Raw genomic sequence first — 57,671 nt, forward strand, 5'->3', positions numbered from 1 at the left:
TGATTATAAGCATTCTCCCCGCCGCCACCATGATCTGTGACGAACAGGATGAGACTGTCCTCCAGCCACCCCCTTCGATCGATGGCATCCACAATGCGGAGCAGGCGCTCCTCCGCCTCTGCAATCGCCTGATGCTGCGGAGGCGTACCGTACCCGCTCTGGTGCCCAAACGCATCGGGGGCATCCAGGGCGATATAGAACAGGCGGACATCAGGCCGTAATTAATCGGCGGCCAGGCAGTGAACGAGGCTAGCATCCACTCCGGGTGCCGCTCGCGCGCAAGCCGGAAAAAGGACGGATACGCCGAGTCGAGCGGAAATCTCTCGGCGCCGGCGCGCTCGTTGTGGTAACCATGCTTGTCAGGCGTAACGCCGTGCAGCATCGATCCCCGGCACTCCGCGCTAATCGTCGGCAGCTCGGTCATCGCATCAAGCGTCACGACTCCGTACTGTCTTGCCAGGCGGGCAATCTTCGAGCGGTTCAATCTCTGAAGAAAATTGCCTGCTCCATCTCGATCCTCTCCCCTCTTCTGGATCAAATGATACCGTTATCATAGCACAACTATAGCAGACTTAGCAGACGGTTAACCGTGTAACGGAAAAAATTTGCAACCTGCTTTTAAAAGAAAAGCGGCAATAAAAAAGCATGCAACCCTTGTACCCGGCAGATACAAAAATCACATGCTTCCATGCTTGCCTCCCGTCAGGAGGGAGACAGACCTTGCTATTTGTCCATTGAGCTGTCTATGTCTGATGCCGATCAGGCACGCTTCATGGCTGCGATAATCAAATCGCCCATCGCCGCCGTCCCGATCGCCTTTGCTTTGTCGGTTGCGATATCCCCGGTACGGTGTCCGGCGTCCAGCACTTCCTTGACCGCGTTCTCAATCGATTGCGCGGCATCCTCGTAACCGAACGTGAGGCGGAACATCAGCGCTACCGACAAAATGGTCGCGATCGGATTCGCCGCTCCTTGGCCCGCAATGTCAGGCGCGGAACCGTGAACCGGCTCGTAGAGGCCGAAGCTGCCTTCTCCGAGCGAAGCGGAGGACAGCATGCCGATGGATCCCGTCAGCATGGCGGCTTCATCACTCAAAATATCTCCGAACATATTTTCCGTCACGATGACATCGAAGCTCGACGGCCGGCGCAGCAATTGCATCGCGCAGTTATCGACGAGCACATGCTCCAGCTCGACATCCGGATAATCCGGAGCGATGCGGTTCACCGTCTCGCGCCAGAGGCGGGATGTCTCCAGCACATTCGCCTTGTCAACCGAGGCGAGCTTCTTGCGGCGCTTCTGCGCAATCTCGAACGCCTGGCGCACGATACGCTCCACTTCCTGCACATTATAGACGCAGGTATCGACCGCCTCTTGCCCGTGCTCGCCCTCGCGGCGCAGCTTCTCGCCAAAATAGATGCCGCCGGTCAGCTCGCGCACCACGATGAGATCCGTTCCCTCCAGCACTTCCGGCTTCAAGGTGGAAGCGTCCTTCAAGCAGTCGAAGATGACTGCGGGACGGATATTCGAGAACAAACCAAGCGCCTTGCGAATGCCGAGCAGCCCGGTCTCCGGACGAAGCTCCTTTGGATTGCTGTCCCATTTCGGACCGCCGACCGCCCCGAGCAGCACCGCATCCGCCGCTTGGCACATTTGAAGCGTCTCCTCCGGAAGCGGGGTTCCCTTCTCGTCAATAGCAATGCCGCCGAACAAGCCGTGGCTTGTCTCGAAGGCATAGCCGAACAGCTCCTCCGTACGCTTCAATACTTTCTCCGCTTCGCGGACGACTTCCGGACCGATGCCGTCCCCGGCGATTACCGCGATTTTCTTCACTTCCGCCATGCCAGTCACTCCTCGTGTCATCATCATTTCTTTAGTTGTAACACAAAGCCCGGAGATTGACCAAGATATAAAATCTATTGTTTTGATAGGAGAAACCTATAAGCGAGGTGCATCTCCCGCGATCAGAACATACCCGGCGGAAGAAGTTGCTAGTCCGCATTCCTCACCGCCGGGCCTGTCCTGCCAGCTTCCGCTTAGACGGATCGTGCCTGCGGAACATTCCATCCGCGCAGCAGCGGCACCACCTTCGCATAGGCTTCATTGACATCCGCCGCATCGATGACGATAGGCTCCCGGTCGTACTGGAGCGCCGCATGCTCATAGCGCGGATCATAATAATACTCCAGCAGCAGCGCCGCTACGTCGTCATAGCGGCCGTCTTCCAGCGCGGACTCCACCTCGCGCGCAGCAGGCGTATGCATGCGGCGGCGAATCTGCTCGAACGATTCCTTCACCTTCTCCGCATGCTGCTCCGGCTGATAGTCGGCCATCAGATTGCGGACGCGCTCCTGGACCGGCATGCGCACGGTGAATACAGTGCCGGCGCGCTTCGCTTGCACCAGGAATTCCGGCAGCACCACCTTGCCGATTCGGCGGCTCTCCCCTTCGATTAGCAGATAAGGCCGCTTCTTCGCTTCCAGCTTCAGCAGTTCATCGAGCAGCAGCGCCTCGAATTTTTTCTGGTTGCTCGGCTCCAGTCCGATATGTCCGAAGATCGAACCGCGGTGCCCCGCCAAGCCCTCGAGGTCCAGCACGGGGTATCCGTCCTCCCGCAGCCGCTGCAGCAGCTGCGTCTTGCCTGTCCCGGTATGGCCGGCGAGCACGATGCACGGGGCCTGCAGCCGGTACTCGGCAAGCGCCGACTGCACCCAGCGGCGGTAAGAACGGATGCCGCCGAGAAGCCGGAATGTCTTCAGCCCCATCAGCGACATGACGGTAGCCATCGTGCGGCTCCGCATTCCGCCGCGCCAGCAATAAATGACGACCGGGCCCTTCAATTCGCGGAACTGCGCGTATAGCGCGGGCAGCTTGGCCGAAGCGATGGCCAGGCCGCGTTCCTTAGCGGCTTCTACGCTTACCTGTTTATAAATCGTGCCGATCTCGGCCCGCTCCTCATCCGTGAACAACGGAATATTGATGCTCCCCGGTATGGTGAATTCCGCATACTCTCCCGGAGAACGAACATCAACCAGCATCGCTCCCGCGGCGCGCTTCTCCAGACATTGCTCCAATGATATATCTTGCATGATTTCACCTCTAGTTGACTGTCTCGTACTTCGTCTGCAACCGTAAGGATGCTCTGAATCTACTCTACCTTATTTTATCATAGACAGCCATGCCTGATCTCATACGAGATAGGGAGCCGCTATCCGCCGGACGTTCGCCGTGCCCTTTTCCGCTCCCGGGACATATGTAGTAATAATTCTCTCTTGATATCAGGTCAATCTCATGTCCGTTCCCAGGAGGTGGTTCTCATTACAACGGTAAAAGCCTTGATTATGGCAGGAGGGAAAGGCACCCGCTTCTGGCCCTTTAGCCGTTCTACCCGCCCGAAGCAATTTTTGCCCATCCTTCACCCGCACTCCATGCTGGCCGATACATTGCAGCGCATGCTGCACCGTGTGCGGCTTGAACATATCCATATCGTGTCGCTCGCGGAATATGTTCCTCTGATTCGGGAACAGCTTCCTGACTTTCCGCCGGAGCATATTATCGAGGAGCCGATGGCCAAAGACACTGCTGCCTGCATCGGCCTGGCCGCGCTCCATATGCTGCTGCAAGACGAGGACCCCGTCCTCATCACACTGCCGTCGGATCATTATGTATCGGATACGGAAGCGTTCCATGCCGCGCTTCAGACGGGAGTCGAACGCGCTGCGGATGCAGCTTGCGTTGTCACGCTCGGCGTGCGGCCAACCCGCCCGGAGACGGGCTATGGCTATATCCGGGTAGCGCCCGGGGAAGATGCTAAGCCGACGATGTCCGGCACGCAGGTGACGGCAGTGGAGCAATTCATCGAGAAGCCGCCGCTGCCGCTGGCCGGGCGCATCTTTGCCGACGGCAGACACTATTGGAACACTGGCATTTTCATCTGGAAGGCCTCCACCGTCATGCACCTGCTGGAGCAGCATCTGCCGAAGCTGTACCATATTTTGCTGAGAATGAAGGAGGTGCTGATGGAGCCTTCGCCGGATGAATGCGCGCTCCATTCGCTCTACAGCCAGATCGAAAACCAGTCCATCGATTACGGAGTCATCGAGAAATGCAATTCCATTTATATGATTCCCGTCCAATACGGATGGGACGATCTGGGCAATTGGAACGCGCTGGAGCGGGCCGAGCCGCGAGATTGGTCCCGGAACATCGTTCATGGCCTTCACCATGGCATCGATACGAGCGGCTGCATTATTCACGGCAAGCCGGGACAGCTGATAACGACCATCGGGGCCGAAAATCTGATCATTGTCGCGACCGATGATGTTGTCCTCGTCTGCCGCAAGGACCGGACTCAGGATATCAAGGCGTTGGTCGCCCGTCTGGAGGAGCAGGACCTCCAGCGCTATCTCTAAATTCCATTCTCCATTCCAAGGAGGGAAGCAGATGAGTGGAGAGACTGCCATCCACAATATAGGCACCCTATTCGAGCCGACGGGATATGCTAAAGCAAACCGGCAACTGCTGCTTCAATTCATCCGCCGGGGGGTATATCCCAAATTCTCCCCCATCCATCCCGAAGTGGTCCGTACGCCTATGTCACCTAATACCGCAGCTGAATTGACGGCATTGATGCATCGACCGTTGGCGCCGCGCCATACGGTGCTGTTCCATTATCCGGCTCATGCCTTTTTCCGGGATCCCGCCCCGTATTCCATCGGCATGACGATGTTCGAATGCAACCGCCTGTCCTTCACCTGGGCGCGCCGCTGCTCCATGATGGATGAAGTATGGGTACCGTCCACCTTCAATCGCGACACCTTCATTCAATCAGGCGTCCCGGCACATAAGCTGAGAGTCATGCCTTACGGCACCGATCCGGATGTATATCACCCGGGCGCGCCTCCGCTCCCGGTTCCCGGCAGACGGGAGTATGCTTTCCTGTCGGTCTGTTCCTTCGACGAGCGGAAGGGCATTGATTTGCTACTGCGCGCGTTCCTGGCGGAGTTCTCCCCGTCCGAGGACGTCTGCCTGATCATGAAGACGCGCGCCTCGACGGCTGAGGAGATCGGCCGGCAGCACGCCTATGTCAATAACCTCGCCTCGCAATTGACGGGGCGGGCGAACGAATCGGTCATCCTGTTGTCCGCGGTCCACTCCTGGTCCGAGGAAGATCTGGCCCGGCTGTATACTTGCGCGGACAGCTACGTCCTGCCGACGCGGGGAGAGGGCTGGAGCATGACCGTGATGGAAGCGATGGCCGCCGGCCTGCCCGTCATCACGACCCGCTGGTCGGCACACCTCGACTTCGTCAACGATCAGAATGGCTATTTGATCGATGTGGAGCGGTTCACTCCGTTCCTGCCGTCGCAATCCCGGCTATTGTGGGCCTTGCCCAGCATCGCCCACCTTCGCCAGCTGATGCGCCACGTCTATACCCACCGGCCAGAAGCCGCAGCCAAGGCCGCCCTTGGCCGCCATACCGTCATCGGAAGGTTTACATGGGAGGCCAGCGCCCTGCGCATGCTGCAGCGGCTGCAGGAAATAGACAGCCGGTAAAAGGAGAATCCACCTGTATGATAAGTCTCATTATTCCGACGATCCATCATACGGATCTGGTCAAGCATTGCGTTAACAGCTTCATCAACACGGCCCATGAAGCATACGAAATCATTGTCGTCGATGACGGCAGCCCGCCTCCCATCCAGCAGGATCTGGCCGCCTGGGCCGCCTCGATGAACGTTCGCTTCATCCCCAAGCAGACCAACGAAGGCTTCAGCCGGACCGTGAATCTGGGCTTGCAGCACGCCGGCGGGACCTATGCGCTAGTCGCGAACAACGACATCATCTTCCACGAGCCGGGCTGGCTGCAGCATATGATGGCGGCGATGCAGCTATCGCCGGACGTCGGCATCGTCGGCGCGCGGCTGCTGTATCCGAATATGACGATTCAGCATGGCGGCGTCATCCAGGGGCCAAAAGGAAATTTCGATCACCGTTACCGCTTCCAGCCCGCCGATCACCCTCCCGCCCAAGCAGTGGAGGACGCGGCTTCCGTCACAGGCGCCCTGATGCTGATCCGGCGGGACGTATTCGACCGGATCGGCCTCTTCTCAGAGGAATTCTTCATCGCCTATGAAGATGTCGACTTCTGCTACCGCGCCAGACAGCACGGCTTCCGCGTCGTTTACTGCGGCGCGGCCTGCGCCCTGCATTATGAAGGATTTACGCGCGGGACGACGCGGGCGAATAAAAACTGGTATTGGCGAGTCAAAGAATTGGAGGCCCGCAAAAAATTCTGGGTCAAATGGGGAGGTTATCACATCCAATGAGTGCGCCGCTAGAAGTTGTCTATGTACTGGAGCTAACCGGATTGTCCGGCGGCATTCGCAATGTGCTGGAGCAGGTGAACCGGCTGCATGAGATGGGTCTGAAGGTTCATCTGTTCGCGCTGGATGACCAGCCTTCCTGGTTCCCGCTGCAAATCCCGGTGCGCCGCTTCCCGAACTATCGGATGATGCTCCATACCCTGAAATGGATGGATTGCATCAAGGTGGCAACCTGGTGGAAAACGCTGGCCGTCGTCTGGCACAGCTGCGATCGGCGCCGAGGCGGACGAGGCGTCCCGTTCTATCTCGTCCAGGATATCGAAGAAAGCTATTATCCGAATTGGCCGGATATGCAGGAACGGGTCCGCCAAACGTACCGAGTCCCGGTTCATATGCTGACGATTGCCGATTGGACGACCCGACAGCTGCTGGAACGGTTCCATCAACAGGCAACCAACATCTCGATAGCCGTTGATTCCAACATCTACAAGCCGAACCGGACCCACGACTACGATCCGCGGCGCATTCTTGCCTGCAGCCGCCGCAGCCAGCATTTGAAGGGCTTCGATATCACCGTGCAGGCCGTGACGTCGGCATGCCGCCAGCTGCCCCATGCTTCCTTCGTCACGTTCGGCGTCGAGCCTCCCGGCATTTCAGGCATACCGCATCATCATTTCCCGAACCCTCAGGATCAACAGTTGGCCTACCTGTATGCCAACTGCGGCGTATTCGTACAGACCTCCTACCACGAAGGCTTCGGGCTCCCGATTTTGGAGGCGATGGCCTGCGGAGCGCCCGTTGTCACGACGAGAGCGGAGGGCAATGAGGAATTTTGCAAGGACGGATGGAACTGCATCCTCGTCAACAAGGGCGACGCCGATGGAGTGGCCCAGGGCATCGTCAGGGTGCTGTCCGATCCGGAATTGTCCCAATTCCTCGTCGCCAACGGGTTCGAGACCGCCAAGCATTACAATTGGCCCCGCGTAATGAACAATCTGTTGAACGCGTTCCACGCCAGACTGCCGCAGCAGGTATGATGCTTGCGGCAGCATGCAAAATCGCCAGCTTCCCTGTAAGCTGGCGATTGTTGCGCTTGCTCCGCATGTTAACGTTGATGAGGCCAGCATGACAGCCAGACCTGCAACAGTTCTCATCCCGGCATGGCCTCATAGCGGATACCGGCGAATAATTCGTTCCACGCCCGATCGCTGTCCGCATCCCAAGCGATCGGCGCCTCCACCGCACAGGTATGCGCCAATGGCCAATCGAGCTCCACGATTCGGTGATCAGCCCCCGGATTGACGACGAGCAGGCGGAATTGGTGCCGGACGATCGAAGCCAGCGCCGCTTCCAATGCCGCCGCCTCCTCATGGGAGGCATGCAGCCGGAAAAAGAAAACCCACTCAGCCTGCTCGATATTGCGGAGGAAGCGGGCAATTCTCCGCTGCAGCCTCTCCTGGAATTCCGGATATTTCCGGACAATGCCCTCCAACTGATCCGCGACGAGAAAATCGTGAACCGACTGCACCCCGTAGACGCGATCCAGCAAGGAATAGTTATGTCCGTTGAACTCCGTTCCGTCCACTTCGATATGGTCGGAGTACATGAATCCGGCGAACCGGTTGCGCAGCAGCAGACAGAGCCCGGGGATCGAATTGGAGTACATCCAGTCGATGACCCCGCTGTAGGGCCGCAGGCCATACCGCTCCAGCCGCTGCGCCGGATAACAGTTCGAGCCCAGGCTGTATACCGCCTGATACGTTCGCTTGATGTCAGTCAGGCGCATTGCTCTTGCCTCCTTTTCGTATGTGTTCAAAAATTCTCGGAAGCATACGCAAATGCGGATGTTACGTAGCCAGATTGAATGGAACCGAGTAGGTCTCCTGCGCCATCCGTCCTCCCCATTTCAGCTCGTAATATCGCTCATAGAGCGGCCAGGTCGAATCGATAAGGAAATTGAGGCGGGGATCCGACTTGCGTGAAGAGCTCTCATGATGATCTACCGGCAGCCCTGTGAAAATCTCTTCATATCCTGCCAGGCGGAGCCTGCGATGATAGTCGATGTCCGCAAAATAACTGCTGAACACCGTATCCCACGGCCCCGCCGCGCGGACCGCATCCATATTGTAGGCCGCCAGCGCATCGAAATTCGTCAAGGCCAGCCCCCACTTCCGTCCGCTCTGCTTCAGCGCCGTCAAGACGCGAAGGAAGGCTTCAGGGGTTCCCGGATGCGCCTCTGCATCCGTATGCATATACATGACCGCATCCGCCTCCTGCTCAGCGGCAATTCGCTGGAACCAGTTCATGGACTGGGTGAAGGTCAGCGGGACGGGCGGATGGATGATGTTCACCAGCTCGTTCAAGCCGGCATGGCCCTTCAGCTCGGAATCTGCCGAATTATCCAGCACGTACGTATGCGGCCAATAGGGGCGAATGCTGGCAACCGCCTGGTGCAGCAGATCAAGACGGTTGACATACGGGATGCCAACGATGTAACGCATTGCCGTCACTCTCCATTCATATCAATTGTATGCGGTCGGCAATATGCTGCGCGGCATGCGACCACGTCCAGCGGGACATCACTTCCTGCGCGGCGTTCCGTCCGCGCTCCCGGGCCGCTTCCCGGTTCTCGTAGACATGTCTCATCAAATACGCCAAATGCTCATAGTCCGGGTCGGCCCAGCGGAAATTGGTATAGTACGGGCATTTGGCAACCGCCGGTACAAGCTGTTTGACCTTGATCGGATATCCCGTCCGCTCGTTCAGGAAGTCGCGCTGCGCGCTCCAGTCCGTGGCAATGACTGGCAGGCCGCATGCCATCGCCTCCAGTATCGGCATGCCCCATCCTTCCCCCCGGGTCGGCAATAGGAAGCAATCCGCGGACCGGTACAGGCTCCCCAGCAAATACGACGGGAGCTTCTGATTGTACAAAATCATTATCTTCGATTCGACATGCTTGAGATTCAGCTTGCGGATTTCGGCCAACACGTTGATCGTCGGGTCGGCGTTCATGATTTTGCATACGAGCAGGACATCGTCATGAGCGAAAACGTTGGCGAAGGTGCGGAGCATATCCTCCGGATTTTTGCGTTCGCCCCACTCGAATACCGATAGAAACGTGAACCGATCCGAGAAGCGGGCCGAACGGATGCCGGGATGGAAATAGTTCGGGTCCACGCCGAGCGGCATAATGCGGATCGGCACCCTTACCCCGCTGTGGCGGAACGTATCGGCATTGAACCGGGACGGCACCCATATCTCATCCATGCAATTGCATTGATGGATCCATTCCCCTGGAACACCATCCACCTCCAGCATCGTGTAGCCAATTTTGTACTTGCCCTCATTTTTGTAAAAGACATCCCCTTGTCCATAGACGACTTCCGGCGCATTGGGATCGGCATGGCGCATGCGAAAAATATTGATCCGGTAATCGTCGCTCATCGGGGGCTCTTCCGCGGCATGCGGAGTGCCCAGGCCGTACACATAACGGTAATGCATCTTAATCCGTTGCTCGTCGAGCGCGATCATCAAATTTTTGGATGATGTCGCATAGCCGGTTGGCGCATTCACGATCGAATGCCAATTCAGCCTTCTCTCATAGCTTCCTTCGAGCCGAGCCTGCCATTTGTCCCGAAAGATCATGCGCGATTGCTCGAACAGCCCGGAGAAATCGACTTGATTCACCTTTGTCGTCGTATTCTGGGAGTGGGTCAACGTTACCCGGCCGTCGCAGACGACCCGGTAGCCCTGCTCCAGTACCCGAAGACAATAATCGGTATCCTCAAAATAAGCGAAATAATCGGTATCTAGACCGCCCAGCTCCTCTATGATACTCCGCTTCACGTAAGCGCAGGCAAAAACGACCCCTTGCACATCCCGCGCAGACGGATATTGGCGGATATCCGTCTCCTGCCCGCCGATCTGCTGCCCCCAGCAGGTCTCCGCGAAAATAAAGGTGCCTGCGTGCTGCACCAGTCCGTCGTCGCCGCGCAGCCGGCAGCCGACGATGCCAATATTCGGATCCGAATAGGCCGTCTCCTGCAGCCGTTCCACCCACTGTGGCTCCTCCGCCACGATATCGTTGTTCAGCATCAGAATATCGCTGCCGGGATCGCAATGAGCCATGGCCAGGTTGTTGCCTGCCGTAAATCCGATGTTCGCGCCATGCTCAATCACTCGAATCCAGGGGATGCTCTGCAGATAAGGAAGCGTGCCATCGGTGCTGCCATTATCGAACACCACGATCTCAATTCGTTCGTGACGGGCCGTCTCCTCCAGAGAATCGAGGCACCTCTTCGTATGCTCCAATCCGTTCCACGTCAAGATGACAATCGATACCTTGCGCTGCAGAGGCGGAGCCGGCTGCGCCGGGGGCTTCGTCCCGGTCACTTCCTCGGGAACCAATTGGAAGCTGCCGAGCTCAATTGTCCCGTTCAAGCGCGGGAGATCCGGTTGCACGATCAGGGCTTGGCACTCTGGCGACGTAAGTATTGCTAGCAGGATCGATATGCGGCTTCTTCCGGTCCGCAGCATATGTTGGTAGTGAATGAGCGCTTGGTCTTCGACGTCACGGCAGAGCAGTTCCACGTACAGATCGCGGATGAATTCGGCCTCTCCCCTGTTCAAGATCAAGCTGGAGATAGTGTGACACAGGGCCGCACGTTCATTGCAGCCCGCTCCTCGCTGCGCTATTTTCTTCTTCATCTCGTTGCTGCGAAGGAAGCTGACCACGATCGACAGCTTGCTATGGCCGGCTTGAAGCAGCCGGGTGAAGTGCCTGATGCCGTTCGGTTCCGGTTCCTTATTCAGAAGCTGGCTATATAATTCTGCGATGAATTGCTCGCCTTCCAATCGGAACAACAAGTAGAGCCTTTGGATCAGTATCAATAAAAATCCCTCCAGCACTTGCGGATCATACTGGGATTAGTGTATTAGCACAATCTCCCCTTTGCCTGTGCGTATGACCTTGGCTCACGCATCACCTGAAGGATCCTGAGGAGCCAAGTCCGCCTTACGGCCCGGTGAGCTAATTCCCTCTTCCGCTGAATAGGATGAAGAGAAGGCAGCACGGTCAGAACAGGGAGGGGAACTCGAATGGAGCTTCGCTATTGGGTAGCGAACGGCAGCCATATGTCCGTCATTCGTCAGGACGGAGACGGACTGGTCATTCAAGTGCTGGAGCACAGCCGGTCCGTCCGGACGGCGGAGCTGCGGCTGACCGAGGCTGCTGGCATGTATGATGTATGTCAGGACGATCAGGACTACGTCCATCTTGTATATCTCAACCGCCATCAGCAGTTGGTGCACGCCCGGATTCATCCCGATCAGGAGGAGCCTCAGACAAGCAAGCTGCCGGGGGAATACGCCGGGCTTGCCGGCTTGAAGCTGGCATGCTGCGCGAACCGGCTCCACCTCTTGCTGCAGTATGCTTCACACGTCGAGCATACGGCGCTCACGGGGATCCACTGGCACGAGCCTGCCGTGATGGCGGAAGCGGACCGCGTCATTGCCATGCAGTGGCTGACGAGCGAACGCTCCCTGTCAGCCTGCGGCCTGCTAATGAGACAGGGCAGGCATCTTCTGTGCCGCTGGAATTACGACTCCTCGTCCGGTACGTGGAGTGCGGCGGGAGAAGGAATGAATCTTCCTCCGACAGACGCCGGCATCCCCTCGCGCCTCGTTCGTCTTCCTGCCGGCGCCGTTCCCGCACCGGAGCGTGCCCGTTGTCTCCTGGTCCGGCTCCTAGCCGGTCAGCTCGCGTTCGCCATCTATGAATCCGAAGCGGACGGAAGCTGGCAAGCGATCGCCGAAGAAGCGATAGCCATTCCTGCCTCTCCGGCTTCTGTCATCGCCTGCGCCGCCGATCCCGAACGGCTCCGCTTCAGTTGGGCAGCAGAGGGGATGATCTGCCGCATTGATTACGAGCTTGCCGGGAATATCTGGGGACCGCTGTATTCCAGCGCCTCTGCCCATCCGGTCCTCTGGTGCGCGGTCACCGGAGCAAGCTCCGGCGGGCCGGAACCGCAATGGATTACCGATGGCCCCTCCATTCGGGAGGCGATCCGCTGGAGCGGAATGGAGCTCGACCTCTACCGGGCCGATCGCGACTTCCGATCCAGCATTCATTTCGCGAAGCAGGCCCTCGCCGCCGTCGAGCGGCTCTCCGGCCGCATCACGCCCTTGGAGGAGGAGCGAAAGGAGTTAGAGCAGTGTCAGTTAATGGTTCAATCCCGGATTGCCGATCTGGAACGTCGCCTCTCCATCTTGGAGGAGGAACTTCGGATTCGCCGTTCCATCCGGCAAGCTAACCGTCTTCGGCCCAACAATCGGCGGATATCTGAGGAGGGGCACCATGGACAGAGGGGGGAGGCCCCCGTCGAAGCTTCCTTCCATTCTACTCTGTATGCCGCCCATTCACGCCCGCCCTTTCAGACGCCGCAACGCCGCAACGCCGCTGCCGAGCCGTCTTTGCAGCCGGCGGCCGGCAAGCCGCCGTCGAACTAGGCGCACCCGCCGCCTCATGCCTCTTCAGGAGATTACGCATAAAGTGAGGTGCTTCACATGACCGAACCGCAAGCTGCCGTCCAGGCGGCAGAATGCCTGTTCCAATCTGTGGTCGATTTCGACACGGAGGCGGAGCGCGTGTCCGTCTTCGTCACGATGCTCTTCCGCAACGCCGGCTCCGAGCCGATCGAACAGCCTCGTATTATCCTGTCCGTCACCCCGTCCCGTTCCTGCGACATCAGCGGCAAAATTCTGTCTCCTCAGCTCATTCCCGCCTTCAGTATCTACGGGAAGGACGGCCGGAAATCGGGCTGGTCCTTCACCGAGGATGAATGGTTCGCCAACGGCAAGGCCACCGGGGAATATGTCATTCAATCGATTGAACCGTTGACGGTGCCCCCCGGCGTCTGGCTGGAAATGCCGGACTTCCATATCTCCTGCGCCATAGACAGCCTGCGGGACGGCCCGCTTGCCATCCATGGGCTATTGGAAGCCGGGGAAGCGCGTTTTCCGGTGCTTAACCCGATTCATATCCACTGCAGCTTCTAAGACGGTCTGTTATTTTTGTGCGAACGACTAGAGAACTTGCCTCCGCGCTTGAATAGAGTAATGAAGCAGCTGTTGTCCCGGGGTGATCTGTCACTTCGGGCTCGCCGATAAGGAGGGCATCATGAGACATATCATCAAAAATTTGGTAGCCATCTGTACGCAGATTTTGCCGTGCGAAGAGCCGATTTATGAATTCGGTTCCTATCAGGTGGAAGGACAGGTTGGATTTGCAGACTTGCGTCCATTTTTCCCGGGGAAAACGTATGTGGGCTGCGATATGCGGCCGGGTACCGGTGTCGATCTCATCCTCGATCTCCATCACATCGCGCTCCCTGACGAGACGGCCGGGATGGTGCTCTCGCTCGATACGCTGGAGCATGTCGAGGATCCGCGCCTTGCGTTATCTGAGATTCACCGTATCCTGAAGCCGAACGGCATCGTCGTCATCAGTTCGGTGATGAATTTCCCGATACATGATTACCCTGCGGATTATTGGCGGTTCACCCCACAAGCCTTCGCCAGCATTTTGAAGCCGTTCGATACCGTCATTACGGATTACGCCGGGGAAGCCTTGTTCCCGCATACGGTCATCGGCATCGGCATCAAGGGAAGCGACGTCCCGGAGCCGGTCCTGGCGCAGCTCCGCGCTGCCTTGGCCCAATGGAGAGAGAACAGCTTCCACCAGCATTAAGCTGCGTAGGCGAAGCAGACCCGCATGACACTGAATTGGCGGTTCACGCGATTTCAGGCCGGAAGGAGGGAGGAATGAAGAAGATATGAGCGTTTTTATGAACCAAAACCCGGCCTATTCCGCCTACTCCATCGGGGATTGGAGCTACGGTCACCCCGATGTCTTTTCCTGGGGGGAGGGAGCTACCCTGACCATCGGCAAGTTCTGCTCCTTTGCCGGGCGGATCACGATTCTGCTGGGAGGGGAGCATAATGTTGACTGGGTCACGACCTACCCGTTTAATCCGATTTTTCCCGAGGCCTCGCCTTTTACGGGGCATCCGAAGACCAAGGGCAATGTTGTCATCGGCCATGACGTCTGGATTGGAATGGATTCCTACGTGCTATCGGGCGTAACGATCGGCCATGGGGCCGTCATTGCGGCCCGCAGCACCGTCTCCAAAGATATTCCGCCGTATGCGATTGCCGGCGGCAACCCGGCGCGCGTCATCCGGTACCGGTTCCCGCCGCATATCATTGAGGGCCTGCTGAGCATCGCCTGGTGGGACTGGCCGCTGGAGCAGATTCGAGCCTGTTGGCCGCTGATGCTCTCGAATCGAGTAGAAGAGTTTGTCCAGCTTTATTCAGCCCGATAACGATGGAGGGAGAGCGACATTGATCCATTTTTGGAATGCGATTATACGCCCGGTTCTGGAGCTTGCCCGGCCCGCGACTGTCGTCGAGGTCGGCTGCGCCCAAGGGTGGAATACGTTGAATCTTCTCAGCTACGTCCAGTCGGTTCCGCAAGGCCGGCTCATCGCCATCGATCCTTCGCCTCTGTTCGATGTCGCCGCTCTGCAGCAGCAGTTCGGGGACATCTTCGTCATGCTCCCCGATCTCAGTCTGAACGTGCTGCCGCAGGTGGGCGCTTGCGATGCGGCGCTGCTGGACGGGGATCATAATTGGTACACCGTCTACCATGAACTGAAGGCACTGGAAGGACGCGGGCGGTACCCAATCGTGTTTTTGCATGATTTGGAATGGCCTTACGGAAGAAGAGACATGTATTATTTTCCGGAGTCGATACCCGAAGCTTACCGGAAGCCGAGCGCCCGCAAAGGCATACTGCCGGGGGTGAATGAATTGGTCGAAGGCGGCCATAACTCATCCGTGCATAATGCCGAGTACGAGTACGGGGAGAGAAATGGCGTCTTGACTGCCGTAGAGGACTTCCTTCACGATACGAAGCTTCGCCTCCGGCTCCACCGGGCCCGCAGTCAATTCGGCCTCGGAATCATCGTTCCTGACGAATCGGTGGAAGACCATCAATTGAACGATGCCATTCATCATATCGTTGCCGCCTCTGGCCTATAGCGCCCGGACATAGCGATGATGCCATGATCCGCAGACTACATATCGTCTGCGGATCATTGGCCTGCGCTCAAGACGTTACTGCTGGATACATATTCGGCCCCCATTTGGTCCCCGCCGCCTCCATTGTGATTAAATTGGGAAATTTTCATGATAGTTTCCCTACAGCTTTAGTACAAGCATTTAAAGAACTCTCTCATATTGTAGTATTAAGAAAGGAGGTGGCTTGAATGAGACGTCGTCGTAGAGCAATCACTATTATTCTTCACCGGGGTCAAAAAGTATTGGTAGAGTGCAGACGCCGTAGAAGACGCTAATTATTCATTTTATGAAGCGTCGAACCTTGCCCCACTCCCTGTATATCCGTAAGAAAAAAGCCTCGGACTAATTCCGGGGCTTTTGCCGTATATGTTTGATTTGCAGCACAGACCCGCCAGTACATTGCTAGCAGAGCTCCTTTTCAGCGCGGCGAATCTTTCATGTTACTTTCCCCGTATCTTAAGTCCAATCATTTGAAGTACTTTCTCATATTGTATTTTAAGGAAGGGGGTGGGTTGAATGAGACGTCATCGAAAAAAAATAATCACAGTTGTTCTGCACCGTGGTCAAAGAGTATTGGTGGAGTGCAAAAAACGTAAAAGACATTGTTGTTAAGGGCATTTTTGGTAATTACCCGTTTTGTGGAGCACCCGTCGAACCATGCTCCGCCCCGTGTATACTCGTAAGAAAACAGCCTCGGACTAATCCGAGGCCTTTGCCGTATATGTTTGATTTACAGAAAAAGCCCTGCTGAAGTGGCAGGGCATGCGATGAACGTGAATCATGAGCGCAGGATACAACCATGTTAATCCATGTTAATCATTAGTAGATAAATCCACGAGAAATAATGACAAGCAAGATAAACAGAACCAAGATTACACCAATAGAAGTAAAGCCTCCGAATCCACATGAGAAGCCTCCAACACCTCCAACAACACCGCTCATAAGCCAACCTCCTCTCTTCTCGGTACTCACATGATATGAAATAAGCCGGGTTTTGACTTGGCTTGGACCCATTTAGAGAAAATTAGGCTTTGTCCCCTAGCTGCTTCAATCTCCGAGCCCAAGCTGTCGACCGTGCGCTTTTGCTGCATGTCGTCGATCCGGGACTGGGTCAGTTGACGGCCAAGGCCATCGCTGACACTCTGCTGCTGGATATTTCTTCGGGATCAAACCACGCTTACATACTGGTATAAAACGCCAACATTATGGACGCCTAATCCGGTGTCACCGCGGCATTTTCCATCTCTCGAACCCGCCGCGCCCTGCAAGATTGTGTGAATGAATCTAGTAAATTCATCCAAGCCAAGCTTTTCCCTCCTTCATAAATTAGTAAAGTAGGAGGACATCCCACCGTCCTTCGAACACATGATGAAGGAGGTTTTCCCTATGCCACTCATTCCTATCCAACGGCTTACAAGCAGCACGGCGAATGTCGTGTCCGCTGCAGATCGGGTCACGGCCGTGAACAGTCTCTTGTCAGGAGCGGCACCCAATGTCGTCAATGTTGGGAACGCACCGCTTATATGGCCTCAGCTCGCCAAATTCGATAATGACAATACGTCGTTCGCAGCCGTGCCCAATCCGCAATTTGTCTGGACCCAGCCAACCTTTATTCCAGGCGAGACGCATGGCTTCGCGGCCGCGTCCGTTACGATCCCGTTACAGATCGGAGTTGTCAACGACTTCTTGCTTGCGTTGACTGTTTTTGCCGACAATGCGGTTACGGCGCGTATTCAAGCCTTCTCCTCTCTCGGCATCAACCTATTCCCGGTACCAGGGCTGGACGTCGATTTGAATGCGGGTTCGCTCAATCCGGTAACCGGAATTACGACAGATGTCGCCAATCCGTACAACTGGCAAAATGTCCGCTTCTATTCGATTCCGGCTTCTCTTGGACTGATCTCTATCAATATCGGCCTTCGCTTCGTCTTCTCGTTCCAGGTGACGAACTACTTGACGAATGGCGCTATCAATACAGCCGGGCTCGCCTTTGCCGCCGATATTTACCAGAACGTTATCTAAGCAAGTCAACTGCTCATTTTCCAACCAATGGTTGGCCGCATGTTTTCCGCCATGCTCGCGCTTGCGGGCATGGCAACCTGTGGTAAAGGAGGAGGCCGTCATGCCTTTGATTCCGATTCAACGGATCGTCAGCCATGAGCGCAGCGTGATATCAGCCGCCGATAGAGCCGCAGCGGCGGCACAACTCTTGTCGGGGGGCGCCCCCAACGTCGTCCATACGGCCAAGCTGGCTTGGCAAGAAAGCATTCTCGCCTCGCTCATCGATAAATACAGCGAGTTCCTGCCGGGGCCGATGCCCGAACTAATCGCGCCGCCTGCCGGTCCCAAGCGGAATGAAAGCAGAGGCTTCGCGGCCCAGACCTATCCGATCCGGCTGGAAGTTCCAGATCCTGTTTTTATCCGCTTCTGTATATACGATCCGGCCCGCACCCATCTCCGGATCGATCTCTGTAACATCGAGAAGCTCAATATGCTGGAGGCTCCCGTTCCCCTCATGATCGGGGGTCAGCCGTCCACGTCCCTGTTCTGCTCCCGGACCGCCGACCGCCGCAGCGGCAAAGCAACGCAGCTCATACGCTGCTACAGCATCCCAATCCAGTTCGATCCGGCTTTCAACGGCCTTGATGTCCAGTTTCTCTTCTCCTTCGAGCAAGCTGGCTCTTCTCCCTCAAGCGAGCCTCATATGAGCGGGTTCGCCTTCGCAGCCGAGGTCTATCAATCCGTGCAGGGCAAATAGCCGTGCCGAATTTATGCACGGCGCAACCATCATTCATTTCTGCAATAACGGTAACCGATCCCCCACCGGAATAGGACTAAAAGCTTCGTTGCCGGACTGCCCGTTGCCCGGTCGCGAGCCAACACGGACTTTGGCAGCCACCTCTTATAGGTTGATAAGCAAAATCTGCTCTTCCCTGATTGTCCCTTCTGCAAGGCGGAAGCTGCGGACGCGCGGACGCATCCGCCTCAACGAGATGATGAGGTACGAGCAAGAAAAGGCTGCATGCTCTACATCGAAGGGAGACGGGTAGGGAGAGCCGCTCGGATGGGAATGATACATGCCCAGCAGCTGTTCGCCAAGGCTCTTCATACCGTGCAGGGCCCTCGTCAACTCCTCTCCGTCCATCGTGAATGCGACCGGGCTCCGCTCCGCATTGCGGATTCGCCAGCATCGGGCGGCGATGCCATCGCGGCCGGATAACAGCCCACAGGCTTCCAGGGGCTTTTCCTTGATGCAATGGCCCACCATATCGCGATAGGCCTGCGCCGTCATGTACATCGCATCCATGTTACGGCTTACGGCTCCTTTCCCTGTCCATCGCGAGTATATGAAATGGCTCCGGCTTGGTCCGCTTGTCTGTGGACTGCTGCGCTTGGTTCAATTGGCTTACATAGGTGAAAAAAGACGGCTGGGGCGGCTGTTGTCGCTCCGGATCGCGGTGCACCCGGTTGCCGGCATGCGACTGCAGCCATAAGAACATGGAGTAATTGGTCGTGCGGGGCTTCGCTTCCTGATCCGCAGCCGGGTCACGCTCCCCGCTCACTGCATCCTCCTCTAGAGAACCCGGCGCCTCCTCTTGTTCGGATTGAGCCACTTCTGCCGGAATAGAAGCTCCCGCCGGCGTCGCTTCCCGCACTTGCGCCCCCTCGTTCGCCGGGGTACCGTCCGCGGCGAGCAGGGCGGCCGTCACAGGCTCTGCTCCTTCAGCCGGCTCCTTGTCCGGCACTGCCGCTGCCAGCTTCAGCGTGTCCGCAGGTTCCTGATGAACCGTCTTGGGCTCCTCCGCTTCCGCCTGCTGCGCTTCCGCCAGATTTACTCGACTGCACTCCGTTCCCAGCGGCTTCTGCTCCTCTGCCCGTTCCTTCCGGAGCGGCTCCCGTCCGTTCTCCTGCGCCTTCGCCGCTTCCGCGAGCTGGACCCGGATCGGCTCCAGCTGTGTTGTCTCCAGCTTCACCGCTTCTGCCGGTTCCGCCAAGCTCGATTCCGGCTGCGTCGGCTCCTCCAACCGTTCCTCTGCCGGTTCAGGGAGGACAGGCTCTGCTCCTTCGGCTCCCGCCTTCCCGTTCATCGCCGGAGCTTCACCCGTTGACCCGGGCATCTGAGAGCCCGCTTCCACCACGGAAGCCGCGGGCCGAGGCAGATGATATCCTGCCTCTATCTGGCGCTCTTCCAACAGCCGCAGTTGCTTAATCAGTTCCATAAGCGGCTTCTTGCCGAAAAAAATCGTTGCCGCCCCGACAACGCCGTCGGCCAATTGCTGCCGCTCCTCTTCGCTCATGCCATCGAAGCCGTCGTAAGCAAGCCCTGCGTAATTGAGCTCCTGGCCGGGCTGGGGCAGGATGTAACTCAGGCCTCTCTTCCAATGAAAGCTGACTCCCTGAATCGGCAGATCACTATATTTGGCAATGTTTTGGAGGAGCAGGTTGGCAAGCTGCCGGCTTGCCTTCATCTGATGCAGGAAATAATAGACGGTTATTTCTTGTCTCTCCCCGTCGGCCGGCTGCAGCGTCAGCCATATGCTCTGCTTGCCGCTGTCCCATTCCTTGAAGCAGCTATCGCGAGCTTGCTCCGATTCGATACTCCACACAAAGAATCCGGCATACTTCAACGAGGTGCTCATCGTCTGCATCAGCGGGATAATCCCGCTCCCTCCCTTGTTTTCCAGCACGATCTGATAGTGGTGCAGCGGATTGATCACATTCAAGATTTGCTTGCTTTTATCCAGATGGAAGGTAAAAGAATGCTTCCCCAGCAGTTGATACACATCGGGCAGAAACTCGTCGGCTATCGTGCACAGCGGCTTCGCATTAATCTGAATGTCCATATCGTCCTCCTCGCTTTCCGGGCACACTGGTCCTTTTATCATATGAAAGTCAGCGAGATCGGTTCCGCTCCTGCCCAGTTTTGCAGCTCATTAATTTCGGCCAGCATGGACCGCTCCTTCTCCTGCAACCGTTCGTAACAAGCGGCCAGTTCCTCCAGACGAAGCCGCTGCTTCGCGACATCCGTCTCCACACGGCGTACCGAGTGCGCGGCACTGTCTGCCCGGAGCATGATCCAATCGAACATCTCCCTCAAATGCAAGGGCATCCAGGACAATGACTCCCCGTCTGTCTGCAGAAGTTCCCGCTGCAGCAGCGGAAATAAATCGAAGAAGGCAACGGGACGAAGATGAGGGTATCCCGTTCCCAATACCGGCCGCAGAGCGGCATGGCTCTGTCCCCGCTCCATTCCTTGCACGAGGCGCAGCCTCGCCTCCGGCGCCAGTCGGATCTCGGTGAAGCCGGACCAATCCTTCCCCATATTTGGCGAGCGGGCGCAACTGAGTCGATTGCCTTCCATAATATAGAGAAGGAAAACCTGCTCTCCCGTCCACAGAAAATAAGGCTGCGGCACATTTCCCTCAAAATAAATCTTCAACGGGGAGCAGGATTGAACGTCGGTCCGATCATTGGCGTAATAGCACTTGGCCGCAGTACCGCTCCGGATGGACCAAGCCGCATGAGGGCGGCTGCCTGGATCGAGCGACAGGCAGATGCGCCATCGTTGATCCGGCTGGCGGGAAGCGAAGAGCCTCCGCCACACCGCCTTTTCCGAATCCGGCTCCATCTCAAGAAGATCCAGCGTATGCAATCCTCCCTCGTCCTGCAGCAGATGATACAGACCATAGAGCCGGCCTTCCCCGTTGACGGCATAAGCCGCGTCCCTCACATGCATGGCCAGTGAACCACAATCCGGGAAAGGAATCTCGATGTCCTCCCCTGCTCCCTCCGCCCGAATCCGGATAAGGCACCGGTTCTGATCCTCTCCCGTAACGACACTAACCATGCGGAGGGCGGAACGATGCCGGAACAGATATGGAAAGGAACTGACGGCCCGGCTGTCGACACGGACTTCCCGGCGCATTCCGGTTAGCGGATGGTACTTGGCATAGTACAGTCCTCTTTCCGTCTCTGCCAGCATATCGTAATGATCGTCCGAGAGAAGCAAGCTTAAGCGGCGAACCGGGTAAGGGGCGGACATGAGGTTGTGGAGCGGCTTCCCTTCCACCGGGTACAGGATGTGCTCCAACCCTCCGCCGCTTGTAATGCCAACCCAATGCGAGCCGCTCTGATCATGGAAATAGTGCGTATTCTCCATCCGCATTCCTCCAAAAAAAACACTAGGGTTTCGTCACCTTTTTATAGGTGCCTCCATAGACTGTAATTGAATTTGAAATCTAAAAAGGAGGCCTGGAACATACATGGAGAGCAAGTTGGTTCAAGGGCAACAGACGCCCCCCGAATATTTGCCTTTACCCTCTCTGGAATGTATAGAGGTTCCCAAAATATTCGACTGGGTACTGAAAACGACCCAAATTGTTGATGAATCCACGGTAGATTCTAGTTGCTTGCCTCTGCCCCTTTCGTTTCGTATTGAGGCCAGAGTTCTTAACGTGAATTGCGAAGAAAAAGTCGGATCCACCCGTGAAAATGTGGTGGTTACGATAGGCGGCAGACCGGTTACGCTGCAGCGGGTAGTGCTGCGGAAGTTCGGCACGTATGAAGTGACAATTATCAACACGGGGGTAACGCCTAACGTCGTCCATTGCCGGTTCACGAAGGACTTCATCCGCTTCGAAAAGGTTCTGCTGTGCGCCCCGCCTGGAACCACCATCGACTGCCATATCGTTCCGGAAGCGACGACGATCGACGTGCTGGATATCGTCAATAACAAGTTCGTGAACGTGGATATCGTCATTTGCCAGAGCATTCAAGTGAAGGCGACGGTCAAAATGATGGTAGAAGCCGAATTGTGCCAGCCGCGCGCCGAAATCCCGATTCCTGAAAGTCCTTGCGTTGTCACTTTCCCTCAACAATGCCCTGACGTCTTCCCAGGTGCACCTTATCCGTTCCCTTAATAATCGAATGCCGTTCGCTTGGGGTGGTGGGCTCAACCACCCCCTTTTTTACTCACATTTTCCGGCTTCCATGCCGCTAAGCAAGGAGGGCCCATGAAGCTGTATTACATCGCATCCGGCTATCGGAGGCCGATCGATATATTGGATAATGCGCTTATCAAGGCCTTGACGCAGCGTTTTCAGAAGGTCTCTTTTTTCCTGTCCAACCGGACGCCGTATTCGCAGTTGCTTCCCGACATCCGCCGCGCCGCGCCGGATTATGTGCTGACGATGGTCGGACCGAAATCGTTCCTTCCAACCGAGCTAATCCGTTCGGTGCGGTCAATGGGAATCCGGACGGGAGCATGGTTCGTGGATGATCCGTATGCCATTGATAATGCCCTGCCCGTTGCCCGGGAATACGATGATGTATTCACGATCGATTCGGGCTGCGTTCCTTACTATGCGCGCAGCGGCTGTGCTCAGGTGCATCACCTGCCGCTTGGGACCGATACGGATATTTTCCGCCCGTATGCGGTGCATCCGACGTATCATCATGATGTATGCTTTTTGGGTACAGGGTACGAGAACCGGCTCGCATTTATGAAGGAGATGCTCCGCTATGTCGAGCGGAACGTGCGAGTGCAGTTGATCGGCCATTTCTGGGATTCGGTGGATTGGTCTTCCGGCTGTGTGCCGAGCATACGGGGGAAATGGGTGAACTTCTCGGAGACGCCCCGCTATTTCAATGGCGCGAGCATCATGCTCAACCTTCACCGGAGCGAGGACGACCCGCTCCTCGACAAGAACCGGAGCGGCGCGCCCGGACACAGCATCAATAACCGGACCTTCGACATTGCGGCCTGCCGGGCCTTTCAGTTGACCGATTATCGGCCTGACCTGCCCTTGTTCTATCGGCCGGAAGAGGAGATCGTCTGCTTCGATTCGCCCAAGGAATGCGCCGATCTCATCCACCGCTATCTGCACGACCGCCCTGCGCGGGACGAGATTGCCTATCGAGCCTATCAGCGGACGCTAGCCGGGCATACCTTCGCCGATCGCCTGGATGCGATGCTCTCGCTGATCCGGTCGACTTGATTCCGGTCGGGCGCTGCATAGAACAATAGGCAAAAGGGCGAGCCGAAGACTCACCCTTTGACATAAGATTCAATGATACCCGCCGCTCCGGCAATAGCCAGTAGAAGCACAAGCGGAAACATAAGATTCGGAATGAGCAAATAAGCGGCAACCAAAAAGGCCGCCGACCAAATGCCGACGCACCAGTAGCACGTTAGCAGCTTGCGCATGAACGCATGGAAGCGGCCGCCCTTCTCATCGACGACGGCGTACATCATGCCGGATTCATCCGTCTCGAACCGTTCCTCGACGAAGGGACGGCGCACGAAGGACAAAATCTCATCGAACACAATCAGACGGGTCAAGCGGTAACTCGCCAAGATGAGCAATATCAGTGTCATCCATGATATGTCCCACACGAATCAGACTACCCCCTCGGATGCAACGCTTCGCGGATCAGTTCCATTGTATGGCGCTTCCGTTCGGGCTAGAACCAGAACCAAGCCAGTCCGGAGCAATGGCCCGTATGTCATCCGAAGACCGGAATAAGGAGGAGAAGCCCCGATGTCAGGACTCCCGATCATTCAATCCGATGAGCAGCTTACCCGCATGCTGCAGCGATCCGCTGAGAAGCCGCTGCTATTATATAAGCACAGCTCCCAGTGCGGGTCGAGCAAGGTCGCGCATGTCGGGATCAATCATTTCGTGAACCGCTATCCGCAGATTGCCTCCCGCTTCGCGATCGGCGTCATCCGTGTCGTGGAGGAGAAGCATTTGTCCGATCGCGTGGCGCGAGAGCTCGGAATTCCGCATGTGTCTCCCCAGATTCTGCTCGTCCGCCAAGGGCGGGCCGTCTGGCATGCCGGGCATCAGCAGATCAATTCGCAGCAGCTGTGCCGGGCCGCGATGCTGTATGGCCAGCCTTAACGCGCTGAGCCGGCTTCCGCGCCGGTGACGCGAATCTCATTCGCGTGCTCGGCGACGACTTCGCCGATACATGCCGCTGCGACGCCCCGCTCCCGCATAGCGGCCACGAGCGGTTCCGCATCCTCTGCATCGACAGAGAGCAGCAGCCCTCCGGAGGTGACGGCATCGCACAGAATCCATTGCGCGATCTCGTCAAGCCGCTCATCGAACCGGACGCTGTCCTGCACATGGCGGAAGTTGTTCTTCGTTCCGCCGGGAACCGCTCCGCTCTCCGCGAGCTCGCGGACGCGCGGCAGGACAGGCACCTGCTCCGCGTAGATATGAAGCCCGGCGCCGCTGCCCTTGGCCATCTCCAGACTGTGTCCCATCAGACCGAAGCCGGTCACATCCGTACAGGCATGGACGCGGAAATCCGCCATCACCTCGGCGGCGGTCTTGTTCAACGTCGTCATCGTGCGGGTCACGACCTCGATCTCCTCCGGCCGGAGCAGATCCCGCTTCAGCGACGTCGTCATAATGCCAACGCCGATCGGCTTCGTCAAGATCAGCTTGTCGCCCGGGCGAGCCCCGGCATTGGTCAATACCCGGTCCGGATGGATGGTGCCGGTGACCGCCATACCGAACTTCGGCTCGGGATCATCGATCGAGTGGCCGCCCACGAGCGTCGCTCCCGCCTCGGCAACCTTGTCTCCAGCCCCCCGTAAAATATCGGCAAGCACCGATTTGTCCAGCGTCGCGATCGGGAAGGCGACAATATTAAGCGCCGTCAGCGGCTTGCCGCCCATCGCATAGATGTCGCTAAGCGCATTGGCCGCAGCCACCTGGCCGAACGAATACGGATCATCGACAATCGGCGTGAAAAAATCGACGGTCTGCACGAGTGCCAGATCGTCGTTCAGCCGGAAGACGCCGGCGTCATCGCTCGTATCCAATCCGACCAGAAGATCCGGGTGCTTCTCTGTCTTCGGCAGCTGGCGCAGCACTTGGGACAGATCGGCCGGACCGATTTTGCAGCCGCAGCCTCCTTTGCTCGATAAGGCCGTCAAACGGACTTGAGATTGTTGTTCCATCTCACTTCATCTCCTCAATATGGCGTGCATGATATGTCATTATTTTACCACAATATTTCGGGCGTGACGCAGAGCCATAGACGGCCGCTGCACAAGCCTGGCCCGGCACGGCACGCATTCGGTATACTTTATTTTTTTCTTTGACAAACAATCAATTCATTGATATATCATATATTAATGAAAATATACACATATACATGCGCACACATGTATGTAAGCGCTTCCCTTTACATTGAAACTACCTTCTCTTCATTTGCGTATCATGGATTTCGATAAGGAGTATCTTCTTATTGCCTCCTTATTGAATGTCTATATATATATGGGTATGTGTTCAAAAGGATCGGTTTTCAGCACCGGGAAGGCGGACTTTTTGAACAGCCTCTATAAGTTCAAGGGGGGAAAGGGATGGACATTATGATTGTCGAGGATGAAGCTTCCGTCCGGGATATTCTCAGATCGTATTTCGTGAACGAAGGGTGGAAAGTGCACCTCTCGAGCGATGGACAGGAAGCGCTGAAGAAGGTCCAGCTCTACAAGATGGATTTGATCGTGCTGGATTTGATGATCCCCGGCATGCCGGGAGAGGAAGTATGCCGCAATATTAGGCGAATGTCCAATGTGCCTCTTATCATGATCACCTCCAAGGCGCGGGAGGCCGATATGATCAACGGCCTCAATCTCGGCGCGGACGACTATATTACGAAGCCGTTCCGGGCAAAGGAGGTTATCGCTCGCATTCATGCCCTTCAACGCAGAATCAACATCATGAACAACTCGAGCCGCAACATCATCTATTTCAACCGCCGCCGATTTATGGTCAATTTCGAGCTGGAGGATGTCTTTCTTGACGGTAAGCCCGCCAATCTGACGGCTACCGAGTTCAGAACCTTGAGCATCCTCGTGCGCAAACCGGGCAAAGTGTTCAGCAGGCATGACTTATCCTATGAAGTGCAGGGCTACCGGTTTATCGGGGACGGGCGCGTCATGGACGTCCATATCCGCAACATCCGCAAAAAAATCGAAGAAGATCCAAAAAACCCGCAGTACATTGTGACCAAAATAGGCTCCGGCTATAAATTCAATTTCCCGCTGGATGATGATTGATGGTGCGTTGGAATGGATTCCGGCTTCGCACACGCACGTTGGTGTTCCTTGTGCTCATTTGCCTCTCCTTCGCGGCCCTAACCGGCCTATACCTGGCCCTGATGCATGACTGGAAGCAGCAGCTCGCTTCGTATAAGCGGCAGGCTGCCGCCGAATACACCTATCATTTGCTATATGCCATCCGGCAGCAGACGGCCTTGCGCTCGAACGATGCCGAATGGAGAACTGCCATGCAGGAAGCGGCCCAAGCCTTCACCATTCCGATCCGTTATTACGGTCCGGACGGCGAGACGATCCGGGTGGACCTCGTCCCCCAACATATGGCGCAACGCGCATATACGGTTCAGGCGCCGGTCATCATCGACGGCCGCATTGACGGTTATTTGACAGCCTATTATGACATGGATCAGGGCTTGCACTCGCCGGCGATCATGCAATTGGAACGGCAGCTTCAGAGCCGGAGCCTGTATGTTCTGCTCGCCTGCGGCCTCGCCGCGCTGCTGCTGTCTGTCTATGCCGCTTATCGTTGGAGCCGCGGAATTCGCCGGGCGGGACAGTTGTCGGAAGCTGTAGTTACCGGTAACAGAAATATGGTCATCCCGTCGTGCGGTACGAGAGAGATTGCCGGCCTGATTCATACCATCAACAGCCTGCTTGACGATTTCGAGCGCCATGAGGCTTGGCGCAACCAGTTAATGCAAGATTTGACTCATGAGCTGAGGACTCCGCTTACCGCGGTGCTTTCGCGCTTAGATGCGATAATTGACGGGATTTATCCGTTAACCACGGAAAATATGCTGAGCATTCTGGCTGATATCGAACGGCTGTACCGGCTCATCGAAGATATGGAGAAGCTGTCGGAAGCAGAGGGAGCCCGCTTCGAACTGAACTTGAAGCGAATCAATATGCCGCAAATGGTGAAGGGCGTGTATGAAGGGTTCTTGTTCCTGTCGAAGGAAAAAGATATGCGGTTCGTATTCGACAAGCCGCTGACTCCCTTCTACCTCGACATCGATCCCGATCGGTTCGCGCAAATTTTGTCCAATGTCATCTATAATGCCATTAAATATACGCCCCGCGGCGGAACGGTTATCCTCGGGATGGAGCGCGAGAACGGGCATATGCTCCTGTACTGCCGCGACGACGGGGTCGGCATCTCCGAGGAGGATCTGCCGCGTATCTTCGACCGCTTCTACCGCGCGGACAAATCACGCTCCCGGGACAGCGGCGGATTGGGCGTCGGCTTAAGCATCGCCAAAGCGCTCGTCGAGGCGCACCGGGGCACGATCTGGGCCGAGAGCGCGCCGGGGAAGGGCTCTACCTTCTGGATACGGCTTCCGGAACCGAAGTCAACTTGATAGCCAGTGTTGAAGCAGGACGCGGAACGCGCACCTGCATCTCCGCGCCCGGATGCTGCCGGGACCACGATAGAGGAGGAAATCCATGCCGCTTACTCAAGCTATTCGCTGCTTACGCCGCAATCTGATCATCGCATTCGTGCCGATGCTGCTCGATCTCGCCATTCTCGCGCTAAGTGTCGCTTGGTCCGGCTGGCAGCTGACGTCCCAATGGAGCTACCGCATCGTGCTGGAAATGGGATTGCCTTCGATCATGCATTTGTACAATCTGCCGTTCACCTGGGCACAGCTGCTTCTCATCGCACTGTGGTCCTTCGCCCAGGGCGGGTACATCAAGGCGCTGGCTACGGCCTGTGAAGGCGGAAGCGTCGACGCGGATCAGATGGTACGGAACAGTCTCGCCTTCTGGGTGCCGTTTCTTGGTCTGAATATAACGGTGCTGCTTGCGAAGGCCGCCGTCTCTTCGGTGCTGATTATGCAGTTCGGCTCCATTGGCGCCGGGGCTTCCTTGCTCGCCTTTGCGGTGCTGCGGATCGTCTTCATCTATCTCGAATTCACGATCGTTACCGACAGAATCAATTTCGATGCCGCCTTTCGCCGCAGCGCGCATTATTTCAAGCGGAACTGGCCGTCAGCGCTCGCGATGGCCGTGCTTCTGCTCGCGGCTTCCGGCGTGGCCAGCTTGGCGGCCAACTGGTTCGCGGCCCCGGCCGCGGTCATCCTGATCATCATGCTCTACAGCCTGATGATGTCCCTTCTCCAGACCGCGTTGATGCTCACGCTCCACGAGGCGAAGCGGTGGAGCGAAGGATGACGGTACTCCGGACCGGCACCGCACCCTGTCAAGGAACCTCCCTGACAAGGTGCGGTTGTTCTTATCGGGCCGGCAGGCGGCCACATGCCGGGAGCAGCCGCCCTACTTTTTGACCTTCATTTCTTTGACGAGTCCCGCGTACTCTTCCTCCATTTCCCGCAAAAAGGTGGCTGTATCCTTGCCCGGCATCTTGACAAAATCCTTCGCTTTCAAGTTGATGAAGTCGTCATAGTTGAAGGTGATAAGCGGGCCGTATGGCGAATAGACCGCAATCGGGGCCGGCTTCTGCCCGAAGATCGGAGCGATGTTGTACGTCTTGCCGCTCTCTTCGATATGCAACGCGGCGTATTGGCTCACTGCCTCCTCACTGTTGATGGTCGGCGGACTGCCTGCGCGGGACAGCACCATCTGGCCCGCCTCCGACGCCAGATGGGCGATGACGGCCCAGGCCGCATCCTTGTGCTGGCTGTGCTTGTTCATACTGACGGACACAGCCGGAGCCGTCGGTCCAATTCCCCTGTGATCCGGCCATTCCGGGACGGACACGATGTCGAAGTCCAGGCCCTCCACCGCGTTATTGAGCGGCAGATGCTGCAGCTGACCGATATACATCGCCACATTCTGCTCGTTGCTGAAGCTGTACGTATAGTCGCTCGTATCTATCATCCCGGGAATGTGGCGGTATTTGTCCAACAGCTCAAAAAATTGCTGAAACGCCGATTCCTTCGTAAACCGCACTTCCCCCGTCTCCGGATCGGTGCCGTTCACCCCAAGCTGGGAAAAGGCATGGGAATAGTAGCCGAAGGAAAAGCCTTTGTATTTGACCCCGTCGCGCTCTGTCGTCAGCTTATGCGCCAAGTCGAGAATCTCGTCATAGGTCATCCCGTCCTGCGGATAATCGACGCCGAGCTTGTCGAAGATCGCTTTGTTGTAGAACAGAGCCTTGCGGTTGTCTTCAATCGGCATCCCATACAAAGCGCCCGCTCCGTCCGGATCAAGGGCGCGAATGACGCCGGCGACGCCCTCCCTGAAAATAGACATATCGAAGCCGCTGCGCTCAATGTAAGGATCGAGCGGCTCCAGCATGTCGAGCTCCTTCATATCCTGATAGCCGGAATGCATCACATACAGATCCGGGATGTCGCCGCGCGCATTCAATTCCTGCAATCCTGCCGCATCCAGCGAAGCTTCGGCCAGTTCCAGCGTAATCTTCTGGAATGTCGCTTCGATCTGTTCCTTGAAGCGAATGCGGAACGTCTCATCGTCCACGGCGATGATGAACTTGAGGGTGACCGGTTCGCCGTCATAGGCGGCCTCTGTCGTCTTCGCCGGCCCTTCCTTCTGTTCCGGCTCAGTGCCTTCCTCTCCCGCAGGCACGGAGGACGGATCATCGGTTGCCGCCTGCCCGGAGGAGGCTGCCGCTTCTTCCGCCGGCGAACCGCTGCAGCCGGCAAGCAACGCGGCCATCATGAGGATGGCGATAAGCAGAATGGATACGGTCTTTTTCATCATTCGGAAGGCTCCCTTCATGAACCGAAATCATCGAACATAATGGATTATGCCAGTAATCCGGCTTGAGTCAACGAAGGCCGAAGCCGGACAGCATGGTGCGGAATGGAATTGTTCTGCGAGAAGTAGCGAGAAGCAGGAGGGGGTGAGATACGCTGCTGGCGCAGCAGTGGCGGTATCCGCCGAACAGCGTGCTGGCGGCTCAGCAGGAGTTCCGTATTGGTTCAGGGCCTCTCCCGGTATGAGAGATGACGCGATGGCCGCGGATACCGTAACCACTGTTGCTTCTGTACATTCAGGAGACAGATTGTCGCTTTGTCTTAATTTTTGTTTTTCTTTTCCTTCACAATTGTGGCGTAATCTTCATCCATCTTGCGGAGGAACGTAGGCACGTCGTCCCCCGACTTCAGGAACGGCGTCACCTGGGAACCGACATAATTCGTGCCGTACAGCAAAATATCCGGGCCGAACGGACTGTACAAGGCCGGCTTCGCCTGTTGAAGCGAATAGATGCCTTCAACGTTCATGTCCCGGGTCATCACATCGGCGGCGAACTGCTCGAGAATGCTCTGATCGGAAGAGACGGACGGCACATCCTTGCGGGTCAGCCGCAACTGCTGCTCATCCGTAAGCAAATATTGAAGAATATCGAGCGCTTCGTCGATATGCTTGCTCTGCTTGCTGATGGCCACGGTCAACGGCAGCGTCGACGGCCCGACGCCCGGCAGATCCGCCCAGGTCGGGAAGCTGACGACATCATAGTCCACATCTTCCGAATAGTACGGGATCGTATTCGCGATCAGCCCGAGACTCATTGCGACTTCACCCTTGGTGAACTCATAGGTGATATCCGGCTCCCAGTTGCCCGGGATGTCGGCTACCCGCTTCACCATCTCGAAAAACCGGGCGAACGCCGGATCCTTCGAGAAGCGCGGTTCCCCGGTCTCCGGATCCGTTCCGTGGGCGGAGAGCTGGGTCATCGCCTGGGACATGAAGCTCATCGCGAGTCCGCGATACTTGATGCCGTCCCGCTCCCCGGTAACTGTGGCGGCGAGATCGATCACTTCATCCCAGGTCATCCCATCGGTCGGGTAAGATGCGCCGAACTTGTCGAATACCGCCTTATTATAATGGAGCGCTACGGCCACATCCTCAATCGGAATGCCCAGCAGGCGTCCCTGTCCTTCCGGGTCGCGGGCGCGCAGCGCCTCCATGATGCCCGGCCGGATCTTGCTGAAATCGAAGTCGCGCTCCTTCAGCAGATCATCAAGCGGGAGGAGCATATCCTTCTCCTTCAGCACGTCGAACCCGTCCGTCGTCAAGATGATGTCCGGAACGACTCCCTGCGCGAACAGCTCGTCGAATTCTTCCGCGTTGGCGAATTTGCCCGTAGCTTCGATGGTAATGTTGGGGAATTTCTCCCTCGTGCCTTCCAGGAAGCGCATCTCCACTTGCTCCTTGCTCCACGGCGCCATGAAGATGAGCTTGACCGGATCGCCGCTCTCTGCTGGCTCTGCCGCTTGCCCGCCTTGCCCTGCAGTGCCTTTGTTCTGCTTCGCTGCTTCCGTCTCCGGCGCAGCCTGCCCGGACTCGCCGCCGCTGGAGCCGCAAGCCGACAGCATCAATGTGAATACGAGTGTAAAAATAAGAAGAATGCCGATTCTGCGTTTGTTCATCTTCAACCATCCCCCTCAGATGTAATTCAATGAAATTCATTCGCTCAATCTCCACAGCGAGACGCTCGGCTGCGGCAGCTTCAGACCGGCGACCGCCGCGCGGGCTTGATCGGAGTAATCCCAGCCCCACCGATCGAAAAACTCGCACATATCGCTGCCGCAGGCGCGCGACACCATCTCAACGAACATATCGATTTTCTGCTGCTCGGTCCGCGGCAGCCGTTCCTTCGGCAGCTCGCGGTATGCGATATGCAGCCAGGTGAACATATCCCATCCATACGCGAATTGCAGCTGCCGCATCATCGCCAGCCGCTCGAACAGGCCGATATCGGCGAACTTCTGCTCCGGATCGCTCTCGCTCCGGCTTAGGAATGCCTTCGCTTTGTCGAAATAGGACCGGCCTTCCTTGTCCTTCTCCACGGCCAAGCGGGAAGGATTGCCGTAATAGTCCTGAATGAGCAGCGAATAGATGTTGACTGACACCTCGACAATGTCCTCCCAGAACCAGGCCAGCTGCTGGTACTCGTGCCCCATCTCATGCCAGAATCCCCAGCCGTGCGCCAGCGAGCTGAACTTGCTGATGGTGACCGCGTCCTCCGCAGCCGGGACGTTCGGGATCATAATCGGATACCCGGAATGCATGTAGCCGGCGCTAATCTGCACATCGGCGCAGATTCGGTGCGGACGATCCGGCGTGCGATGCGGCAGTGGACGATCCGGCCCCAGGCCGACGAAGCTGTCGTACTGATCAATCATATCGTCCCATTGGAGCATCAGGTCCTCCGGATCCTCCACCTCCCGAACAACCGCAGACGGCAGCGTCAGGATCACCTTCCGTCCGCACAGCTCGGCATACGGCGTCTCGTAATGGCGAATCTTCTCCTTCCATTCCGCTCCCTCCGTCTTCCCGAGCTCGAAGTACGGGGCCCGCACGGCGCCGCTAACCGTCACCTGCGTCCGGAAGCCGGCCCGCGGCTTCGCCGGAATGAGATAGAGCAAGCCGCCGTACGGGCTGCTCAGCCTGTTCGTTCCCGGCTGCAGCGGCTTCCGCAGCGCGACGATCGGGGCCCGCTCCCACCGGAGCAGATGCCCGATCTCATCGGTATGCGCGCCGACCTGCACATCGAGATGCCGCACATCCTCCGGCACATCGATCGTGACGACCTGTCCCGGCGGGGCGTACAGTCCGGTGCCGATCCAGTTCCCGGGAGGGACGAGCATGCGGAGATAGCTGAGGTCCGCATAGCCGAAATCCACCTCGACAGCGTGCCCGTGCACGGCCGGGGCATTGGCGCCGACGAGGCCCGGGAACACTTCGGCATGCGGCGATGCCCCGCCGTCCGGGTCAAGGGTCACCTGCTCGCAGGCATACTGCAGCAGCACGCCGGTGTACGGCCGGCTCTCCTTGTCGAACGGAAGCGTCATCTCGATTCCGGCGTTGTTGGCAGCGGTAACAATTTCATGATACAGTCCACAATCGTCCGTCAGCGCAGCAATGGTGCCGTCCACCACCTCCAGCAGCGTCCGCCATTTCTTCTTCCCGTCCGCGATCTCCGCGCCGAACGGAATATCGGCCGCCCTAAGCGTGCCTTCTTCGACCGCCTTCACCTGCTCAATCAGCCGCAGCAGATGGGAGGCGGCTGCCCGATCCGGCGCCAAGGCCGGCAGAGACGGAGGAAGAGACCAGATCACGCTGTTGCCCAGGGCGATGCCGGCCCGGTTCAGCAGCCGCTGCAGCGGATAGTCCCTTACCTTGATCGGGCGGTCGCCGATGCGCTGCTGCAGTTCCTCCTCCGGCTCCCATTCCAGCTCCCAGCCCTTCGCATGCACGAGCAGGCTGCCGCCTCTCTGGATATAGGCGTCCAGGCAAGCCGCATCCTCGTCCGTCACCGAGCGGTCCGCGTAAGCTGCGGCATAGCCCGAGAGGCCTCCTTCAGCAGCGGACCAGCCAGCAAGGCGCACAACCTCCACCGGCAGCCCGCTTGCGGCGTCGAACGCTTCCGGAGAGGCCGCCGTCGCGATCTGCAGCGACCCTTGACCGGCGAGCGCTTGCCGGTAGGCCGCGCTCTCCTCTGTCAGCCAATGCAGCATGTTAGCGATGAATGACCCGCTCCCGGGCACGGCGCTGCCCGCGCGGTTGAATCCGGTCTCGACGCCGGAGACGAGGATGCGTCCCCGGCCGTATCTCGCGGCCGCGATGACCGGACGGCCCGCCGCATCGGCCGCGGCCGTGAACGCCTGCTCCGAGATGGCGGAGACGACCCCGCCGTACAGCTTGTGATTCACCGGGATAGCGGCCACGCCCTCATACAACAGCTTGATGTCCCGCGCAAGCGCTTGATCCCGCACCCGCTTCATTTCATCAACCCCTTTGCCTGTATTCAGATTGCGGATTACTCTTGCTCTTCCTCTTACTCTACTAACCCGGTACGTTCCACACTCTCCACGAAGTAACGCTGCGCGAAGAAGAAGATGAGCAGCGGAGGCAGCAAGGCCAGGAAGCTGGCCGACATCTTGATCGCCTCCACCAGCACGAGCGGCGCTTCTTCGCTGGCCAGCATGCTGCTGATGCTGGCGTCCACCCGCGACATCTGCGTCGCCAGCGGCACGAGCGAGGACTGCCCCAGGAACATCCGCGGGTAATAGGTGTCGTTCCACGTCCAGACGAAGGAGAACAGCGACACGACCAGAATCGCCGGCTTCGCAAGCGGGAACATCACTTTCCAATAGAACTTGAAGGTACTCGCCCCGTCGATCTTCGCCGCCTCCTCCAATTCCTTCGGCTGGGTCGTATAGAACTGCCGGAAGATGATTACGAACAGCGCGCCCTTAATGCCGAAGCCGAAGATGGACGGGATGATGAGCGAGAACAGCTTGCCCTGCAGGCCCAGCTTCGTGTACATCATGATCATCGGGAGCACGATGACCTGCGGCGGTATGATGAAGGCGAGCACCAGCAGGAACGTCAGCAGCTTTTTGAACGGGAACTGCATTCTCGCCAGCGCGTATCCCATCAAGCCGCAGGCGATGATATGGAACATGGCGACCAGGATCGAGATCCCGATGCTGACGAACAGCGAGTGCGAATATTTGAGCGCCGTCCACGCCTTCTCCAGGTGCCCGAAATACAACTCATGCGGAATCCAGGTCACCGTCGGGTCGTTCAGGTCCTTCTCGTTCATCACCATCTTGACCAGCATCTTGAAGATCGGATTCAAATAGATATACGAGGTGACGAGCAGAATCCAATATATGAACAGCTTGAACAGCAGGCCGCGGTTCACTTCCCGGCCAAGCACGGCATAGCGGACCGTGTTCAGGCCGTCCCGCGCCCACCGTTTTTTGAGCTGCGCCGCTTTGACTCTCACGTTGGCATTCACTTTTCCTATCATCCCAATCCTCCTCCCGTCGTCCCGCCGGATTCATTCGCTGCCGCCCGCTATCCGCGCCTGCGCCCGCTTCGGTTGATGCGCAGGAACAGGAGCAGGACAAGAGACAGGAATACGACGATGATGACGAAATATATCCAAGCCAACGCGCTGTTGTATCCGTAATTGCCGGTATTGATCAGCTCAATGACCGGATTGTACGGGAAAGTGAACATGTCAACGACGGTATAAATCAGATTCAGCAAAATAAACGGCGACATCGCAGGCAGCGTAATCTTCCAGAACACCTCCCACGGCGTCGCGCCGTCAATGCGGGCCGACTCGTAGGAAGACTTCGATATCGTCTGTCTTCCGGCCAGGAAGATCAGGATCTGGACGCCGGAATACCAGAGCACGAGCACGAAGCGGTTCAATACGTCCTTGACCGGCTTCGCCCAGGAGCTTCCGTTCAGAATTTCGTCCAAATATTCTCCGATCGAGAAGCGATCGAGAAAGCCGAGCGTGCCTTCCCCCTGATTGACGAACTCCGTCAAAATATAGCCCGAAGTGAAGATGATCGGGAGGAAGAAGACGACCCTGAACAGCATCCGGCCGGGAAAATCCTGATTCAGCATGATAGCGATGAACAAGGAGAACACCAGTATAATCGGCACCATGATGACGATCTCCTGGAAGAACGGAATCAGGTTATCGTATAAGGCGGAGCTGCCGAACAAAATTTCGCTGTAATATTTGAAGCTCTGAAAATCATATTTCAAGCCGGTCGGGAGCACCGTGACCTTATGGAAGCTCATATAGAGCGAGAACCCGAGCGGGAAGGCCATGAACAGGAGAAATCCGATAATCCACGGACCGACGAACAAGAGCGCCTCCAGGTTGCGGGATGTTTTTGCTTTCAGCATTCTTTTGCCCATGTTCATCCCCTCCCCGGCACGACGGCGAAGTCTTTGGCCCCGACCCGGATGCCGTCCCGGTCGTACGGCACATCGTTATAGTTCACGACAATCCGCTTGCCGCTCGCATACTCGGTCTCGGCGACGCCCTTCGCCAAGGCGCGGTGGCCGACGATGAACTGATCCTGAACATCGCCCAGCGCCTCGTTGAAGCGGCTGTATTGCTTCGCGATCTCCTCCGCCCAGTCTTTGTAGCAGGTGCTGTAAAAGGCATACAGTGATCGGGTTCCCATCAGCTCCTCCGATGGCGCATACGTGAGCATGAAGGCCGGGATCGAGCCGTACTCGATATTTTTAAGCAGGTACGTCCCGTAGTTATCTGCCACATTCGCATACCAGGAGGAATACGTCACCAGTCCGTGCAGCGCAATCTGCGCGAACGGAACCGTCTCGTCGACGAACAGATCGAAGGAATTCTCAATCGGCAGGCCGTTCACGTGGTCAACGTACTTCCAGGTATAATCGTTGCCGTTGGTCACATCCGCCGCGCCGATCAGCTCCTTCGTCTTCGCGAACAGGTTCTCTTGCACTTGGCGGGATTCCTCGCGGGTCGCCGCATACCGCGTGTTGAAGTCGCTGTTCAACAATTCTCCCAGCCCCCCGCCGTAGGACAGGCCGTCGACCCCGAGCTGCTTCGCCTTCTCCAGATCGGCGAGCAGGGTCTTCTCCAGGAAGCGCGGGCTGACCAAGGTCTGGACGGCGCCGTTCCGCTCCGAGTACTTGATGACGACGGAGCCGAGATCCTGCAAGCCGTCCCGGGTGCCGCGGAAGCCGTCGCGCCCGTTGTTATTGAACGTGTAGGAAGTGGCGTCAAGCATGACGCGATGCCCCTTCGCATGGGCGAATTCCGCCAGATGGCGCATCCCGTCCATGCCTCCCAGGCGCGAATCGACCGGGAAGCGGCCGCCGTATTCGCTGAATCCCCCACGCTGCCATCCCTGATACGTAATCGACATCCTTTTCACGCCGACGGAAGTCAGCTCGTTCACGATCTCCTCCGCCTGCGCCGTCGTCGTCAACGGCTCATACGTATCCCACAGGAAGCCTTTGCGGGAATCGGCGCCCAGCATATTTACCTGCAACGGGATGTTGTGGTCTTCGGCCGTGAGCGGCTGCATTCCGATCTCCTCCATTAAGTAGCGGCGGTAGCGCTCCGCCATGCCGACGTAATCCGTCTTCGCCCCGTCCAGGAAATAATAGCGGACCGACCGGTCGCCTTCCGTGCGATCCTTGCTGAACGTCTGGAAGCCGTTCAGCTTCCGCTTGTCGGTCGGCTGGAAGAACCGCTGCCGGTACGTGAACTCCGCCGTCGCCCAGTTGTACTGGTTCATCGATTTGGACGGCGCCGCCAGCACGTTGCCGTATTCCGCCCCGTCCTGGAGCACGGCCAGCAGCGATTGCTCTCCCGACTTGATGCCGAACACCGGCATGCGGATCGGCTGGCGGGTCGAGAAGGAATTGTTGTTGTTGCTGAAGGCCAGATCCTCTCCATAGGACCGCTCGAAATAAAAATTGTTGTTCGGCGGGCGATCCTTCTGGAACTGGACCAGCGTCCCGGGCCCATCCGGAATGAGCAGGTAGCCGTTCTCCCGCTCCGAGGTGTAGGCGCCAAGGAACGGATACAGCCGGAGTCCCGTCATGCGGGCGTCATTGTCCTTTTTCTTCTTGTTGTCCGCTTCGAACTGCTTCATCTCTTCGGCCGTCTTGCCGTCCTTGAAGCCTTCCTCCAGCACCCGCGTCTCGACGTAGTCATCCCGGAGCGCAACCTGAACCGGAACGATGAACCCGATCTTCGGCATCGAAAAGGTAAGGCGAAAACCGTCGTCCGTCAATTGGAACTGCTCGATGACGCCCTTCTGGTCGATGAGGTTGGTCTCCTTGATCTGGTCCTTGCGGACATTGAATTCGACATAGCGGATAAATACCGGCGACTGCATATGCTTTTTCCACATGTCGGTGTTCTCTCGGTCATTCCATCCCTCCGCATCGGGGAACGACCTCCAGACGCTCCCATTCCGCTTATCCTTCACGATGAAATGGCCGGTGTCCCGGTGGACCAGCAGCTGCAGCTTGTCGTTCTCCGCCGCCGGAATGAACTGACTGTCGGCCGGGAAGAGAGTCGCATAGCTGTTCTTGGGTTCCGTCTTGGCACCTGCCGTCCCCGTCTCCGAGGCCGCGGTCTTCCCTGTCGCTGGTGTCGCTGTTGCCTTCGCCGCGCCGTTATCTCCGGCGCCCGCCGCTGCGGGCTTCGTTCCATCCTGAGCGGCTTGCGGCCCCGCGCCTGCCTCCGGTAGGCTGTCCGGGGTCTGACTGCCACTGGAGTGACCGCTACTGGAGTCCCTTGCAGCTGGACTGCCGCTCTCATCCGCAGCTCCCCCGTCAGCGGAGGCCGCATTCCCGGAAGCGGACGGCTCCGGCTTGTTCTCGGCCTTGCCCGGATAAGAGACGAGGATGAAGCTGGTCAGTGTCACGAGAAGGGCGATGGCGAATATTCGTCTTCCTCGGTGTGCTCTGCTTAACGGCTGCTTCACATCGACACCTCCTGATAGATCGTATAGATGAAGTTCTGCAACTCCGATGACAGGCCGATCATGATGGAAATGAGCACCCAGGCGATGAGCATGGCGAAGGCCGTCAGCGACACATTGGAGAACGTCTCGCCTACGCCGTAATTTTGCAGCGACTGAATCTTCCAATAGAAGAGCAGCCCGCACCAGATGAACATGCCCGTCTCGAAGAAGCTGTAGATCGACTGCTCGCTGTGGGTCATGATGTTCGACAGCGCGGCGAGGGGAAGCCCAAGCAGCACAATCGGGAACAAGGCGTACGCGCTGCCGACGAACACATCCTTGAAACGGGCCTCGCCCTGGCGGATGCTGCCGATCAAATAATTGCAGATGACCCAGGTCAGCCACGTAACCGCAAATACGAGCAGGAAGGTGTTGCTGCGCTCATTGCTCGGCACCGGCATGAACACGAAGCTCGTGAAATACTCCTTCGTCAGCAAGACGCCCGCCACGAGCGCCAAAATGATGCCGGCGCTGACATAGCTGCCCTTCTGCGCATAGCGCAAATCGCTGAAGCCGTCGATCGGGTGCCGCAGGATGACGAAGGCTTGCTTCAGCTGCTGCACCAGCGGCTTGCGCAGCCAGGAGACGCTGCTGCCCGGCTTCTCCTTGCGCCGAAGCCGCCGCTTCTTCTTGCGGCTGCCCGCGATCAGCAGCAGCACCATAAGGACGAAGAGCCCATTCGCTACGTAGGCGAAATTGTGCTGGAACCATTGCAGGCGGAGCTGCCAGAACGTGTCGGAATACCCGGATTCGTCTCCGGCGAGCTTGAATAGCCGCAGGGCCTGCTCATAATCCTCCCGGTGATATGCGGCTTGAGCGAGTCCGCGATAAGCCGGCGAGTACAGGGCGTTCAGCCGCAGCACTTCTTGCCAATGAGCTTCGCTCTCCTCATATTTGCCCTCCTGGGACAGTGCCATCGCCTGCTGAAGCAGCATGCCGAATTCGGTCGGCTCGAGCACATGAATCAAATTTTGCGAATCGTCCAGGATGTAGAGCGCATTGCGGGAATTGGCCGCCACGGAGACCGGACTCTGGCTGATGCCGAGCTGCGGCGTGCCGAACGTCACCGGCCCGGTCCAGAAGAACTGCATGTCCCCGCTCGGGTTGTATTGGGTAACGGCATTGGACAGCTTGTCAATGGCGACCAGATTGCCGTTCCGATCGACCGTAATATCGGTCAAGCCCGACTTCTGCTCTTCCCCGTTCTGCGCAGCGGGCTGATTGAAGGCGCGGTTGCGGAATCTCGCTTCCAGCCCGAATTTTTGGTCCTTCCACTGGTTCTCGCCGCGGATGTTCAGCTTCTTCACCTGTTCCTTGTCCGTGGCGGATACCGTATAGATGAAGCCTTGCTCGTCAATATGAATGTTGCGGATCGTCGACGGCAGCGTCCGGACCTGCCGGCTTAATTGCTCTTCGGTGTAGAACATTTTGCGCACGAGATCCATCAAGGAGACTTCGGTCAGGTTCGTGCCGTAGAAGCCGTAGAAGTTGCCGTCCGGGTCGAGCTGAATGACCCCCTGGTAGCTTCCGTTCGAGATGACGTACATGAAGCCCCTGCTGTCGACGACCAGATTGGTCGGTTCATAGTGGAAGGAGTCGTCAATGAATCGCGACTTCGGCCGCTCGTACTTCGCCAGCACCGCACCGTTCGCGTCCAGCTTGACGATGCGCTTGTTGCCGGTATCCGCAATATAGATGGTTCCATCCTTCGTGACGAACACGCCCTGCGGCGACTGCAAGCCCTCGGCGCGCAGCTCGCGGATGAATTCACCTTCGCGATCGAGATGGACAATCCGGTTGTTATCCGTGTCCGCGATATAGATCTCATCCTTGGCGTCAATGAACAGATCCTGAGGCCGCTTCAGCGGAGAATACTCCAAGACGGTCTCCCCCTTGGCCGTCTTCTCGATATACAGGTTGTTGCCGATGACGGCAGCCGGATAATAAGCGGCCTGGCTTGGTATGGTGCGGTTGTAGCCGTCCTTGCTGAACGTGACGTAGGGCGGTTGCGCTGCGGCAGTGTAAGGAAATAAGACGGCAGCCGCCAGTGTCAGTGCGATGCCCAGCAGTTGCAGCCGTAAGGTCTTCCCTCTCTTGTTCATCGTATGACCTCCGTAATAACCCTACTTGATTCCCGAGTGCGCCATCGTCTGAATCACTTTGCGCTGCGACAGCAGGAAGATAATCAGGTTAGGAATAAACATGATGAGAGATGCCGCGGCGGCCACGCCTTGTCTGGCTACGCTGTTCGCCAGATTGGACGTGAGCGACTCCACATAGAACGGCAGCGTCTTCATCGCATCATTCTGCATGAACAGGGCGGATGTCTCCGCATTGCCCCACGCGGTCTGGAAGGACAGGATCGTAATGGTGGCCATCGCCGGCGACACTATCGGAATCATGATGCGCGTGAAGATTTTCCACTCGGAAGCCCCGTCCAGCTTGGCCGCCTCCATCAGCTCATTCGGCACCTGATCCATGAACTGCTTCATCAGGAACACGCCGACCGGAAGCGCCAGGATGGGCAGCACATGCCCCCAGTACGTATTCATAATCCCAAGGTACTTCACGACGATATAGCGCGGAATGCCCATCGTCTCGACGGCGATCATAATCGACAGCAGTATCGTGCCGAACACCAGCTTCCGCCCCGGGAACGGGTGCTTCGACAGCGGGTACGCGCACAGGGCGCCGAGCACGACCATGCCCACGGTCGACAATACGGTTACGATGACGCTGTTCAGAATGAACCGGGTTACCGGCAGGAACGTATCCTGCGACGCATGGAGCAAATCGATGAAGTTCTGCATCGTCGCCTGCTTCACGAAGAAGGTCGGCGGGAACAGGAACAGCTCATGCAGCGGCTTGAAGGCATGGTTGAAAATAAAGACAAGCGGCAGCAGCATAAATACCGCGAGCAGCGACAGCAGAATGAGCAAGGCGATCTGCGTGCCGTCCAGATTGCGGAAGTCGTTGCGGTACAGCGACCATGTGCGTGATATCGCGCTTCTCATGCGCCGGAACAAGGTCATGCTACTCATCCTCCTTCGGCCCAAGCAGCATCCATAGGAATCGGCTGAGCAGTATCGTGACGATCAGGAGCGCGATCGATATGGCGCTCGCATATCCAAGCTCCAGGCGGGTGAACCCGAAGTCTTCGATATGGTTCATGAAGAGCTGCCCGGAATAATCCGGCGTCGGGTTCATGCCCGACAGCTGCGTGCCGATCCCGCCGGCCTTCAGCGTGCCGACGATGGCCATGACCGCGGCGAACAGCATCTGCGGCTTCATCATCGGAATCGTGATATACCAGATTTCCTGCAGGCGGCTGCGGATTCCGTCGATGCGGGCCGCTTCGTACAGCGTCCGATCCACATTCAGAATCCCTGCCAGGATAGCCAGAAATCCAAGTCCCATACTGGACCAGATGGAGACAATAATCATGATGATCATCAAGTAATCCTTGTCGATCGTGAACAGAATCGGCTGATTGATCAGCCCCCATTTCAAGAGGAAGCTGTTGATGTAGCCGGTCCGGTCGCCCGTGAACATGACCTGCCAGACGACGACCATCGCGATGCCGCCGGTCAAGGACGGCGCGTACATCGCCAACGCGTACCAGACGCGAATCATCGCCGGCAGCTGGGCGATCAGCCAGGCCAGGACGAACGCCAGTACATAGCCAATCGGGCCGACGAACAGCGCGAACTGGAATGAGTTCGGGATGACATGCTTCAGAAAAATAACGTCCTGTGAAAATAAATTTTGGTAGTTCATCCATCCGGCCCACTTCGGGAACTCAATCGAATTGAAATAGGTGAAGCTGAGCCCGATGCCCGTCAGGACCGGAACGATGAGGAACAAGGTAAACACGATGAGGAACGGCGCAATAAACAGATAGGAAAGACGGTATCTCCACATTTCCTTGCGCAGGTGGCGGAGCTTGCGCCCGAATCGGCTCCCTATCCGCGGACGAGTGGCGGCAAGCGGCTGCGGAATGGCCGGCTGTGCTTCATTCGACAAGTTGATCGACCCCTTTCCACGGTTGTTGGATGACCGGCAGATCGAGCGTCTTCCGCACCTCGCCGTTCGGTCCGATAATATCGAATTCCTGCTGCTTTCTTCTCAACTCGCGCTTGATCTCCTTAATTGCCTTTTCCAGCGAGATGCGCGAATTCTCCGCGTCGACCACGGTGCGGTTCCAGGCGAAGCCGATCTCGCGATCCGTCATATAACCGCCCGGCACCTGAGGGACCTCCTTCGTCCATGCCCACTGCCGGAGGATGATGCCGAGATCGTCCGGCTTCCACGGCATCTGGGCGAAGGCCTGCACATTGGCCGTATTCCAGCGGAACGTCTCCCCGTGATACTGCTCCAGATTGAGGCCGAACTCGGTCTGCGTCTCGGTCGACGTATACCATTGCAGGAATTTCCATGCCTGCTGCTGCTTCTCCGGAGCGGAGCTCTTGAACAGCATGGCGTTCGACGGGTTGGACCCGCCGGACCATCTCACGATGCGGCCATCCGGCTGCTTCGTGCCCGGAATCGGCGCGATCGCCCAATCATTGGCGATCTCCGGAGCCGCGACCAGCAACTGCATGTACATGTTGAAATCGGAGATCCCGATCGGGATATCGCCTCGCCTGAACTGGTTGTAGAAGCTCTGCACGACCCGCTCCAGCCCTTGCACATTGTAGAAATCGGTCCACATTTTATAAGCCTTGAACGCTTCCGGCGTATCGAGGCCGGTCGTCAATCCGGTCCGCGCATACATCTCGACCCCGTTCTGGAACAGAATCGGCGTATAGTCCGCCGGATCCATATAGAAGTTGTACTGGTTCTGCAGCAGCGTAGGCAGCATCTGATAGACGTCATCCCATGTGTCAGGCACGCTCAGTCCCAGCTGCTGCAAAATATCTTTGCGGTAGAACATCACCTTGAAGCTGACAGTCTCCGGCACGCCGTAGTAACCGCCGTCATAATACAGCGGCTGCAGCATTCCCGGACTGTAACGGGAGAAGAAGTCATCCGCTCCCGGAAGCCCGCTCAGATTCAAGGCCGCATTCCGCAGCGCCATATCGAACGGCACGTTCGACGGGACACCCAGGGCGACATCGGGCATCATGCCCGACGCGTTGGCCAGCGTCAGCATCTGCGCATTCTGAATCAGGTTGATATGCACCTTGATTCCGGTCTCCGGAGTAAAGCGGTCATTGACCAGATGCTGGAGCTCATCGACGTAATCCCGGCCCCAGATCATCCACACATTCAGCACACTGTCGTCCTTATCGCTGAATCCGGTCCGGTCCTCGAACGAGTAGGCGAGCGATTGGAACATGCCTCCGGTCTTCTCCCAGAAGTTCGAGGTCATGCGCGGCAGCTCCGCATCGAGCGGCGCCAGGTAGATCTGGTCGAGCTGCAGCGGGCTGTTCATCAGCGTCGCGCGGTTCGATTCGAGCGATTCCTGCACCGAGGCAATCCGTTCCTGGGAATAAGGGATTTGATTCGGCTTCTTCAAAATGCTGTTGATGTCTTCGGCCCCGTTCTTCAGCATTTGCGCCACATCGTCGGTACGCGGGTTAATCTGCTTCATATCGGTCTGGAGCTGAACGAACTGCTCCCGAATCCGCTCCAGCCGCTCGGTCAGGCCCGGAATATCTTTCTCTACATTCCACACCCGGTATTTGTCTTCGCGGTTACCGGTCACCATCCGCAGCTCCAGCAGTATCGCGCGCAGCTCGCGCGAGATATGATCCATGCGGATGATGATGGACATATACGGCGCATACGTCGCCTCCATCGTGAGCGTGTGCTGCCCCTTCGTGAGATAGAAGGCGTAAGGCTCCCCATCCGAATCCGACAGCGTGATTCCTTGCCAGCCGGAATCATACGGGAACTGCACCTGTTCCATCTCGCGGAACGGAAGCGTGCCGTCAATCGTAACCGTGCGGAAGACGGACATATTTTTGACCGTATTCTGATTGGCTCGCAGAGCCAGCTTGTAGAGCCCATCCTGCGGCACGTCGAGGGTCCAGGTGACCGCCTGCCCCCCTTTCGTCCATCGGGCTCCGCCGAGCGTGTTGTACACGATGGCATTCATTGACGCAGGGTAGGAAAATGGATCGCGGTCATACACATTCTGAATCGAGGTGGAATTCTTGGCGCTGTACTGCTCCGCTTCAATCGTCAGCACAGCCCCGTCCCGCAGCGCGGCTGGCGGATATTGCGCCTTCACTTCGGCATATGTCGGCGTCGTGTCGGGCGGCAGCAGCGTGAACTGGCGGAACGCGACGGGCTGCTGCTGCATTTCCAGCCGAATCTTGTTCTTCCCCTGCTGCAAATGCCATAGCAACGGCGTCGAGTAGGCTCCGTTCGATTCCGTCACTATTTTCTCCTTCCAGCCCTTGAGCTCTTCCACCTGAGCCCGAATCTGATTGCCCCGGTCATCGAAGCGGGGCGGCTGGATGTCGCGGTACTCACGCTCGAACACGATCGAGCGCGCCTCGTTGAACGGATAGCCGCCATTGACGCGGGCCGATAGCATCACCGGCTGGCGGCCGCCTCCTTCGGCTCCGGGCAGCGGATAATAGTCCGCCTTGATCTGATAAAGGCCGGCTTGGCTCACTTCCACGTCGTATTCAATCCAGCCCCGCTGAGTGAACCAGATCAACGCATCGCGCTCGCCTTCATAGAGGCCTGTGCGGATGCCGGCATCCTCCGAGGCCGCCGCATACCGCGAAGCCGGAATGATGATCGTCTCCGTTCCAGCCGGAACGCCTTCCTGCTGCCATTGCCCGAGCACTTCCTGATAATACGGCTCAATTCGGCTGTCCTCCGACTCGCCGAATAGCGGTTCCGAGCCGGCCGGCTTCGCGGAAGTGCCTGCTCCATACACGGCTCCGTCATCCGAAGGGAGCAGACCATACCCGAGCCCGCCAGCGAACAGAATGGCGATGGCAAGCCAGATACAAGCCAACAGCCGGCGATATTTACGCTTCTCCATGCTTCATCACCCCTCAATCCGTAAGGAGCATTTCCGTATCTTTATTGAAAAAAAGCGCCTTTTCCATATTGATCGCAGCCGACACTTGCGTGCCCTCATCACAGTGCAGCCCTTCGCTGGCTCGAATAACAAGCGGGCGCTCCTGCTTGATGTCGATATGGTAATAGCGGTCCGAGCCGACGAACTCATTGAACTGCAGCGTCCCCGTCACAATGGAATGCGACGATGCCTCCATCCGGTGGGCTTCGAAGCTGATATGCTCCGGCCGGATTCCCATGATGACGGTTCGGTCGACCAGCCGCTGTTTCCTGATAGCGCTTTCATGTTGTGGGGCAAGGCGGATAATGAACCTGCGCGAATGGAACTCCACATGCCCGTCATGATGATGAAGCCGCCCTTCGATGAAGTTCATCGGCGGGTTGCCAATGAAGTTCGCCACGAACATGTTGACCGGACGGTTGTAGATCATCTCGGGCGTATCGACCTGCTGCACCACACCCCGATTCATGACGACGACCCGATCTCCCATCGTCATCGCCTCAATCTGATCGTGAGTGACGTAGATGGTCGTTACTTCGATCTTTTTGTGCAGGCTGATGATCTCGGAACGCATCTGCACGCGCAGCTTCGCATCAAGGTTGGACAGCGGTTCGTCCATCAGGAACACCTGCGGCGTCCGGACAATCGCGCGGCCGAGCGCCACGCGCTGGCGCTGGCCCCCGGACAGCTCACGCGGCTTGCGCTCCAGGAAGTTCTCGATCTCGAGCACCCGGGCCGCCCGCTTCACCGCCAGATCAATTTCATGCTTCGGCTGCTTGCGGAGGCGCAGGCCGAAGGCGATATTTTCATAGACGCTCATATTGGGATACAGGGCATAGTTCTGGAACACCATCGAGATGTCCCTATTCTTCGGAGGTATGTCGTTCACCATCGTATCGCCGATGTAAATATCGCCCTCCGACACGTCCTCCAATCCCGCCAGCATGCGAAGTGTCGTCGACTTCCCGCACCCGGACGGCCCGACCAGCACGATGAACTCTGTATCGTCGACACTCAGGTTGAAATCGCTTACAGCAACCTCTTTGTACTTGCCGTAACGTTTGTACACATGGTTGAACAATATATTGGCCATGACGATCCCTCCCGGTTTAACGTCATCTTACAAGGAAACCTGTTAATTTGGTGTTAAGAAACGTGAAAACGATTAATTTTTTCGAGAAATGGGCAGGGGCTTAATGATGGTTCGGAATTAGAAAAGCGCCGAATGAGCCCGTTCACGTGGAACACAAAATTGCTGCATGCGTGCAGTTTTTTGTCGGGATCTGTTGGCTAAAAAGGAAATCCTGCAATAATCAGGCTGTTGGAAAACCCGGTTTTTTTTCGGAGGGGTGATTACCTAATCGAAACTTGGCATTCAGAGCGTCATCGCCTTCTGGAGACATCGTTGCCTCCTGGGGCTTGAACGTGTGGAGGGAATTGCTGCTATTTTACAGGAATTTCGGCTCAATGAGTCCACATCCCGAGGAATTGCTGCACAGCTACATCATTTTAGGCCCTTTTGAGCTAAGTCGAAGAGAAACGGGTGAAATTCCTGCAGTTTTACAGGATTCCCTTTCTGGTGAAGTCGTCCCTATCGAATTGCTGTATTTGAGCAGGTTTTCAAGTTAACCGAATAGGCGTAGAAATCGTGCAGTTTTGCAGATTTCGCTCACCGAATAGGCGCGTCTGGAGAAATCGTGCAGTTTTGCGGATTTCGCCTACCGGATAGACGTGGCTAGGGAAATGGTGCGGTTTTCAGGCCGCTAGAAAACCCCTGTTTTTTAAGAATGGTTGGAGATTGTCCATTTTCCTACTCAAAATTTGGCACCCACAGCGTTTTAAATCGATTTTTTCTACTGAGAGACGAGATCCACCACATAAAAAATGAAGTGCCACAAAATCCTTGGATTTTCTCAACAGCCTGTTTTTTGCAGGATTCCTCTCTCATCATACTCCAGCAAACGGGCAAACGGGCGCAACAAAACCCGGAAGCGAGATCGCCCCGGGCTCCGGCTCTCCCCCTGACACCTCAGTTGAAGTTAATCTGGAAACTTTCTCTGCCCAAATAGCCAAATAGACTTTCCTCCCGAAAATCAATCCCCGCCCTCTGGAGAGCGTTTGGGTTATAGGTTAGAATCTTGCTAATCGGTCCGTTCGAAGCCGGATGCGGCTATCCCTGCTTCATACAGAACCACCAATCATAACATTTCAATTGGCCGGCTTGTGACATTTTCATTCGCTCGGCGGCTTCCTGCACGGTTCGTGCCGCAGGCAGGATCAACTGATTGCCGATAATCTCATTATTCGGCCAGTTCGCAGGTGTGGCTGCTTGATTGGCATCCACGACTTGCAAGGCTTGCACGGCCCGTAAGATTTCATAAATATTACGCCCTACCGTCTCAGGGTAAGTCAGCATCAGCCGGATGATGCCCTTAGGGTCGACAATATATACACTGCGTACCGTTCGTGTGCCTAGGGTAGGATGAATCATCCCTAATTGCTTCGCTAAGGTTCCCAGTCCATCCGCGATAATCGGGAACGTAATGTGCACGCCGAAGCACTGACGAATCCATTCGATCCATTTGATATGAGAAAATACTTGCTCCACCGACAAGCCGATCAGCTCGGTATTTAATTTGCGGAACTCCGGATGCAGCTGTTCAAAAGCAATAAATTCCGTCGTGCACACCGGCGTGAAGTCCCCGGGATGGCTGAACAGAATAAACCATCGTCGCTGAAAAGCACCTGGCAGCGATAACTCCCCGAACGTAGTCTGAACCGTCACTTCAGGAAAGCGTTCCCCAATGAAAGGAACTGACCGTTCTGTCATAGCCATACCTCCAGAATCTCATATTGCTTTATCCTATTCAGAGGCATCCGCCTAGAAAATTGTCCTGCGAAAAAATATATTTTGGCGTCTAGAATGGCTTCAACTTCATCCTGCTGTGCCCAGCCGTACCCGGATTATGCCCTTCAATGCGCATACCTGCGGGTCCCAATTGCGATAGCGGAAATATGATCACGTTCCCAAGGAGGCATTTTCTCGGGCGACGAAACCAAAAAAGGACAGCTAGGCTGCCCTCTAACATTGCATTATTCTCCTATCGGTTCAAAAATGGCGACCTGCCGCTTTCCTGCTTTGAAAGCTTCTATTCTTCTGAACTTATCATGCCGCAGCTTCTGGCGTTTGTCCGCAATGACGGCCATGACGGAACGCTCCGGCTCCATCCGTCCATGCATATTGTCAAAAAAACGGTCCAACGGGTTGCCGCTCTCACTGTGCCAATGAACAAGTTCCCCATAGGGGAGATCGGTAAGAACAATATCGAATCCGCCTGCTTGCGGCTCCATATCCGCGTCTCCAGTTGCCGTAATATCATGATGAAATGAGCACGTTTCTTCTATGTAGGATTGCGCTATGAGCGAGGCCAGCTTCTCGACACTGTCCAGCGCCTCGCGATGAGAGGGCTTATTGTATTGCTCCAGCAGCTGCGCCAGTTCCTTCTTGCGCCGCTTCATCCCTTCCGCGGACAGCAGAGACAGATTCTTCTCCGCGATGCCCAGCACCTCCGAGTTCACATCGGAGGCGACGATCCGCTTCATTCGATGTCCGTGCAGCAATCCGATGACCGTAAGCATATACGCGCCGCCGCAGCACGGATCATAGACAGTATACGGCTCATCATGCCCTTTGCCCTGCAGATGCAGGAAGCATCTCTGCATAATCTCGCTGGCGAGCCTTACCGGAAAAGCCGTCGTCCCCCGCGCATTATACAGCACCCTTCCGCTGGCAAAATCTTCATAGCCGCTTGGCTTCGTCTCAAACATATATTTCATTGCGTATGACCTTTCACCCAGTATTGGAAAAACATATTGTATTCCAATATACACCATCGGGACGAATTGGGCTATCCCGCCACTTGAGATGACCACGGGGTAACGCAATGGTTTTGTATTTCCATAGTAGAAAGAAAGCACAATTGTCCATATAAAGGTGGACATGAAGGGATTCTTCTTCTAGCAAGGCAAACTTCTATATGTAGATATACTATGACAAAAAAACGCTATATATAGTATCATTTCAACTAATCGCGGACTATCTTCTTCACAGAAAAGTGTCTCCTATTTGAAAGACATTCTCTTTTTGTTTTCCACTGTAGAAGGACAATTTCATAAGATGAGCAAAAATAGCACATGCCCCTCCTATCGAACTCCCGCAAGTATGCAACCCTCCGGCCCGTTCAGGGGAACATCAGACGTTAGCAGAATGAACCACCCTTCAGGAAAGGCGTTATCCATCTTTAAACTTGAAGTGTTTCATCCGCTAATAATTTATCTTTGCTCATCTTCACTTGTTCAATCATATGTCCAATATTCCCCTCACCTGCAAATAAGGTCATGTCAAAAAAATCTTGATGTAAATCAGACCAGTATAATTCATTCTCATCTCCCGAAATCACAACATCACACTTCAATTTGCCCACATAAACTTCAACATAGCAATCATGTACATAGTAGGTAAAATCCATAAGATGATGCAAAGTAACATGTTCTTGTGAAATGCTTGTTTCTTCCAGCAGTTCTCTGTAGGCAGCTTCCATCCCGGTTTCTCCTCGCTCTATTTTGCCGCCCACCAGATTGCTTAAACCTTTATAGGGGTCTTTTACTCGTTTGCACATGAGCAATCGGTCCATATCTTTATTGTAGATGAGAAGAACGTTATATCCTTGCACGATTGAGTCTCCTTATTTTATATTTTAACTTTACAATATTCGGTAATGCAGCTTCATTCTCCTTCCAATTAGTTCAATGGCGGTGAAAACCGGATAACGGGTAAAATCAGTGGATTGTTCAAAATGGCCGACGAAGAACAACTGTACTTCATGAGTGGAAAAAAAGAATAATTGTCCATATAAAATGGACGTGAAAGGGTTCAATTTTCGAAAAAAAAGATGACCCCTGTTCGGAGGTCATCTGCAAGGCCGAATGGGCCGAGTCGGATTCTGCCACCAAGCGAAAGCCGCCTAGATCAGTCCGATCTTGTCGCGGCGGCTGCTGCCGCCGAGCTTGCGCTTCTCGATGAGGCGGTTGAGCGCATCCACGTAAGCGCGGGCGCTTGCCTCGAGAATATCGGTGCTGACGCCGCGTCCCAGTGCGGGCAGGCCGTCCTGCGTCAGGACGACATGGACTTCGCCGAGAGCGTCCTTGCCGTGCGTAACCGATTTGATGGAATAATCGGTAAGTTCGACGTCTTCCCGTGACGCCTTGTCAATCGCCATATAGATGGCGTCGACGGAGCCGTTGCCGCTCGCTTCCTCTTCCAGCACCTTCCCGTCGATCGTAACGAGGCGGACCTTCGCCGATGGAACAGATTGGTTGCCGTACTCCACATAGACGGTCTCCAGCTTGAACATTTCCGGCGTGTCAATCAGCTTCTCCTCGATCATGGCGCGAATGTCTTCATCCGACACTTCTTTCTTCTTGTCTGCGACCTCCTTGAACTTGACGAAGGCGGCATTGACCTGCTCTTCGCTGAGCATGTAGCCGAGATCGATCAGCTTCTCGCGGAAGGCATGGCGGCCCGAGTGCTTGCCGAGCACGAGCTTGCTCTCCTTGAGACCGATGGTCTCCGGAGAAATAATCTCGTACGTCGTCTTCTCCTTCAGCATGCCATCCTGGTGAATGCCCGATTCATGGGCGAACGCATTGGCGCCGACAATCGCCTTGTTCCCCGGCACGACCATCCCCGTCAGCTTGCTGACCAGGCGGCTCGTGCGCGCAATCTCGCTCAGGACAAGCGACGTCTTCGCCTGATAGAAGTCTTGCCGCGTCTCCAGCGCCAAGGCCACCTCTTCCAGAGCCGTGTTGCCCGCACGCTCGCCGATGCCGTTGATCGTGCCTTCAATCTGATCGGCCCCGTTCAGCACCGCCGCAAGCGCATTCGCCGTCGCCATCCCGAGATCGTCATGGCAATGCGCGCTAAGCTGAATCTTCTCGATGCCCGGAACATTCTCCTTCAGCGTCTTGAAGATGTTGCCATACTCATACGGCGTCAAATAACCAACCGTATCCGGAATGTTGACGACCGTCGCGCCGGCGCGAATCGCCATCTCGGTCACTTGGCAGAGGAAGTCGAGCTCGGTCCGCCCGGCGTCCTCCGGGGAGAACTCCACCTTCGAGAAATATTTCTTCGCGTAACGAATCGCCGCTTCGGCCGTCTCCAGCACCTGCTCCTTCTCCATGCGCAGCTTATGCTTGCGATGGATCGGCGAAGATGCGAGGAAGAGATGGAGGCATGGATCCTGCGCGTTCTTCAAGGCTTCGTAAGCTGCATCGATGTCCTTCGTCCGCGCCCGCGACAGCCCGATGATCGTCGCATTCTTCACTGCGGCGGCGACAGCTCCCACGGCGGCCGAATCACCCGGAGATGCCGCAGGAAACCCCGCTTCGATGCGGTCGACACCGAGGCGCTCCAATTGGTAGGCGATCTCGAGCTTCTCCTTCGTATTCAAGTTCACGCCCGGAGATTGCTCCCCGTCTCTTAACGTCGTGTCAAAAATATAAATTTTACGCATCGCTGCACCTCCGTTAGTCTCTCGCCATATTACTATTCCAGTGTATGCACATAAAAGAACAGCGCCATCCCGCCTTGACGACGGGCGGGCGCTGTGCGATTTCGCCTTCCGGCCTATGAGTCCGCAGCCTGCCGCATGTCCGGTCCGGCTGGCGCAACTCACATCACTACTTCTTGATCCAATGCATCATCTCGCGAAGCTGGCCGCCGACCACTTCGATCGGATGATTCGCTTCGTTGCGGCGGGTTGCTGTCAGGAACGGACGATCCGCTTTATTCTCCAGGATGAAGTCGCGCGCGAATTTGCCCTGCTGAATATCGGACAATACTTCCTTCATCGCTTTCTTCGTCTCGTCGGTCACGATGCGGGGTCCGGTTACATAGTCACCGTACTCCGCCGTGTTGCTGATGGAATCGCGCATCGTCGCAAGACCTCCTTCATAGATCAGGTCGACGATGAGCTTCATTTCATGCAAGCACTCGAAGTACGCCATTTCCGGGGAATAGCCCGCTTCAACAAGCGTCTCGAAGCCGGCTTTGATCAGCGCGCTAACGCCGCCGCACAATACCGCTTGCTCGCCGAACAAGTCCGTCTCGGTCTCTTCCTTGAAGGAAGTCTCGATTACGCCTGCGCGCGTGCAGCCAATGCCTTTGGCATAGGCCAGACCGATAGCCTTCGCATTGCCTGTCGCATCTTGCTCGATCGCGATGAGGCCCGGTACGCCGAAGCCTTCGACATACGTGCGGCGAACGAGATGTCCCGGCGACTTCGGAGCCACGAGGAGCACGTCATTCTCCTTCGGCGCGACGATTTGGCCAAAGTGTACGTTGAAGCCGTGGGAGAACAGCAAGGCAGCGCCTTTTTTCAGATTCGGCGCGATTTCCGCATGGTATACGGCCGCCTGTGTCTCGTCCGGCATGAGGATTTGCACGACATCCGCGCGGCTGGTCGCCTCGCCGACGCTCAATACTTCGAAGCCGTCGTTGCGCGCTTTGTCAGCCGATTTGCCTTCGCGAAGCCCGATGACAACCTGAAGTCCGCTGTCGCGCAGGTTTTGCGCTTGAGCATGCCCTTGGCTGCCGTAGCCGATAACTGCAATCGTCTTGCCCTGCAATACACTTTGATCTGCATCTTTTTCGTAATACATAGTAACTGCCATTAGTATGAGTCCTCCTCTTTCTTCCTATAAATAAAGTGAGATAATAATCAACCCCGAATGAATGAGGGTATTTCAAGGGACAATTGCTCGTTCCGGTTCTGCCTGACTTATCCCCTGAGAGACCCCCTCATTCGGGGAATGTCCGCGGCCGGCGCAAGTCCGGCCGGATACTGCACAGCGGTACCGGTTACTTCCCGTCTGTCGTCTGCCCGCGAACCATCGCCGTCACGCCGGTGCGGCTGATCTCGCGGATGCCGTAAGGCTTGAGCAGCTCGACCATCGCTTCGATTTTCTGGGACTCGCCCACGACTTGGACGATGATCGTGCCCGGTCCGATATCGACCACCGTCGCGCGGAACGTCTCGACGACACCGAGAATCTCCGGACGCTCCCGCGGCTCCGCCTTGACCTTGATCAAGGCCAGTTCGCGGGATACCATCGGTTGAGAGCTCAAATCGATAACCTTGATAACATCGATAATCTTATACAACTGCTTCTCTATTTGCTCCAGCGTATGCTCGTCGCCCGTCGTCACGATGACCATGCGGGAGAGGCCTTCTTCCTCCGAGGCTCCTACCGTAATGCTGTCAATGTTGAATCCGCGGCGGCCGAACAAGCCAGACACGCGCTGCAATACGCCAGGCTGATCGTTGACGATGACGGCGATGGTGTGCTTCATCGGTTTCATTCGCAATCCCCCATTATCATTTGGTCAATGGTGCAGCCCTGGGTTACCATCGGGTAGACGTTCTCGTACCTGCGTACGACGAACTCGACGACGGCCGGTCCAGGCGTATTCAAGGCCTCCGTCCAAGCTTGTTCCGCTTCTTCCTTCGTCGTCGCCCGGAAGCCGCGCACGCCGTATGCTTCCGCCAGCTTGACGAAATCCGGACTGCCTGCCAAATCGATATGACTGTACCGGTTATCGTAGATGAGCTCCTGCCATTGGCGCACCATGCCGAGCACCCGGTTGTTGATGATGGCCACCTTGACCGGAATGTTGTGGATGGCGCAGATGGCGAGTTCCTGCGCGCACATCTGCATCCCGCCGTCGCCATTGATCGAGACGACGGTCCGATCGGGGAACGCCATCTGCGCGCCGATCGCGGACGGGAAGCCGAAGCCCATCGTGCCGAGGCCGCCGGATGTAATCCAAGAGCGCGGGTGATTGAAGCGATAGTATTGAGCCGCCCACATCTGATGCTGGCCGACGTCCGTCGTCACGATCGCATTGCCTTGGGTCGTGTCATTGATCATCTGGATGACCCATTGCGGCTTCAGCTCCGCATCGGAGTCGATGAACGCCAGCGGCTTCTCCGCCTTCCACTTCTGCACCTGCTCGCGCCACGCATCTGCTTTATCGTTGTGAACCGCCGTAGCATTAGCCAATTGAAGTGTCGACTTAATATCGCCCACAATCGGAATGTCTGTCGGCACATTTTTGCCAATCTCGGCCGGGTCTATGTCAATATGCACAATCTTCGCCTTCGGGGCGAAACCATCCAGCTTCATCGTTACGCGGTCATCGAAGCGGGCGCCGATGTTGATTAGCAGGTCCGCTTGCTGTATCGCCATGTTCGACGTGTACGTTCCATGCATGCCGGGCATGCCCATCCACAATTCATTCCCGCTCGGGAAGCCGCCGAGTCCGAGCAAGGTCGTCGTCACCGGAATCTTCGTCTTGGTTACGAACTCAAGCAATTCCTCATGAGCGCCGGAATGGATGACGCCGGCTCCGGCCAGAATGACGGGCGACTCCGCTTCCGCGATGGCCTTCAGCATCTTATCGACCTGATACTTGTTCGGCTGGACGGTCGGGTGATACCCGCGAATATTCACTTCCGTCACCGGCTGGAACAAGGTCGTTGCTGCGGATACATCCTTCGGAATATCGATGAGCACCGGCCCCTTGCGGCCCGTATTCGCGATGTGGAACGCTTCATGAATGACCCGCGGCAGGTCCTCCACGTTCCGCACCAGATAGCTGTGCTTCGTAATCGGCATCGTGATGCCGGTAATATCCGCCTCCTGGAAGGCGTCTGTTCCGATAAACGTCGTCGCTACGTTGCCGGTAATGACGACGAGCGGAACCGAATCCATATATGCCGTAGCGATGCCTGTGACCAGGTTCGTTGCACCGGGACCCGATGTCGCGATGCAGACGCCGACCTTGCCGCTTGCCCGCGCATAACCGTCGGCAGCATGAATCGCGCCTTGCTCATGCCGGGTCAGGACATGATGGAAATCCTCGCGGCCGTGCATCGCGTCGTAGATGTAGAGCACGGCGCCGCCCGGATAGCCGAACACGCACTCCACACCTTCCAACAACAAGCTGCGAAGCAAAATTTCGGAGCCTGTAATCACTTCAGGCTTCATCCATTTTTCTTTTAATTCATCGGTTGAGCGCATTGTCGCTTGATGTGTGCTCATTTTGCCATCCTCCTTACGCATCCTTGTCGATTTCCACTCGGGCTTGGTTGTCATGGTGTGTTGTGCCTGGCCAGGCTTGTAATACAACAAAAAAACCTTCCGCCCCCGCAGCTTGCCAGCTGCCTAAGGGACGAAAGGTTGTGCTTCCGTGGTACCACCCATGTTCATTCCACATCTCGCGATGTGAAATCTCTGCAAGTATACGCCGATACCGTGTCCATGACGGGTACGGTCAGTGCATACTCTGGACGCCTAACGCGCGCCTGACGATTCCCCCTACTGACATATCCGGCTATAGCCTGATATCCGTTCAGGAGAACAGCTCCGAGGTGAGCTCGCCTATAAGGGATTATGGCGCCGGTCTCAGCAAGACTTCCATGCGCTCTCTGTTCATAAGGGCCCTTATGCTTCGTCCTCTTCATTGCCGTTGTAAAATATGGTCAATGTCTTTCAAATGTTTAGAAACATTATATTCCTACGATATGCAGGAGTCAAGAGGCAGTGTTAAAAAATTTTGTAAACCGGTCATCCGGCAAAATGGCCGGATAGCTTGATAAAATGCCCGAAATCGGCAGAAACCTCCGCTTTTTTCCGTACTATAACGTTTTTGAACCGTTGCTTCATTCGTAGTTCTGCTAGGGCTCGGAAGGAACTCGAAATCGGCACGGGAGACGAAGGCGGCACATATAATACATCATTCGCGATGCAGCAAAGGAGGAATCGGGCATGAACATCCGGCTTCGGCGCCCCGCTTCCGATGACCGCATCATTCGCCGCCTTATTTTGGAGGAATTGCTTCCCCATTCCAATCTCGTCTGGGAAGAGAGCCAGGTGATGAAGGATATTCCGGTTCGGCTTCGGAAGGGCGTCACCTATGTCGCAGCGAACCGCAGAAATCAGGCCGTCGGCTTCGCGCTGGTCCAAGCCAAGAACGACATCCTGCTGATTGATCTGCTCGCCGTCAGCAGCGCCGCCCAAGGCAAAGGATGCGGATCCGCGCTTCTGGAACGGGCGGAACGGTACGGGCGCACGCAGCGCTGCCTCCTCTCCCGCGTCTATGTAGATCAAGGCAACGACGCAGCACAGCGCTTCTATGAACGGCATGGCTACAGATTCAAGCGGTATATTCAGCTGATCGCCTGCCACGAGATGGAGAAGCCGCTGGACAGGCGCTGACACCCTTCCAATCCGTCCGGCGGCAGCATGAAAGCCTGGGGTCCCCCCCAGGCTCTCCGCTCCCATATCCTCATGTGGCCCGCTCGTCTTGGATGTGATGGTTGGCCGGATTCGATTACCAGAAACGACCGTACGGATAGCCTCCAAACCCGTGACCTCCGTATCCTCCGTATCCCCCGTAAGGGAATCCCCCGAAAGCGAATGGGGCCGTGCCAATAGCCAAAAGGTCGAACAGAACTAACGGAATGATTGCTTTCGTTCTTACTTTCTTGCCCTTCGATTGCGCCATGATAAGACGGTTGCCGGAAATGCGAATCAGCTTGCCGGACACGACAGAGCCGTTTTTGTGCAGCGCATATATCCGTTTCCCGACAAGCTTGGAAGCCTGAGCCTTCGTAACACCATGCATGCGAATCCCTCCTTCACGGTTAATTCCATACAAGGTATTCTTACCAGCCTCTTCCCGTCTGTATGATGGC

At 56.6% G+C, this 57,671-nt stretch carries 49 protein-coding genes (1 of these 49 cut by a window edge); 18 read left to right on the forward strand and 31 right to left on the reverse strand.

Annotated features, from left to right (window positions below):
* From FLT43_RS30100 to mnmH, 3 genes are all read right to left on the reverse strand, one after another.
* A protein-coding gene (locus tag FLT43_RS30100; RefSeq protein ID WP_307719695.1) for an alkaline phosphatase family protein crosses the window boundary here: on the reverse strand, positions 1 to 203 show its 5' portion. Its footprint begins 184 nt before the window's first position; only the first 203 of its 387 coding nucleotides appear in the window; the start codon lies at positions 201 to 203; its stop codon lies off the left edge, out of view.
* A 556-nt stretch (positions 204 to 759) separates the two neighbouring features.
* On the reverse strand, positions 760 to 1,842 hold the full coding sequence (gene leuB, locus FLT43_RS10130) for a 3-isopropylmalate dehydrogenase (RefSeq protein WP_087445006.1): 1,083 nt from the start codon (positions 1,840 to 1,842) through the stop codon (positions 760 to 762).
* Positions 1,843 to 2,036: 194 nt separating this feature from the next.
* Positions 2,037 to 3,089, reverse strand: coding sequence for a tRNA 2-selenouridine(34) synthase MnmH (gene mnmH, locus FLT43_RS10135; RefSeq protein WP_087445005.1), 1,053 nt, complete (start codon positions 3,087 to 3,089; stop codon positions 2,037 to 2,039).
* Between the two features lie 252 nt (positions 3,090 to 3,341).
* Here mnmH and FLT43_RS10140 point away from each other — a divergent pair, with 252 nt between their 5' ends.
* Genes FLT43_RS10140 through FLT43_RS10155 form a run of 4 tightly spaced genes read left to right on the forward strand, consistent with a single transcriptional unit; the run spans position 3,342 to position 7,363 of the window.
* Positions 3,342 to 4,412 carry a mannose-1-phosphate guanylyltransferase gene (locus FLT43_RS10140; RefSeq protein WP_087445004.1) on the forward strand — a complete coding sequence of 357 codons (1,071 nt, stop codon included), beginning with the start codon at positions 3,342 to 3,344 and terminating at the stop codon, positions 4,410 to 4,412.
* A 31-nt stretch (positions 4,413 to 4,443) separates the two neighbouring features.
* Positions 4,444 to 5,556, forward strand: coding sequence for a glycosyltransferase family 4 protein (locus FLT43_RS10145; RefSeq protein WP_087445003.1), 1,113 nt, complete (start codon positions 4,444 to 4,446; stop codon positions 5,554 to 5,556).
* A 17-nt stretch (positions 5,557 to 5,573) separates the two neighbouring features.
* Positions 5,574 to 6,329: a glycosyltransferase family 2 protein gene (locus FLT43_RS10150; protein WP_087445002.1), complete on the forward strand. Its 756-nt coding sequence runs from the start codon at positions 5,574 to 5,576 to the stop codon at positions 6,327 to 6,329.
* Positions 6,326 to 7,363 (forward strand): glycosyltransferase family 4 protein, encoded by a 1,038-nt coding sequence (locus FLT43_RS10155; RefSeq protein WP_087445001.1) that lies wholly within the window; start codon positions 6,326 to 6,328, stop codon positions 7,361 to 7,363. Before FLT43_RS10150 ends, FLT43_RS10155 begins: the two co-directional genes overlap by 4 nt.
* A gap of 113 nt (positions 7,364 to 7,476) precedes the next feature.
* On the opposite strand, the gene FLT43_RS10160 is transcribed toward FLT43_RS10155, so the two are convergent.
* The 3 genes from FLT43_RS10160 to FLT43_RS10170 all read right to left on the reverse strand — a co-directional run bounded on the left by FLT43_RS10160 (position 7,477) and on the right by FLT43_RS10170 (position 11,216).
* Positions 7,477 to 8,112: a DUF1796 family putative cysteine peptidase gene (locus FLT43_RS10160; protein ID WP_087445000.1), complete on the reverse strand. Its 636-nt coding sequence runs from the start codon at positions 8,110 to 8,112 to the stop codon at positions 7,477 to 7,479.
* A 61-nt stretch (positions 8,113 to 8,173) separates the two neighbouring features.
* Positions 8,174 to 8,827: a glycosyltransferase family 2 protein gene (locus FLT43_RS10165; RefSeq protein ID WP_087444999.1), complete on the reverse strand. Its 654-nt coding sequence runs from the start codon at positions 8,825 to 8,827 to the stop codon at positions 8,174 to 8,176.
* Positions 8,828 to 8,843: 16 nt separating this feature from the next.
* A complete protein-coding gene (locus FLT43_RS10170) occupies positions 8,844 to 11,216 on the reverse strand; it encodes a DUF4214 domain-containing protein (RefSeq protein WP_087444998.1) in 2,373 nt (790 codons plus the stop codon).
* A 207-nt stretch (positions 11,217 to 11,423) separates the two neighbouring features.
* Between FLT43_RS10170 and FLT43_RS10175 the strand changes: the two genes are divergently transcribed.
* The 5 genes from FLT43_RS10175 (at position 11,424) to FLT43_RS10195 (ending at position 15,425) form a co-directional block, all read left to right on the forward strand.
* Positions 11,424 to 12,833 carry a coiled-coil domain-containing protein gene (locus tag FLT43_RS10175; RefSeq protein WP_087444997.1) on the forward strand — a complete coding sequence of 470 codons (1,410 nt, stop codon included), beginning with the start codon at positions 11,424 to 11,426 and terminating at the stop codon, positions 12,831 to 12,833.
* Between the two features lie 57 nt (positions 12,834 to 12,890).
* Entirely contained in the window at positions 12,891 to 13,382 is a 492-nt protein-coding gene (locus FLT43_RS10180; protein ID WP_087444996.1) for a D-Tyr-tRNAtyr deacylase, read from the forward strand.
* Between the two features lie 121 nt (positions 13,383 to 13,503).
* Positions 13,504 to 14,073, forward strand: coding sequence for a class I SAM-dependent methyltransferase (locus FLT43_RS10185; RefSeq protein ID WP_087444995.1), 570 nt, complete (start codon positions 13,504 to 13,506; stop codon positions 14,071 to 14,073).
* Between the two features lie 85 nt (positions 14,074 to 14,158).
* Positions 14,159 to 14,707 (forward strand): CatB-related O-acetyltransferase, encoded by a 549-nt coding sequence (locus FLT43_RS10190; protein WP_087444994.1) that lies wholly within the window; start codon positions 14,159 to 14,161, stop codon positions 14,705 to 14,707.
* Positions 14,708 to 14,726: 19 nt separating this feature from the next.
* The gene (locus FLT43_RS10195) at positions 14,727 to 15,425 is read left to right on the forward strand and encodes a class I SAM-dependent methyltransferase (protein ID WP_087444993.1); all 699 of its coding nucleotides are present in this window, start codon (positions 14,727 to 14,729) and stop codon (positions 15,423 to 15,425) included.
* An 858-nt stretch (positions 15,426 to 16,283) separates the two neighbouring features.
* Here the strand turns inward: FLT43_RS10195 and FLT43_RS29675 are convergent.
* On the reverse strand, positions 16,284 to 16,406 hold the full coding sequence (locus FLT43_RS29675) for a YjcZ family sporulation protein (RefSeq protein WP_208620102.1): 123 nt from the start codon (positions 16,404 to 16,406) through the stop codon (positions 16,284 to 16,286).
* A gap of 444 nt (positions 16,407 to 16,850) precedes the next feature.
* On the opposite strand from FLT43_RS29675, the gene FLT43_RS10200 reads away from it, so the two are divergent.
* Positions 16,851 to 17,486 (forward strand): hypothetical protein, encoded by a 636-nt coding sequence (locus FLT43_RS10200; protein ID WP_087444992.1) that lies wholly within the window; start codon positions 16,851 to 16,853, stop codon positions 17,484 to 17,486.
* Positions 17,487 to 17,586: 100 nt separating this feature from the next.
* Positions 17,587 to 18,222, forward strand: coding sequence for a histones H3 and H4 (locus tag FLT43_RS10205; protein WP_087444991.1), 636 nt, complete (start codon positions 17,587 to 17,589; stop codon positions 18,220 to 18,222).
* A gap of 144 nt (positions 18,223 to 18,366) precedes the next feature.
* Here FLT43_RS10205 and FLT43_RS10210 read toward each other — a convergent pair whose 3' ends face one another.
* Genes FLT43_RS10210 through FLT43_RS10220 form a run of 3 tightly spaced genes read right to left on the reverse strand, consistent with a single transcriptional unit; the run spans position 18,367 to position 21,624 of the window.
* On the reverse strand, positions 18,367 to 18,771 hold the full coding sequence (locus FLT43_RS10210; protein ID WP_087444990.1) for a M67 family metallopeptidase: 405 nt from the start codon (positions 18,769 to 18,771) through the stop codon (positions 18,367 to 18,369).
* Between the two features lies 1 nt (position 18,772).
* Positions 18,773 to 20,308 (reverse strand): hypothetical protein, encoded by a 1,536-nt coding sequence (locus tag FLT43_RS10215; protein ID WP_087444989.1) that lies wholly within the window; start codon positions 20,306 to 20,308, stop codon positions 18,773 to 18,775.
* A 38-nt stretch (positions 20,309 to 20,346) separates the two neighbouring features.
* The gene (locus FLT43_RS10220; RefSeq protein ID WP_087444988.1) at positions 20,347 to 21,624 is read right to left on the reverse strand and encodes a carboxylesterase; all 1,278 of its coding nucleotides are present in this window, start codon (positions 21,622 to 21,624) and stop codon (positions 20,347 to 20,349) included.
* Positions 21,625 to 21,727: 103 nt separating this feature from the next.
* On the opposite strand from FLT43_RS10220, the gene FLT43_RS10225 reads away from it, so the two are divergent.
* Together FLT43_RS10225 and FLT43_RS10230 are read left to right on the forward strand one after the other, a co-directional pair.
* Entirely contained in the window at positions 21,728 to 22,384 is a 657-nt protein-coding gene (locus tag FLT43_RS10225; RefSeq protein WP_087444987.1) for a BMQ_0737 family morphogenetic spore coat protein, read from the forward strand.
* Between the two features lie 93 nt (positions 22,385 to 22,477).
* Positions 22,478 to 23,461 carry a CgeB family protein gene (locus FLT43_RS10230; protein WP_087444986.1) on the forward strand — a complete coding sequence of 328 codons (984 nt, stop codon included), beginning with the start codon at positions 22,478 to 22,480 and terminating at the stop codon, positions 23,459 to 23,461.
* A gap of 50 nt (positions 23,462 to 23,511) precedes the next feature.
* Here the strand turns inward: FLT43_RS10230 and FLT43_RS10235 are convergent, their stop codons facing one another.
* On the reverse strand, positions 23,512 to 23,859 hold the full coding sequence (locus FLT43_RS10235; protein WP_087444985.1) for a DUF1360 domain-containing protein: 348 nt from the start codon (positions 23,857 to 23,859) through the stop codon (positions 23,512 to 23,514).
* A gap of 145 nt (positions 23,860 to 24,004) precedes the next feature.
* Here FLT43_RS10235 and ytxJ point away from each other — a divergent pair, with 145 nt between their 5' ends.
* Entirely contained in the window at positions 24,005 to 24,367 is a 363-nt protein-coding gene (ytxJ, locus tag FLT43_RS10240) for a bacillithiol system redox-active protein YtxJ (RefSeq protein WP_087444984.1), read from the forward strand.
* Here the strand turns inward: ytxJ and selD are convergent.
* Complete coding sequence (gene selD / locus FLT43_RS10245) at positions 24,364 to 25,437, reverse strand: selenide, water dikinase SelD (RefSeq protein ID WP_087444983.1); 1,074 nt, start codon at positions 25,435 to 25,437, stop codon at positions 24,364 to 24,366. The genes ytxJ and selD overlap by 4 nt on opposite strands.
* Positions 25,438 to 25,842: 405 nt before the next feature.
* Between selD and FLT43_RS10250 the strand changes: the two genes are divergently transcribed.
* The 3 genes from FLT43_RS10250 to FLT43_RS10260 all read left to right on the forward strand — a co-directional run bounded on the left by FLT43_RS10250 (position 25,843) and on the right by FLT43_RS10260 (position 28,713).
* A complete protein-coding gene (locus FLT43_RS10250; RefSeq protein WP_087444982.1) occupies positions 25,843 to 26,541 on the forward strand; it encodes a response regulator transcription factor in 699 nt (232 codons plus the stop codon).
* Positions 26,541 to 27,899 carry a sensor histidine kinase gene (locus FLT43_RS10255; RefSeq protein WP_087444981.1) on the forward strand — a complete coding sequence of 453 codons (1,359 nt, stop codon included), beginning with the start codon at positions 26,541 to 26,543 and terminating at the stop codon, positions 27,897 to 27,899. The genes FLT43_RS10250 and FLT43_RS10255 overlap by 1 nt, the downstream gene beginning before the upstream one ends.
* Positions 27,900 to 27,984: 85 nt before the next feature.
* Complete coding sequence (locus FLT43_RS10260) at positions 27,985 to 28,713, forward strand: hypothetical protein (RefSeq protein WP_087444980.1); 729 nt, start codon at positions 27,985 to 27,987, stop codon at positions 28,711 to 28,713.
* A 102-nt stretch (positions 28,714 to 28,815) separates the two neighbouring features.
* Here FLT43_RS10260 and FLT43_RS10265 read toward each other — a convergent pair whose 3' ends face one another.
* The 18 genes from FLT43_RS10265 to ilvB form a co-directional block, all read right to left on the reverse strand.
* Complete coding sequence (locus tag FLT43_RS10265) at positions 28,816 to 30,225, reverse strand: ABC transporter substrate-binding protein (protein ID WP_244194389.1); 1,410 nt, start codon at positions 30,223 to 30,225, stop codon at positions 28,816 to 28,818.
* Between the two features lie 317 nt (positions 30,226 to 30,542).
* Entirely contained in the window at positions 30,543 to 31,898 is a 1,356-nt protein-coding gene (locus FLT43_RS10270) for an ABC transporter substrate-binding protein (RefSeq protein ID WP_087444978.1), read from the reverse strand.
* Between the two features lie 36 nt (positions 31,899 to 31,934).
* On the reverse strand, positions 31,935 to 34,256 hold the full coding sequence (locus FLT43_RS10275) for a M60 family metallopeptidase (protein WP_087444977.1): 2,322 nt from the start codon (positions 34,254 to 34,256) through the stop codon (positions 31,935 to 31,937).
* 53 nt (positions 34,257 to 34,309) lie between these two features.
* The gene (locus tag FLT43_RS10280; RefSeq protein WP_087444976.1) at positions 34,310 to 35,290 is read right to left on the reverse strand and encodes a carbohydrate ABC transporter permease; all 981 of its coding nucleotides are present in this window, start codon (positions 35,288 to 35,290) and stop codon (positions 34,310 to 34,312) included.
* 47 nt (positions 35,291 to 35,337) lie between these two features.
* The gene (locus tag FLT43_RS10285; protein ID WP_087444975.1) at positions 35,338 to 36,201 is read right to left on the reverse strand and encodes a carbohydrate ABC transporter permease; all 864 of its coding nucleotides are present in this window, start codon (positions 36,199 to 36,201) and stop codon (positions 35,338 to 35,340) included.
* Between the two features lie 2 nt (positions 36,202 to 36,203).
* Positions 36,204 to 38,771, reverse strand: coding sequence for a DUF5696 domain-containing protein (locus FLT43_RS10290; protein WP_087444974.1), 2,568 nt, complete (start codon positions 38,769 to 38,771; stop codon positions 36,204 to 36,206).
* Complete coding sequence (locus tag FLT43_RS10295) at positions 38,768 to 40,912, reverse strand: YIP1 family protein (RefSeq protein WP_087444973.1); 2,145 nt, start codon at positions 40,910 to 40,912, stop codon at positions 38,768 to 38,770. The genes FLT43_RS10290 and FLT43_RS10295 overlap by 4 nt, the downstream gene beginning before the upstream one ends.
* A gap of 21 nt (positions 40,913 to 40,933) precedes the next feature.
* Complete coding sequence (locus FLT43_RS10300) at positions 40,934 to 41,842, reverse strand: carbohydrate ABC transporter permease (protein ID WP_087444972.1); 909 nt, start codon at positions 41,840 to 41,842, stop codon at positions 40,934 to 40,936.
* 1 nt (position 41,843) lies between these two features.
* Positions 41,844 to 42,833 carry a carbohydrate ABC transporter permease gene (locus tag FLT43_RS10305; RefSeq protein ID WP_087444971.1) on the reverse strand — a complete coding sequence of 330 codons (990 nt, stop codon included), beginning with the start codon at positions 42,831 to 42,833 and terminating at the stop codon, positions 41,844 to 41,846.
* A complete protein-coding gene (locus FLT43_RS10310) occupies positions 42,823 to 45,813 on the reverse strand; it encodes an extracellular solute-binding protein (RefSeq protein WP_087444970.1) in 2,991 nt (996 codons plus the stop codon). The genes FLT43_RS10305 and FLT43_RS10310 overlap by 11 nt, the downstream gene beginning before the upstream one ends.
* A 13-nt stretch (positions 45,814 to 45,826) precedes the next feature.
* Positions 45,827 to 46,945, reverse strand: coding sequence for an ABC transporter ATP-binding protein (locus FLT43_RS10315; protein WP_087444969.1), 1,119 nt, complete (start codon positions 46,943 to 46,945; stop codon positions 45,827 to 45,829).
* A gap of 1,077 nt (positions 46,946 to 48,022) precedes the next feature.
* Entirely contained in the window at positions 48,023 to 48,682 is a 660-nt protein-coding gene (locus FLT43_RS10320) for a peroxiredoxin (RefSeq protein ID WP_208620103.1), read from the reverse strand.
* 263 nt (positions 48,683 to 48,945) lie between these two features.
* Entirely contained in the window at positions 48,946 to 49,689 is a 744-nt protein-coding gene (locus FLT43_RS10325) for a hypothetical protein (protein WP_087444967.1), read from the reverse strand.
* A gap of 464 nt (positions 49,690 to 50,153) precedes the next feature.
* A complete protein-coding gene (locus tag FLT43_RS10330) occupies positions 50,154 to 50,585 on the reverse strand; it encodes an NUDIX hydrolase (protein WP_087444966.1) in 432 nt (143 codons plus the stop codon).
* Between the two features lie 291 nt (positions 50,586 to 50,876).
* The gene (locus FLT43_RS10335) at positions 50,877 to 52,427 is read right to left on the reverse strand and encodes a 2-isopropylmalate synthase (protein ID WP_087444965.1); all 1,551 of its coding nucleotides are present in this window, start codon (positions 52,425 to 52,427) and stop codon (positions 50,877 to 50,879) included.
* A 166-nt stretch (positions 52,428 to 52,593) separates the two neighbouring features.
* Positions 52,594 to 53,586, reverse strand: coding sequence for a ketol-acid reductoisomerase (ilvC, locus tag FLT43_RS10340; RefSeq protein WP_087444964.1), 993 nt, complete (start codon positions 53,584 to 53,586; stop codon positions 52,594 to 52,596).
* A 187-nt stretch (positions 53,587 to 53,773) separates the two neighbouring features.
* Entirely contained in the window at positions 53,774 to 54,274 is a 501-nt protein-coding gene (ilvN, locus tag FLT43_RS10345) for an acetolactate synthase small subunit (RefSeq protein ID WP_087444963.1), read from the reverse strand.
* Positions 54,271 to 56,016: a biosynthetic-type acetolactate synthase large subunit gene (gene ilvB, locus FLT43_RS10350; RefSeq protein WP_087444962.1), complete on the reverse strand. Its 1,746-nt coding sequence runs from the start codon at positions 56,014 to 56,016 to the stop codon at positions 54,271 to 54,273. The genes ilvN and ilvB overlap by 4 nt, the downstream gene beginning before the upstream one ends.
* Positions 56,017 to 56,742: 726 nt before the next feature.
* Between ilvB and FLT43_RS10355 the strand changes: the two genes are divergently transcribed.
* Positions 56,743 to 57,192: a GNAT family N-acetyltransferase gene (locus FLT43_RS10355; RefSeq protein ID WP_087444961.1), complete on the forward strand. Its 450-nt coding sequence runs from the start codon at positions 56,743 to 56,745 to the stop codon at positions 57,190 to 57,192.
* Positions 57,193 to 57,307: 115 nt separating this feature from the next.
* Here the strand turns inward: FLT43_RS10355 and FLT43_RS10360 are convergent, their stop codons facing one another.
* Positions 57,308 to 57,601, reverse strand: coding sequence for a 50S ribosomal protein L33 (locus FLT43_RS10360; protein ID WP_087444960.1), 294 nt, complete (start codon positions 57,599 to 57,601; stop codon positions 57,308 to 57,310).
* Between the last annotated feature and the right edge of the window lie 70 nt (positions 57,602 to 57,671).

The sequence above is a fragment of the Paenibacillus thiaminolyticus genome, assembly GCF_007066085.1.
Lineage (GTDB): Bacteria > Bacillota > Bacilli > Paenibacillales > Paenibacillaceae > Paenibacillus_B > Paenibacillus_B thiaminolyticus.

What these genes read in the sequence shown, in the direction of transcription:
- mnmH (WP_087445005.1), bottom strand. Translation starts at nt 3,089, where the DNA reads ATGCAAGATATATCATTGGAGCAATGTCTGGAGAAGCGCGCCGCGGGA.
- FLT43_RS10255 (WP_087444981.1), top strand. Translation starts at nt 26,541, where the DNA reads ATGGTGCGTTGGAATGGATTCCGGCTTCGCACACGCACGTTGGTGTTC.
- FLT43_RS10300 (WP_087444972.1), bottom strand. Translation starts at nt 41,842, where the DNA reads ATGACCTTGTTCCGGCGCATGAGAAGCGCGATATCACGCACATGGTCG.
- FLT43_RS10175 (WP_087444997.1), top strand. Translation starts at nt 11,424, where the DNA reads ATGGAGCTTCGCTATTGGGTAGCGAACGGCAGCCATATGTCCGTCATT.
- FLT43_RS10220 (WP_087444988.1), bottom strand. Translation starts at nt 21,624, where the DNA reads ATGGAGAATACGCACTATTTCCATGATCAGAGCGGCTCGCATTGGGTT.
- FLT43_RS10215 (WP_087444989.1), bottom strand. Translation starts at nt 20,308, where the DNA reads ATGGACATTCAGATTAATGCGAAGCCGCTGTGCACGATAGCCGACGAG.
- FLT43_RS10360 (WP_087444960.1), bottom strand. Translation starts at nt 57,601, where the DNA reads ATGCATGGTGTTACGAAGGCTCAGGCTTCCAAGCTTGTCGGGAAACGG.
- FLT43_RS10140 (WP_087445004.1), top strand. Translation starts at nt 3,342, where the DNA reads ATGGCAGGAGGGAAAGGCACCCGCTTCTGGCCCTTTAGCCGTTCTACC.
- FLT43_RS10315 (WP_087444969.1), bottom strand. Translation starts at nt 46,945, where the DNA reads ATGGCCAATATATTGTTCAACCATGTGTACAAACGTTACGGCAAGTAC.
- ilvN (WP_087444963.1), bottom strand. Translation starts at nt 54,274, where the DNA reads ATGAAACCGATGAAGCACACCATCGCCGTCATCGTCAACGATCAGCCT.
- FLT43_RS10335 (WP_087444965.1), bottom strand. Translation starts at nt 52,427, where the DNA reads ATGCGTAAAATTTATATTTTTGACACGACGTTAAGAGACGGGGAGCAA.
- FLT43_RS10320 (WP_208620103.1), bottom strand. Translation starts at nt 48,682, where the DNA reads ATGACAGAACGGTCAGTTCCTTTCATTGGGGAACGCTTTCCTGAAGTG.
- FLT43_RS10155 (WP_087445001.1), top strand. Translation starts at nt 6,326, where the DNA reads ATGAGTGCGCCGCTAGAAGTTGTCTATGTACTGGAGCTAACCGGATTG.
- ytxJ (WP_087444984.1), top strand. Translation starts at nt 24,005, where the DNA reads ATGTCAGGACTCCCGATCATTCAATCCGATGAGCAGCTTACCCGCATG.
- FLT43_RS10310 (WP_087444970.1), bottom strand. Translation starts at nt 45,813, where the DNA reads ATGGAGAAGCGTAAATATCGCCGGCTGTTGGCTTGTATCTGGCTTGCC.
- FLT43_RS10150 (WP_087445002.1), top strand. Translation starts at nt 5,574, where the DNA reads ATGATAAGTCTCATTATTCCGACGATCCATCATACGGATCTGGTCAAG.
- FLT43_RS10270 (WP_087444978.1), bottom strand. Translation starts at nt 31,898, where the DNA reads ATGAACAAACGCAGAATCGGCATTCTTCTTATTTTTACACTCGTATTC.
- FLT43_RS10225 (WP_087444987.1), top strand. Translation starts at nt 21,728, where the DNA reads ATGGAGAGCAAGTTGGTTCAAGGGCAACAGACGCCCCCCGAATATTTG.
- FLT43_RS10355 (WP_087444961.1), top strand. Translation starts at nt 56,743, where the DNA reads ATGAACATCCGGCTTCGGCGCCCCGCTTCCGATGACCGCATCATTCGC.
- FLT43_RS10250 (WP_087444982.1), top strand. Translation starts at nt 25,843, where the DNA reads ATGGACATTATGATTGTCGAGGATGAAGCTTCCGTCCGGGATATTCTC.
- ilvB (WP_087444962.1), bottom strand. Translation starts at nt 56,016, where the DNA reads ATGAGCACACATCAAGCGACAATGCGCTCAACCGATGAATTAAAAGAA.
- FLT43_RS29675 (WP_208620102.1), bottom strand. Translation starts at nt 16,406, where the DNA reads ATGAGCGGTGTTGTTGGAGGTGTTGGAGGCTTCTCATGTGGATTCGGA.
- FLT43_RS10185 (WP_087444995.1), top strand. Translation starts at nt 13,504, where the DNA reads ATGAGACATATCATCAAAAATTTGGTAGCCATCTGTACGCAGATTTTG.
- FLT43_RS10230 (WP_087444986.1), top strand. Translation starts at nt 22,478, where the DNA reads ATGAAGCTGTATTACATCGCATCCGGCTATCGGAGGCCGATCGATATA.
- FLT43_RS10210 (WP_087444990.1), bottom strand. Translation starts at nt 18,771, where the DNA reads ATGGATGCGATGTACATGACGGCGCAGGCCTATCGCGATATGGTGGGC.
- FLT43_RS10180 (WP_087444996.1), top strand. Translation starts at nt 12,891, where the DNA reads ATGACCGAACCGCAAGCTGCCGTCCAGGCGGCAGAATGCCTGTTCCAA.
- FLT43_RS10190 (WP_087444994.1), top strand. Translation starts at nt 14,159, where the DNA reads ATGAGCGTTTTTATGAACCAAAACCCGGCCTATTCCGCCTACTCCATC.
- FLT43_RS10295 (WP_087444973.1), bottom strand. Translation starts at nt 40,912, where the DNA reads ATGAACAAGAGAGGGAAGACCTTACGGCTGCAACTGCTGGGCATCGCA.
- FLT43_RS10265 (WP_244194389.1), bottom strand. Translation starts at nt 30,225, where the DNA reads ATGATGAAAAAGACCGTATCCATTCTGCTTATCGCCATCCTCATGATG.
- FLT43_RS10145 (WP_087445003.1), top strand. Translation starts at nt 4,444, where the DNA reads ATGAGTGGAGAGACTGCCATCCACAATATAGGCACCCTATTCGAGCCG.
- FLT43_RS10260 (WP_087444980.1), top strand. Translation starts at nt 27,985, where the DNA reads ATGCCGCTTACTCAAGCTATTCGCTGCTTACGCCGCAATCTGATCATC.
- FLT43_RS10280 (WP_087444976.1), bottom strand. Translation starts at nt 35,290, where the DNA reads ATGATAGGAAAAGTGAATGCCAACGTGAGAGTCAAAGCGGCGCAGCTC.
- ilvC (WP_087444964.1), bottom strand. Translation starts at nt 53,586, where the DNA reads ATGGCAGTTACTATGTATTACGAAAAAGATGCAGATCAAAGTGTATTG.
- FLT43_RS10165 (WP_087444999.1), bottom strand. Translation starts at nt 8,827, where the DNA reads ATGCGTTACATCGTTGGCATCCCGTATGTCAACCGTCTTGATCTGCTG.
- leuB (WP_087445006.1), bottom strand. Translation starts at nt 1,842, where the DNA reads ATGGCGGAAGTGAAGAAAATCGCGGTAATCGCCGGGGACGGCATCGGT.
- FLT43_RS10160 (WP_087445000.1), bottom strand. Translation starts at nt 8,112, where the DNA reads ATGCGCCTGACTGACATCAAGCGAACGTATCAGGCGGTATACAGCCTG.
- FLT43_RS10275 (WP_087444977.1), bottom strand. Translation starts at nt 34,256, where the DNA reads ATGAAGCGGGTGCGGGATCAAGCGCTTGCGCGGGACATCAAGCTGTTG.
- FLT43_RS10200 (WP_087444992.1), top strand. Translation starts at nt 16,851, where the DNA reads ATGCCACTCATTCCTATCCAACGGCTTACAAGCAGCACGGCGAATGTC.
- FLT43_RS10325 (WP_087444967.1), bottom strand. Translation starts at nt 49,689, where the DNA reads ATGAAATATATGTTTGAGACGAAGCCAAGCGGCTATGAAGATTTTGCC.
- selD (WP_087444983.1), bottom strand. Translation starts at nt 25,437, where the DNA reads ATGGAACAACAATCTCAAGTCCGTTTGACGGCCTTATCGAGCAAAGGA.
- FLT43_RS10205 (WP_087444991.1), top strand. Translation starts at nt 17,587, where the DNA reads ATGCCTTTGATTCCGATTCAACGGATCGTCAGCCATGAGCGCAGCGTG.
- FLT43_RS10285 (WP_087444975.1), bottom strand. Translation starts at nt 36,201, where the DNA reads ATGGGCAAAAGAATGCTGAAAGCAAAAACATCCCGCAACCTGGAGGCG.